General features: G+C 61.2%; 50 protein-coding genes and 1 pseudogene (1 of these 51 cut by a window edge). 20 read left to right on the forward strand and 31 right to left on the reverse strand.

Annotation, left to right across the window (positions count from 1 at the left end):
• The 3 genes from CD58_RS13150 to CD58_RS13160 form a co-directional block, all read right to left on the reverse strand.
• Nucleotides 1-707, reverse strand: partial view of an AraC family transcriptional regulator gene (locus CD58_RS13150; RefSeq protein WP_025213458.1) — the 5' portion only. 199 nt of this gene lie to the left of the window's left edge; 707 of the gene's 906 nt are visible here — the first part of the coding sequence; it begins with the start codon at nt 705-707; its stop codon lies beyond the left edge, outside the window.
• 90 nt (nt 708-797) lie between these two features.
• Entirely contained in the window at nt 798-2,090 is a 1,293-nt protein-coding gene (locus CD58_RS13155; RefSeq protein ID WP_025213459.1) for a glycosyltransferase, read from the reverse strand.
• Between the two features lie 77 nt (nt 2,091-2,167).
• Nucleotides 2,168-2,539 (reverse strand): response regulator, encoded by a 372-nt coding sequence (locus CD58_RS13160; protein ID WP_025213460.1) that lies wholly within the window; start codon nt 2,537-2,539, stop codon nt 2,168-2,170.
• A gap of 255 nt (nt 2,540-2,794) precedes the next feature.
• Here CD58_RS13160 and CD58_RS13165 point away from each other — a divergent pair, with 255 nt between their 5' ends.
• Genes CD58_RS13165 through CD58_RS13185 form a run of 5 tightly spaced genes read left to right on the forward strand, consistent with a single transcriptional unit; the run spans nt 2,795 to nt 9,323 of the window.
• Nucleotides 2,795-6,277 (forward strand): response regulator, encoded by a 3,483-nt coding sequence (locus CD58_RS13165; protein ID WP_025213461.1) that lies wholly within the window; start codon nt 2,795-2,797, stop codon nt 6,275-6,277.
• Nucleotides 6,277-7,092 (forward strand): CheR family methyltransferase, encoded by an 816-nt coding sequence (locus CD58_RS13170; protein WP_025213462.1) that lies wholly within the window; start codon nt 6,277-6,279, stop codon nt 7,090-7,092. Before CD58_RS13165 ends, CD58_RS13170 begins: the two co-directional genes overlap by 1 nt.
• Nucleotides 7,093-7,097: 5 nt before the next feature.
• Nucleotides 7,098-7,667 (forward strand): chemotaxis protein CheB, encoded by a 570-nt coding sequence (locus CD58_RS13175; RefSeq protein WP_419178829.1) that lies wholly within the window; start codon nt 7,098-7,100, stop codon nt 7,665-7,667.
• 5 nt (nt 7,668-7,672) lie between these two features.
• The gene (locus tag CD58_RS13180) at nt 7,673-8,953 is read left to right on the forward strand and encodes a hybrid sensor histidine kinase/response regulator (protein ID WP_025213464.1); all 1,281 of its coding nucleotides are present in this window, start codon (nt 7,673-7,675) and stop codon (nt 8,951-8,953) included.
• Entirely contained in the window at nt 8,946-9,323 is a 378-nt protein-coding gene (locus tag CD58_RS13185; protein ID WP_025213465.1) for a response regulator, read from the forward strand. The genes CD58_RS13180 and CD58_RS13185 overlap by 8 nt, the downstream gene beginning before the upstream one ends.
• 207 nt (nt 9,324-9,530) lie before the next feature.
• Here CD58_RS13185 and CD58_RS13190 read toward each other — a convergent pair whose 3' ends face one another.
• The 9 genes from CD58_RS13190 to CD58_RS13230 all read right to left on the reverse strand — a co-directional run bounded on the left by CD58_RS13190 (nt 9,531) and on the right by CD58_RS13230 (nt 18,884).
• Nucleotides 9,531-11,201: an ATP-binding protein gene (locus CD58_RS13190; RefSeq protein WP_025213466.1), complete on the reverse strand. Its 1,671-nt coding sequence runs from the start codon at nt 11,199-11,201 to the stop codon at nt 9,531-9,533.
• The gene (locus CD58_RS13195; protein WP_025213467.1) at nt 11,198-12,700 is read right to left on the reverse strand and encodes an ATPase domain-containing protein; all 1,503 of its coding nucleotides are present in this window, start codon (nt 12,698-12,700) and stop codon (nt 11,198-11,200) included. The genes CD58_RS13190 and CD58_RS13195 overlap by 4 nt, the downstream gene beginning before the upstream one ends.
• Nucleotides 12,701-12,854: 154 nt before the next feature.
• Nucleotides 12,855-13,910, reverse strand: coding sequence for a tetratricopeptide repeat protein (locus CD58_RS13200; protein WP_025213468.1), 1,056 nt, complete (start codon nt 13,908-13,910; stop codon nt 12,855-12,857).
• 85 nt (nt 13,911-13,995) lie between these two features.
• Entirely contained in the window at nt 13,996-14,763 is a 768-nt protein-coding gene (locus CD58_RS13205) for an SDR family oxidoreductase (RefSeq protein ID WP_025213469.1), read from the reverse strand.
• Nucleotides 14,756-15,556 (reverse strand): SDR family NAD(P)-dependent oxidoreductase, encoded by an 801-nt coding sequence (locus CD58_RS13210; protein ID WP_025213470.1) that lies wholly within the window; start codon nt 15,554-15,556, stop codon nt 14,756-14,758. The genes CD58_RS13205 and CD58_RS13210 overlap by 8 nt, the downstream gene beginning before the upstream one ends.
• The gene (locus CD58_RS13215; protein ID WP_025213471.1) at nt 15,549-16,370 is read right to left on the reverse strand and encodes a molybdenum cofactor biosynthesis F family protein; all 822 of its coding nucleotides are present in this window, start codon (nt 16,368-16,370) and stop codon (nt 15,549-15,551) included. The genes CD58_RS13210 and CD58_RS13215 overlap by 8 nt, the downstream gene beginning before the upstream one ends.
• Nucleotides 16,371-16,455: 85 nt before the next feature.
• On the reverse strand, nt 16,456-17,115 hold the full coding sequence (locus CD58_RS13220; RefSeq protein ID WP_025213472.1) for a helix-turn-helix transcriptional regulator: 660 nt from the start codon (nt 17,113-17,115) through the stop codon (nt 16,456-16,458).
• A gap of 54 nt (nt 17,116-17,169) precedes the next feature.
• Nucleotides 17,170-17,535 carry a cupin domain-containing protein gene (locus CD58_RS13225; RefSeq protein WP_025213473.1) on the reverse strand — a complete coding sequence of 122 codons (366 nt, stop codon included), beginning with the start codon at nt 17,533-17,535 and terminating at the stop codon, nt 17,170-17,172.
• A 50-nt stretch (nt 17,536-17,585) separates the two neighbouring features.
• Nucleotides 17,586-18,884: an NAD(P)/FAD-dependent oxidoreductase gene (locus tag CD58_RS13230; RefSeq protein ID WP_025213474.1), complete on the reverse strand. Its 1,299-nt coding sequence runs from the start codon at nt 18,882-18,884 to the stop codon at nt 17,586-17,588.
• A 312-nt stretch (nt 18,885-19,196) separates the two neighbouring features.
• Between CD58_RS13230 and CD58_RS13235 the strand changes: the two genes are divergently transcribed.
• From CD58_RS13235 to hpaR (CD58_RS13245), 3 genes are all read left to right on the forward strand, one after another.
• Nucleotides 19,197-20,366 carry a p-hydroxyphenylacetate 3-hydroxylase oxygenase component gene (locus CD58_RS13235; protein WP_025213475.1) on the forward strand — a complete coding sequence of 390 codons (1,170 nt, stop codon included), beginning with the start codon at nt 19,197-19,199 and terminating at the stop codon, nt 20,364-20,366.
• A 71-nt stretch (nt 20,367-20,437) separates the two neighbouring features.
• Entirely contained in the window at nt 20,438-21,379 is a 942-nt protein-coding gene (locus tag CD58_RS13240) for a p-hydroxyphenylacetate 3-hydroxylase reductase component (protein ID WP_025213476.1), read from the forward strand.
• 271 nt (nt 21,380-21,650) lie between these two features.
• Entirely contained in the window at nt 21,651-22,073 is a 423-nt protein-coding gene (hpaR, locus tag CD58_RS13245) for a homoprotocatechuate degradation operon regulator HpaR (protein ID WP_025213477.1), read from the forward strand.
• A 138-nt stretch (nt 22,074-22,211) separates the two neighbouring features.
• Here hpaR (CD58_RS13245) and hpaI read toward each other — a convergent pair whose 3' ends face one another.
• From hpaI to CD58_RS13285, 8 genes are all read right to left on the reverse strand, one after another.
• On the reverse strand, nt 22,212-23,009 hold the full coding sequence (gene hpaI, locus CD58_RS13250; protein ID WP_025213478.1) for a 4-hydroxy-2-oxoheptanedioate aldolase: 798 nt from the start codon (nt 23,007-23,009) through the stop codon (nt 22,212-22,214).
• Nucleotides 23,010-23,023: 14 nt separating this feature from the next.
• A complete protein-coding gene (gene hpaH, locus CD58_RS13255; RefSeq protein ID WP_025213479.1) occupies nt 23,024-23,827 on the reverse strand; it encodes a 2-oxo-hept-4-ene-1,7-dioate hydratase in 804 nt (267 codons plus the stop codon).
• A gap of 12 nt (nt 23,828-23,839) precedes the next feature.
• The gene (locus CD58_RS13260; RefSeq protein WP_025213480.1) at nt 23,840-25,144 is read right to left on the reverse strand and encodes an MFS transporter; all 1,305 of its coding nucleotides are present in this window, start codon (nt 25,142-25,144) and stop codon (nt 23,840-23,842) included.
• Between the two features lie 51 nt (nt 25,145-25,195).
• Nucleotides 25,196-25,588: a 5-carboxymethyl-2-hydroxymuconate Delta-isomerase gene (locus CD58_RS13265; RefSeq protein ID WP_025213481.1), complete on the reverse strand. Its 393-nt coding sequence runs from the start codon at nt 25,586-25,588 to the stop codon at nt 25,196-25,198.
• A gap of 84 nt (nt 25,589-25,672) precedes the next feature.
• Nucleotides 25,673-26,530 (reverse strand): 3,4-dihydroxyphenylacetate 2,3-dioxygenase, encoded by an 858-nt coding sequence (gene hpaD, locus CD58_RS13270; protein WP_025213482.1) that lies wholly within the window; start codon nt 26,528-26,530, stop codon nt 25,673-25,675.
• A gap of 200 nt (nt 26,531-26,730) precedes the next feature.
• The gene (gene hpaE, locus CD58_RS13275; RefSeq protein WP_025213483.1) at nt 26,731-28,191 is read right to left on the reverse strand and encodes a 5-carboxymethyl-2-hydroxymuconate semialdehyde dehydrogenase; all 1,461 of its coding nucleotides are present in this window, start codon (nt 28,189-28,191) and stop codon (nt 26,731-26,733) included.
• A 5-nt stretch (nt 28,192-28,196) separates the two neighbouring features.
• Nucleotides 28,197-28,967 carry a fumarylacetoacetate hydrolase family protein gene (locus CD58_RS13280; protein WP_025213484.1) on the reverse strand — a complete coding sequence of 257 codons (771 nt, stop codon included), beginning with the start codon at nt 28,965-28,967 and terminating at the stop codon, nt 28,197-28,199.
• Nucleotides 28,964-29,641, reverse strand: coding sequence for a fumarylacetoacetate hydrolase family protein (locus CD58_RS13285; protein WP_025213485.1), 678 nt, complete (start codon nt 29,639-29,641; stop codon nt 28,964-28,966). The genes CD58_RS13280 and CD58_RS13285 overlap by 4 nt, the downstream gene beginning before the upstream one ends.
• Before the next feature lie 186 nt (nt 29,642-29,827).
• On the opposite strand from CD58_RS13285, the gene hpaA reads away from it, so the two are divergent.
• Nucleotides 29,828-30,733: a 4-hydroxyphenylacetate catabolism regulatory protein HpaA gene (hpaA, locus tag CD58_RS13290; protein WP_025213486.1), complete on the forward strand. Its 906-nt coding sequence runs from the start codon at nt 29,828-29,830 to the stop codon at nt 30,731-30,733.
• Nucleotides 30,734-30,873: 140 nt separating this feature from the next.
• The gene (gene hpaR / locus CD58_RS13295) at nt 30,874-31,296 is read left to right on the forward strand and encodes a homoprotocatechuate degradation operon regulator HpaR (RefSeq protein ID WP_025213487.1); all 423 of its coding nucleotides are present in this window, start codon (nt 30,874-30,876) and stop codon (nt 31,294-31,296) included.
• On the opposite strand, the gene CD58_RS13300 is transcribed toward hpaR (CD58_RS13295), so the two are convergent.
• From CD58_RS13300 to wecB, 5 genes and pseudogenes are all read right to left on the reverse strand, one after another.
• Nucleotides 31,297-32,172 carry a hypothetical protein gene (locus tag CD58_RS13300; protein ID WP_025213488.1) on the reverse strand — a complete coding sequence of 292 codons (876 nt, stop codon included), beginning with the start codon at nt 32,170-32,172 and terminating at the stop codon, nt 31,297-31,299.
• An 87-nt stretch (nt 32,173-32,259) separates the two neighbouring features.
• Nucleotides 32,260-34,806 carry a bacteriophage N4 adsorption protein A gene (locus CD58_RS13305; protein WP_025213489.1) on the reverse strand — a complete coding sequence of 849 codons (2,547 nt, stop codon included), beginning with the start codon at nt 34,804-34,806 and terminating at the stop codon, nt 32,260-32,262.
• Nucleotides 34,803-36,917, reverse strand: coding sequence for a glycosyl transferase family protein (locus CD58_RS13310; RefSeq protein ID WP_025213490.1), 2,115 nt, complete (start codon nt 36,915-36,917; stop codon nt 34,803-34,805). The genes CD58_RS13305 and CD58_RS13310 overlap by 4 nt, the downstream gene beginning before the upstream one ends.
• A gap of 12 nt (nt 36,918-36,929) precedes the next feature.
• Nucleotides 36,930-39,126, reverse strand: a pseudogene (locus CD58_RS13315) (hypothetical protein).
• Between the two features lie 36 nt (nt 39,127-39,162).
• Nucleotides 39,163-40,395, reverse strand: a complete 1,233-nt coding sequence (gene wecB, locus CD58_RS13320; protein WP_080712637.1) for a non-hydrolyzing UDP-N-acetylglucosamine 2-epimerase — start codon at nt 40,393-40,395, stop codon at nt 39,163-39,165.
• 927 nt (nt 40,396-41,322) lie between these two features.
• Between wecB and CD58_RS13325 the strand changes: the two genes are divergently transcribed.
• Genes CD58_RS13325 through CD58_RS13335 form a run of 3 tightly spaced genes read left to right on the forward strand, consistent with a single transcriptional unit; the run spans nt 41,323 to nt 44,224 of the window.
• Nucleotides 41,323-41,871: a TRAP transporter small permease gene (locus CD58_RS13325; RefSeq protein WP_025213492.1), complete on the forward strand. Its 549-nt coding sequence runs from the start codon at nt 41,323-41,325 to the stop codon at nt 41,869-41,871.
• Entirely contained in the window at nt 41,868-43,148 is a 1,281-nt protein-coding gene (locus CD58_RS13330; protein WP_025213493.1) for a TRAP transporter large permease subunit, read from the forward strand. Before CD58_RS13325 ends, CD58_RS13330 begins: the two co-directional genes overlap by 4 nt.
• Before the next feature lie 56 nt (nt 43,149-43,204).
• Nucleotides 43,205-44,224 (forward strand): TRAP transporter substrate-binding protein, encoded by a 1,020-nt coding sequence (locus CD58_RS13335; RefSeq protein WP_025213494.1) that lies wholly within the window; start codon nt 43,205-43,207, stop codon nt 44,222-44,224.
• A gap of 165 nt (nt 44,225-44,389) precedes the next feature.
• On the opposite strand, the gene CD58_RS13340 is transcribed toward CD58_RS13335, so the two are convergent.
• Together CD58_RS13340 and CD58_RS13345 are read right to left on the reverse strand one after the other, a co-directional pair.
• Nucleotides 44,390-45,181 carry a transporter substrate-binding domain-containing protein gene (locus CD58_RS13340; protein ID WP_025213495.1) on the reverse strand — a complete coding sequence of 264 codons (792 nt, stop codon included), beginning with the start codon at nt 45,179-45,181 and terminating at the stop codon, nt 44,390-44,392.
• A gap of 87 nt (nt 45,182-45,268) precedes the next feature.
• On the reverse strand, nt 45,269-45,922 hold the full coding sequence (locus CD58_RS13345) for a TetR family transcriptional regulator (protein WP_025213496.1): 654 nt from the start codon (nt 45,920-45,922) through the stop codon (nt 45,269-45,271).
• Between the two features lie 150 nt (nt 45,923-46,072).
• On the opposite strand from CD58_RS13345, the gene CD58_RS13350 reads away from it, so the two are divergent.
• From CD58_RS13350 to CD58_RS13360, 3 genes are all read left to right on the forward strand, one after another.
• Nucleotides 46,073-47,314: an arabinose transporter gene (locus CD58_RS13350; protein WP_025213497.1), complete on the forward strand. Its 1,242-nt coding sequence runs from the start codon at nt 46,073-46,075 to the stop codon at nt 47,312-47,314.
• Nucleotides 47,315-47,376: 62 nt separating this feature from the next.
• Nucleotides 47,377-48,243 carry an SDR family oxidoreductase gene (locus CD58_RS13355; protein ID WP_025213498.1) on the forward strand — a complete coding sequence of 289 codons (867 nt, stop codon included), beginning with the start codon at nt 47,377-47,379 and terminating at the stop codon, nt 48,241-48,243.
• 48 nt (nt 48,244-48,291) lie between these two features.
• Entirely contained in the window at nt 48,292-48,717 is a 426-nt protein-coding gene (locus CD58_RS13360; protein WP_025213499.1) for a VOC family protein, read from the forward strand.
• A 66-nt stretch (nt 48,718-48,783) separates the two neighbouring features.
• Here the strand turns inward: CD58_RS13360 and CD58_RS13365 are convergent, their stop codons facing one another.
• Together CD58_RS13365 and CD58_RS13370 are read right to left on the reverse strand one after the other, a co-directional pair.
• Nucleotides 48,784-49,416: a response regulator gene (locus CD58_RS13365; protein WP_025213500.1), complete on the reverse strand. Its 633-nt coding sequence runs from the start codon at nt 49,414-49,416 to the stop codon at nt 48,784-48,786.
• A 31-nt stretch (nt 49,417-49,447) separates the two neighbouring features.
• Nucleotides 49,448-50,809, reverse strand: a complete 1,362-nt coding sequence (locus CD58_RS13370) for a cache domain-containing protein (protein ID WP_025213501.1) — start codon at nt 50,807-50,809, stop codon at nt 49,448-49,450.
• A gap of 301 nt (nt 50,810-51,110) precedes the next feature.
• On the opposite strand from CD58_RS13370, the gene CD58_RS13375 reads away from it, so the two are divergent.
• Complete coding sequence (locus CD58_RS13375; RefSeq protein WP_025213502.1) at nt 51,111-53,171, forward strand: carbon starvation CstA family protein; 2,061 nt, start codon at nt 51,111-51,113, stop codon at nt 53,169-53,171.
• Nucleotides 53,172-53,186: 15 nt separating this feature from the next.
• Nucleotides 53,187-53,384 (forward strand): YbdD/YjiX family protein, encoded by a 198-nt coding sequence (locus CD58_RS13380; RefSeq protein WP_003201656.1) that lies wholly within the window; start codon nt 53,187-53,189, stop codon nt 53,382-53,384.
• 241 nt (nt 53,385-53,625) lie between these two features.
• Here the strand turns inward: CD58_RS13380 and CD58_RS13385 are convergent, their stop codons facing one another.
• Nucleotides 53,626-54,939: an ATP-binding protein gene (locus CD58_RS13385; RefSeq protein ID WP_025213503.1), complete on the reverse strand. Its 1,314-nt coding sequence runs from the start codon at nt 54,937-54,939 to the stop codon at nt 53,626-53,628.
• A complete protein-coding gene (locus CD58_RS13390; RefSeq protein WP_025213504.1) occupies nt 54,936-55,676 on the reverse strand; it encodes a response regulator in 741 nt (246 codons plus the stop codon). Before CD58_RS13390 ends, CD58_RS13385 begins: the two co-directional genes overlap by 4 nt.
• Before the next feature lie 233 nt (nt 55,677-55,909).
• Between CD58_RS13390 and CD58_RS13395 the strand changes: the two genes are divergently transcribed.
• Together CD58_RS13395 and CD58_RS13400 are read left to right on the forward strand one after the other, a co-directional pair.
• Nucleotides 55,910-56,173, forward strand: a complete 264-nt coding sequence (locus CD58_RS13395; protein WP_025213505.1) for a DUF2790 domain-containing protein — start codon at nt 55,910-55,912, stop codon at nt 56,171-56,173.
• 74 nt (nt 56,174-56,247) lie between these two features.
• Nucleotides 56,248-57,459 carry a cytochrome c biogenesis protein DipZ gene (locus tag CD58_RS13400; protein WP_025213506.1) on the forward strand — a complete coding sequence of 404 codons (1,212 nt, stop codon included), beginning with the start codon at nt 56,248-56,250 and terminating at the stop codon, nt 57,457-57,459.
• Nucleotides 57,460-57,548 lie beyond the last annotated feature (89 nt).

Raw genomic sequence — 57,548 nt, forward strand, 5'->3', positions numbered from 1 at the left:
TCGATGAAGCACCGGCCGGTGGCTTGTTTGAAGACGCGGCTGAAGTACGTGGGTTTCATGCCCAAGTGCTCGGCGACCTCTTCCAGGGACAGTTCCCGGGCGTAGTGGGCGAAAATGTAGTCCACCGCCCGGTTTGTGCGGTCGATGCTGTGCTCGTCCGCCGCTTGTGGGGCCGTAGCACCGGAGAGCAATTGGTAGTCATCCGTGGCGGCCAGCAGCTCCATCAGGATGAAAAAATGCCCCAGACGGCTCATGCCCTGGGAATCGGCGATACGCTGCATCAGGATCATGGCCTGGCGGATGGTGCGTGTGCAGCGAAACTCGATACCGTACTGGGCCCGCTCAAGCAGCGGCGCAACAGTCTTGAGCTCGGCAAACACCTGGTGGCCGCTTTCGAACAACTCGTCGGTGAAATTCACCAGCATGTCGCGCTTGGGCACCACTTCATCCTCGGCCACTTGGCTGATCCAGTTGTGGGGCAGGTTGGGGCCGGTGAGGAACAGCGACTGCGGATAGAAGTTGCCGATGTAATCGCCAATGAACACCTTGCCGGAGCTGGCGACGATCAGGTGCAGCTCGTATTCCTTGTGGAAATGCCAGCGCACCAGCGGGCAGGGGAAACCGTGCTGGCGATAGATGATGGACAGCCCGTTGTGGTCGTCCATCAACTCGTAGGAGGGGTCGGTGACTCTGGCTGTTCGGGTCATGTGCCTGGCACTTTTGTTGTTATCGCCACTGATAATGCCCCCTTCGCCGCACCGGTGCCACCCCGGAGACGATGTGGGGGCGGGCGTCGGCTAGACGTTGCGGTTTTTTTCTTCAATCCACTGGGACATGTATTGGGTGCTCTTGTGCTGGTGGTGACGCAGCATGCTGCCAGTGAAGTTGTCCCGGCGTCGTTCTGCAAGTTCGGCACGACAGGCCGTGATGCTTTCAATCAGCGCTGGGCCATGTACCTGTCGCTGGTAACGGCTCGCCAGCAGGGTCAGGCCGGCGTTCTGGGCCTGGGCCCAACGCGCCGGGTCGCTATACAGCTGCACCGCCGCGTGGGCAATGCTTTCGGCGCTTTGGGCGATCGATCCGGACCAAGGCAGCTCACCGTGCATGGCTTCGGCGCCGATGGGCGTGGTGACGTTGGGCGTGCCACAGAGCATGGCCTCGATCAGTTTGCCCTTGATACCGGCACCGAAGCGTAGCGGTGCCAGGCAGATTCGGGCCGCCGACATGACCTGCAAGGCGTCTTCGGCCCAGTTCATGATGTGGAACCCTTGGGCCGGATTGTGCAGCGCGGCCGCCTTGGGCGGAGTGTAGGAACCGTATAGATGCAATTGCGCACCGGGCAGTTGCTGGCGGATCAGCGGCCAGACGGCGTTTTTCATCCAGAGCACGGCGTCCCAGTTCGGCGCATGTCGGAAATTGCCGATGCTCAGGAAGTGCGCCCGGTCCTCGAACGGCACGAAGGGTTCGTTCGGCAGGTCCAGCATCAACGGGCACCAGTGCAGCAGGCTGCGGGGCAGTTTGAAATGGTCCACCAGCAGTTCGATTTCAACCTCGGACACCATCAGGTTGAGGTCGCAGCGGTACAAGGCGGCGATTTCCCGCTGGGCCAAGTCGGTGCTGGCCATCAACTCGAACTCTTCACGCAGGGCCGGGGCGAAAAGGTCGCTGAAATCCTGGGAAACGTCATCGGCCTTCAAGCGTTCTTTCAGGCGCTGATGGCGGGCGTGGCGCAGGCATTGCAGGTCGGACGTCTCCAGCACGCGCAGGGCGTCGGGGCAGTGTTTCTCGACTCGCCAGCCAAATTGTTCTTCCATCATGAACTGGTCGAACAACACGATATCCGGGGCCAGCTCGCGGATGAACCCATCGAAACTGTTGCTGTTGAGTTCGATCGGCACTTCGCGGATGCCCAATGCGAGCAGGTCGGCGCGGTTTTCACCTGGGCGTGCAGGGCTGCTGAACGTGATGTCCCAGCCTTGCCCGAGAAACGCTTCCAGGAGCTGCATGACGTGTCCGCCGGCAGCCGATGAGCGCGGCTCGGGCCAGACATAGCCGATAACCAGGACCTTGGTGGCGGTGGGATGACGCATGAGCAGGTTTTCCCTAGAGGCGAATCAGGCGCAGTCGGCGCGCGGGGCGCCGATAGTGACCAACAATCCGCTTCGGCTCAAGCAAGAATGCTTTTGACCTTGTCACGCAACTGATCGATGGAGAACGGCTTGCCGATCACCGCCATGCCCTCAGGCACATCGATGCTTTCGGCATAACCACTGGCAAACAGAATAGCCAGGCCCGGCCGCAAGGATCGGGCCTGTTTCGCCAATTCACGACCGTCCATTACCGGCAGGCCGACATCCGTCATCATCAGGGCGATGAGTTGCTCGTTATTGCGCAGATAGGCCAGCGCCTGTTCACAACCGTCCGCTTCCAGTACCTGGTAATCCAGTTCCTCCAATACGTCGACGATCAACATACGCACAATGTCGTCGTCTTCGACGACCAGAATGGTGGGTTGAGTGGCGGGAGCGGGGGTGGACATAGTTGGCATTCTCGAAAGATGGGGCGGGAAGGGCGTGAAAAAAGGTCTTATGCATGAGTAAGTAGCGAGGCGGTACAAGTTCCCCAAGTTGTACAAGAAAGGATCTATAGTACAAGAGCTGACAAGGATAGTCGCTTCCTTGCTACAAGGCAGATCGCCGTAGGATTTGCGTCTTCGTCTCGTCAGAAATGTGGATCCAACCGACGTTTTTCGGGCAAACTCCACGGTTTTCAACTGTCCACCAAGGCCTTCTCCATGACTCCTTCGTCTTCGGTTGACGAGCAAAGTTTTCGCAAACTATTAAGTCGCAACATCAGCCTGCCGCTGGGCATGGGTGCCCTCAGCGCGGTGTTTTTCATCGTGCTGATCACCTATCTGCTGTCGGTGATCCAGTGGGTCGGGCACACCGATCGGGTGATCAACAATGCCAACGAAGCGCTCAAGCTGAGCGTGGACCTGGAGACCGGCATGCGCGGTTACCTGTTGAGCGGTGACGAGCACTTCCTCGACCCCTATGAAGTCGCCAAGCCACGGATCGCGGTCGCGCTGGACACATTGCTGGAATTGACAGCCGACAACCCCGTCCAGACCGACCGCCTGCATAAGGTGCAAGCGCTCCAGGTGGAGTGGGCGAACTACGCCCAGAGCATGATCGACCTGCAACGCAGCAGCGGCGATTACCGGGGCGCGGTGAAGGCAGGGCGCGGCAAGCGCCTGACCGACGAAATTCGCAAGACCTTCGAAGACATCGTCGAGACCGAGCAGCAGTTGCGTGCGGCGCGTAACGAAGAGGTCCGCACCACCACGGTCTGGAGCATTGCCCTGTATCTGTTGTTCGTTGCCGCCGTCAGCGGATTGTTGGCCTATGTCGGTCGCCGCGACCTGCTGACCTTGTCCAGCAACTACAGCGCAAGCTTGAAGGTCCAGCAGCAGAGCGCCTTGCACCTGGAAAAACAAGCCTGGCTGCGCAATGGCCAGACGCTGTTGGCCGAGCAAGTCCTGGGACAACTGAGCCTGAACCTGCTGGGCCGCAACATCCTGCAGTTTTGTGCCCAATACATGGGCACTGTCGTGGCCGCGCTGTATGCGCGGGAAGAAAACGGCGTCCTCAAGCGGGTGGCCACTTATGGCATGTCCCGGGAAGAGGACGAACAGCACCAGCTGATCGTCGCCGGTGAAGGCATCGTGGGCCAGGCGGTACAGCAGGGGCGTCCGATCCGTCTGGATGATGTGCCCGATGATTACCTGAAAATCAGTTCCGGTTTGGGCCGGGGCTTGCCCAATAGCGTGGTGGTGGTGCCAACCAGCGACGACGACCGGATCAACGGTGTCATCGAGTTGGGTTTCCTGCGGCCCTTGACCGACCGCGACCTCGAATTGCTGGAGCTGGTGGCCGGCAACATCGGCACCTCCATTGAAGCGGCCCGTTATCGCCAGCGCTTGCAGGAAGTGCTGGCCGAAACCCAGCAGTTGAACGAAGAACTGCAAGTCCAGCAGGAAGAGCTCAAGACCGCCAACGAGGAGTTGGAAGAGCAATCGCGCATCCTCAAGGAATCCCAGGCTCACCTGGAAGCCCAGCAACAGGAGCTGGAGCAGACCAACGAGCAACTGGCCGAACAACGCGACGCCATGGACCAGAAGAACAGCGAGCTGAACCTGGCCCAGATCCAGTTGCAGGAGCGCGCCGAAGAATTGCAGCGTTCGAGCAAGTACAAGTCCGAGTTCCTGGCCAACATGTCCCATGAGCTGCGTACACCGCTCAACAGTTCGCTGATCCTGTCCAAGTTATTGGCCGAAAACCCGCAGCAGAACCTCAGCGAGGAACAGGTCAAGTTTGCCGAGTCGATCTACTCGGCCGGTAACGACTTGCTGAATCTGATCAATGACATTCTCGACATTTCCAAGGTCGAGGCCGGGAAACTGGAAGTACGTCCGGAAAACACCAGCGTGGCGCGGCTGGTGGAAGGCTTGCGCGATATGTTCAAGCCACTGGCGGCCGACAAGGGCCTGAGCTTCGAGGCGCAGTTGCTGCCTGACGCACCGTCCATGCTGTACACCGATCGCCAGCGCCTGGAGCAGGTGATCAAGAACCTGTTGTCCAACGCGGTGAAGTTCACTGAGCAAGGCAGCGTCTCTCTGTCCGTGGCCGGCCAACCGGGTTCGGGCATTGCGTTCATTGTGCGTGACTCCGGCATCGGCATCGCCGCCGATCAGCAACAGAGCATCTTCGAGGCGTTCCGCCAGGCCGATGGCACCACCAATCGCCGGTATGGCGGCACCGGTCTGGGTTTGTCGATTTCCCGCGACCTGGCCACGTTGCTGGGAGGCTCGATCACCGTCTCCAGCGAACCGGGGCAGGGCAGTGTATTTACGCTGGTCTTGCCTGAGCGTTATATCGAGCCAGGACAAACCCCGGCAGCGCCGAGGGTATTCACCCCGACGGCCACCGCGCCCGCGCCAGCCCTCCCAACACCTGCGCCTGCGCCATTGATCGCCCAGGTGGACACGCCCATCGCCCGATTCGCCGATGATCGGGACAAGGCCCCGTTCGCCACCCGGTGCATCCTGGTGATCGAAGATGAACCCAAGTTTGCGCGGATCCTCTTCGACCTGGCCCACGAACTCGGTTACCAATGCCTGGTGGCCCACGGCGCCGATGAAGGCTTTGACCTGGCCATGCAACTGAGCCCCGACGCGATTCTGTTGGACATGCGTCTGCCGGATCACTCCGGGCTGACGGTATTGCAGCGGCTCAAGGAGCGGGCCGATACCCGGCATATCCCGGTGCACGTGATTTCCGTCGAGGACCGTGTCGAAGCCGCGATGCACATGGGCGCCGTGGGTTATGCGGTCAAACCGACCACCCGCGAAGAGCTCAAGGACGTGTTCGCTCGCCTGGAGGCCAAGCTGACCCAGAAGGTCAAGCGGGTGCTGCTGGTGGAAGACGATGACTTGCAGCGCGACAGCATCACCCGGCTGATCGGCGATGACGATATCGAGATCACCGCCGTCGGCCTGGCCCAACAAGCCCTGGACCTGCTGCGTACGAATGTCTACGACTGCATGATCATCGACCTCAAGCTGCCGGACATGCTGGGCAATGACCTGCTCAAGCGCATGTCCACCGAAGAAATCTGTTCATTCCCACCGGTGATTGTCTACACCGGGCGCAACCTGACCCGCGATGAAGAGGCCGAGCTGCGCAAATATTCGCGCTCGATCATCATCAAGGGCGCCCGCTCGCCAGAGCGCCTGCTGGACGAAGTGACACTCTTTCTGCACAAAGTCGAATCCCGGTTGTCCCATGAACGGCAGCGGATGCTCAAGACCGCCCGCAGCCGCGACAAGGTTTTCGAAGGCCGCAAGGTGCTGTTGGTGGACGACGATGTGCGCAACATCTTTGCCCTGACCAGCGCCCTGGAGGCGAAAGGGGCAATCGTGGTCATCGGCCGTAACGGCTATGAAGCGATCGAACGCCTGAATGAAGTCGACGACATCGACCTGGTGTTGATGGACGTGATGATGCCGGAGATGGACGGTTTCGAAGCCACCGCGCTGATCCGCAAGGACCCGCGCTGGCGCAAGTTGCCGATCATTGCCGTGACGGCCAAGGCCATGAAGGATGATCAGGAGCGCTGCCTGGCGGCGGGTTCCAATGATTACCTGGCCAAACCGATCGACCTGGATCGTCTGTTCTCACTGATTCGCGTGTGGTTGCCGAATATGGAAAGAATTTAGTGGAACGTGACACTGACATTGAACTTCGTTTGTTGATCGAAGCGATCTACCTTAAATACAGCTACGATTTTCGGGATTACTCCGGTGCATCCATCAAGCGTCGGGTCCACCATGCGTTGAGCCAGTTCGAGTGCAAGACCATCTCGGCGCTGCAGGAGCGCGTGTTGCACGACCCGGGCATGTTCATGCAGTTGCTGCAGCTGTTGACGATTCCTGTCAGCGAGATGTTTCGCGACCCTTCGCATTTCCTGGCGATCCGCGAGGAAGTGGTGCCGGTGCTCAAGACGTATCCGTCGATCAAGATCTGGATCGCCGGATGCAGCACGGGGGAGGAGGTCTACTCCATGGCGATTCTATTGCGCGAGGAAGGCCTGCTGGATCGCACGCTCATCTATGCCACCGATATCAATCCACGTTCGCTGGAAAAAGCCAAGCAGGGCATCTTCTCGCTGGAGAACGTACGGGCCTATACCCAAAACTATCAGCTCGCCGGGGGGCGGCGATCATTTGCCGATTACTACACGGCGGCCTACGATTACGCGATGTTCGACAAAACCCTGCGTGAGAACGTGACCTTTGCCGACCACAGTTTGGCGACCGATAGTGTCTTTTCAGAAACTCAATTAATTTCATGTCGTAACGTATTGATATATTTCAATAAGAAGCTGCAAGATCGTGCGTTCGGGTTGTTTCATGAATCCCTCTGTCACCGCGGGTTCCTGGTGTTGGGCAGCAAAGAGACAGTGGATTTCTCGGCTTACGGTCATCAATTCGAAGCCCTCGTCAAACAGGAACGGATCTATCGCAAGTTATGAATCACATGATCAGGTCCCGAATCGAGGCCATTGTCGTCGGCGCATCCGCTGGCGGCGTCGAAGCGCTGCTCAAGGTGTTCGGGCAATTGCGCAAGGGCTTCGGCGTGCCGATCCTGGTGGTGCTGCATTTGCCGGATGAGCGCCACAGCCAGTTGGCCCATGTGTTTGGCTATCGTCTTGCCGTACCGGTGGAGGAAGCCCAGGACAAGCAGGACATCGTGCCTGGCACCTTGTACGTGGCAGCGCCCGGCTATCACTTGTCGGTCGAGGCCGACCGCAGTCTGTCGTTGAGCCTGGAGGAACCGGTGCATCACTCGCGGCCGTCCATTGATGTGCTATTCGAGTCAGCCGCCGATGTCTACGGTCCGAACCTGCTGGCGATCGTACTGACCGGTGCCAACAGCGACGGTGCCAAGGGGCTGGCCAGGGTTCGGGAGCTGGGTGGCATCACGGTGGTCCAGGATCCCGGCGAAGCACAAGTCTCGACCATGCCCGAAGCGGCGCTGGCTCTACACGAGCCCGACCATATCCTTACTTTGCAAGACATCGGCCAGTTGCTGGCCGGGCTGGAATGAACCACATGCTAAGAGATATTCAAGCCAAACTGCTGATCGTCGACGATCTGCCGGAGAATCTGTTGGCCCTGGACGCGCTGATCAAGCGCGAAGATCGCCAGGTCTTCAAGGCCCTGTCGGCTGACGAAGCGCTTTCCCTGTTGCTGCAGCATGAGTTTGCCCTGGCCATTATTGATGTGCAGATGCCGGGAATGAACGGTTTCGAACTGGCCGAGCTGATGCGTGGCACGGAGAAGACTCGCAGCATCCCGATCATTTTTGTCAGCGCCGCGGGGCGTGAACGCAACTATGCCTTCACCGGCTATGAAAGCGGTGCGGTGGATTTCCTGCACAAGCCGCTGGACACCCATGCGGTCAAAAGCAAGGTCAATGTGTTCGTCGAGCTCTATCGCCAGAGAAAGGCGATGAAGGAACAGGTCGTTGCCCTGGAGCAGAGTCGCCGGGAGCAGGAGATTTTGTTGCAGCAGCTGGAGGCCACTCGCAGCGAGCTGGAGCAGGCGGTGCGGATGCGTGATGACTTTATGTCAATCGTCGCCCATGAGGTGCGCACGCCCCTCAATGGCCTGATTCTCGAGACGCAATTGCGCAAGATGCACCTGGCCCGGGATAACGCCGCGGCGTTCAGCCTGGACAAGGTGCGCGCGATGGTCGAGCGCGACGAACGCCAGATCAAGAGCCTGATCCGGCTGATCGAGGACATGCTGGACGTATCGCGGATTCGCACCGGCAAGTTGTCCATCCGTCCGACCCGGTTCAATCTGACGACGCTGGTGCAGGGCCTGCTGCACAATTTCCAGCCGCAGATCGCGGCGGCCGAGTGCTCATTGATCTGTACAGCAGAACCCTCGGTGGAGGGGCTCTGGGATGAGTTTCGTATTGAACAGGTGGTGTCGAACCTGCTGACCAACGCCTTGCGCTACGGCGGCAAAAGCCCGATCGAGGTGCGTGTCTACAAGACGTCGGACCATGCCTGTGTCGAAGTCCAGGACCACGGCATCGGCATCAGCGAAGAAAACCAGCAGCGCATCTTCCAGCAATTCGAGCGGGTGTCCTCCAAGGCCGTCGCTTCCGGCCTGGGGCTGGGACTGTTCATCTCCGAGCAGATTGTGACCGCTCATGGCGGGACGATCACGGTCAATAGTCGCATCAATGAAGGGGCGTTGTTTCGGGTTTGCCTGCCTTTGCAGAAAATCGTCTTGAACAAAACCGTCGAACAGACGCAACCTCTGAGTGACCCCAAGGTCGTATCAGCAGCTATTGATCGAACAAAGGCTTCTCATGAGTGAAGATGCGCAAGACGTAGTACTGATTGTCGAGGACGATCCGTCGATCCTGATGGTGCTGTCTGCCTACCTGTCGGGTGAGGGGTATCGGATACTGCAGGCCGAAAACGGTGAGCAGGCGTTCGAGATCCTGGCGAGCAAGCCACACCTGGACATGATGATCACCGACTTCCGCCTGCCGGGCGGCATTACCGGTGTGCAGATCGCGGAGCCGGCGGTCCGGTTGCGCCCCGACCTGAAAGTCATCTTTATCAGCGGTTACGCGCAGGAAGTGCGCGACACCGACAGCCCGATCACCCGCAAGGCCCCGATCCTGGACAAACCCTTCGACCTGGATGAATTGCAGGACATCATGCAGTCCATGCTGTCGTAGGCAGCCTGGCCCGGGTGCCTGCGGTTCAAGGGGCTCTTGTGGCGAGGGAGCTTGCTCCCGCTGGACGGCGAAGCCGTCCCAAACCGGCTGACGTGTACCTTGCAGGCAATCCGCGTCAGCCGGTTTTACGACGGCTGCGCCGCCGAGCGGGAGCAAGCTCCCTCGCCACATTGGGCCACCACATGCCCAATTATGACTGTTACGCCCTCAAGTCTTGATCATCTCCCGCACCTTGGCCGTCAACAAATCAAACGTGAACGGCTTGGTAATCATCTGCATGCCCGGGTCAAGGAAACCGCCGCGTACCGCTGCATGCTCAGCGTAACCGGTGATGAACAATACCCGCAGGTCCGGACGGATCTGCCGGCCGATTTCCGCCAATTGCCGACCATTCATGCCTGGCAGGCCCACGTCACTGATCAACAGATCGATGCGCTGGCCTGACTCGAGGATCGGCACTGCATTGTTGGCGTCGGCGGCCTCGACAAAGGCATAACCCAGTTCGCTCAACACGGCACTGACCAGCACCCGCACCGCCGGATCGTCTTCGACGATCAGCACTGTCTCGCCATCCTGCGCGTTCGGTGCGTGCTGTGTAACGGGCAAGGGCTCTTGAATCGCTTCGCCCACGAAGCGGGGCAGGTAAAGATTGACCGTGGTGCCTTTGCCGACTTCGCTGTCGATCGTCACATGGCCGTGGGATTGCTTGCTGAACCCATAGATCATCGACAGGCCCAGTCCGGTGCCCTGGCCGATGGGTTTAGTGGTGAAGAACGGATCGAATGCGCGATTGATGACCGCCTCGGGCATGCCGCAACCGGAGTCCTGCACGCTCAGTACCACATAATCGCCGGGTTCCAGGTTGGTGTAGGCGTCGGTGAAGCCGACATCCAAGTGGCGGTTGAAAGTCTGCACCACCAACTTGCCGCCGTCGGGCATGGCATCCCGGGCGTTGAGCACCAGGTTGAGCAGGGCGCTTTCCAGTTGATTGGGATCGGCTTCAGCGATCCAGAGCTGATCGTCAAGCTGCATGTCCAGCCGTATGCTTTCGTTGAGGCTGCGCTGCAAAAGCTCACCCATGGACAGCACCAACGTGTTCATCTGAACGGCCTTGGAGTCCAGTGATTGCCGCCGTGAGAAGGCGAGCAGGCGATGGGTCAGGCCGGCGGCGCGGTTGGCGGAGGTCACGCCCAGGTCGATCAGGCTGTCCAGGTCTTCGGTACGGCCACGGGCCAGGCGCCGGCGCAGCAATTCAAGGCTGCCGATGATCCCGGTGAGCATGTTGTTGAAGTCATGGGCGATGCCGCCGGTGAGCTGGCCGACGGCTTCCATTTTCTGCGACTGGCGCAGGGCCTCTTCGTTATGACGCAATTGGGCGGTGCGCTCTTCCACCTGCTGCTCGAGGGTTTCGAGGGTTGTTTGCAGGCGTAGCTCACTGTTGCTGAGGTCGATCAGGCGGTCCCGGGCCTCGTACTGCCTTCGGCGTCCGCGCACGGCGGTGGTCACCAGGCTGACCAGGGTTACCGGGTGGAAAGGCCGTTCCAGAAAGGTTACGTTGCCCAGCTGGGCGCCGATGCGGGCTGCCGGGTTCTGTTCGGGACCACCGTGGTGGGTCAGCAGGACAATGGGCAGGTCGGACCACGCCGGTTGCTGTTCGATATGTAGCAGCAACGTTTCCAGGTCCGGTCCGACCAGGGCTTCGGAGGACACCACCAGCAGGCCGGCACCCAGCTCCAGCTCCTCGCACAGGTGTCCCAGATGGCGACAGACGAGGCCAGAAAAACCGGCTTCGTTGAGGATCATCAGGGCGATCTGGCTGTCCCGTCCCAGCGGCGCGAGGATCAATGCACGCTCCGACAGGGGCTCGGCCGACGTCACTGTGGTTCATCCTTGAGCAGCGGGTTATCCGCCCCCATGTAATTGGGCACACCCCGTAATACCCCCTGGAACGATTCCAGCGGTTCACCAATGGTCATGCCTTGGTTGCTGATGCGGTATTCGCGAATGGTGGATTCGTGGCTGCCGGTGCGTTTCTTGATGATGGAGATCGCCCGGCGAACTTTGCCCAGCGCTTCGAAGTAACGCAACAGAATCACCGTGTCGGCCAGGTAGGTGATGTCCACGGGTGCCTGCATGTCGCCCACCAGGCCGTGTTGCGCCACGGTCATGAAGGTCGCCGCGCCCCTGCGGTTCAGATAGAGCAACAGCTCATGCACATGCAGCACCAGGGCGTTTTCCTCCGGCATGGCAGCCTGGTAGCCGTTGATGCTGTCGATGACAACGGTCTTGATGTTGCCTTCATCGACGCAACGGCGCACCCGATGCGAGAATTCGCCAGGAGACAGCTCAGCGGCGTCCACTTGTTCGATCACCAGATTGCCGGTGCTGCGCAGGGCCTCCAGGTCGATGCCGACATTCCTCATACGCTCGAACAGCAAGCCCAGCTCTTCGTCGAAGATGAACAGCGCGGCTTTCTCGCCACGGTGCACCGCCGCTGCGGCGAAGATCATCGAGATTAGCGACTTGCCGGTACCGGCGGGCCCCAGGATCAACGTGCTGGAGCCGGTCTCGATGCCGCCGCCCAGCAGGGCATCCACACCATCGAGGCCGCTGGAGAGCTGTCGCCGCAGGTATTGCCCCCGGTGTTCAGCGGCCACCAGGCGCGGAAACACATGGACGCCGTCGCCCATGATGGTGAAGTCATGAAAGCCGCCGCGGTACTTCTGCCCGCGATATTTCACCACCCGAACACGCCGCCGCTCGGCGCCATAGTTGGGGGTCAGTTCTTCCAGGCGAATCACCCCGTGGGCAACGCTGTGCACGGTCTTATCCAAGGATTCGGTGGTCAGGTCATCCAGCAGCAGTACGGTGGCGTCGTAGCGCACGAAGTAATGCTTGATGGCCAGGATCTGCCGGCGATAGCGCAGGGAGCTTTGCGCCAGCAGGCGAATCTCCGACAGGCTGTCGAGCACCACTCGGGTCGGCTTGACGCGCTCGACCACTTCGAAGATCTGTCGGGTCGCTTCGCCCAGCTCCAGGTCGGAGGAGTACAACAGGCTTTGCTGATGCTCGGCATTGAGCAGGCTTTCGGGTGGGGTCAGCTCGAAGATATGAACGTTTTCATCGATCGTCCAGCCGTGGGATGCCGCGCCCTGACGCAGTTCACGCTCGGTTTCCGACAACGTGATGTACAACGAGCGCTCGCCGGCCTTGGCACCGGCCAGCAGAAATTGCAACGCGACCGTGGTTTTACCAGTCCCCGGCTCCCCCTCCAGGAGGAACACATGGCCGCGGGACAGACCACCGGAAAGGATGTCGTCCAGCCCTTCGATACCGGTGGCGGCTTTTGCGCTGATCAACTCGTTAGATGTAGACAAAAAAAGCCCTCTCATGACTAGGGAAGTGGGGCAGCAGGCTGGAGTACGCCTGGGAATGAACTGCCTGAACACTTGACCTTTGGCGATGATGGCGGTTCCGCTTTCGTTGACAAAACGCGGTGAACTGCACAACTTTTGATTGTCGGTGCGATGCCTACAGACCCTGCTGCAACGCTGGATCGTCGGGGTTGAGCTGCTCAAGTTGGGCTAGCAGGATCTGCACATTCTGCAACTGTCCGGACTCCTTCCAATAGTTGATCAACAGCACCCGGGCCTTGCGGTCGGCGGGGTAGCGCTGGACGATTTCCTGCAGTTGTTTCTGTGCGGCTTCCAGTTCCTGCTCGGCGTGCAGGGTGGTTGCCAGGTCGTAGCGATACGTTCGGTTATTGGGCTCCAGCTCCACGGCTTTGGCCAAGCCGAGTACCGCGTATTCGCTTTGGCCATGTTGCAGCAGCCACAGGCCCAGTGCATGTTGCAGGTAAGCCGAGTCCGGCTGGGTTTGCAACTGCCGGGCGAGTAATTGTCTTGCGGCTTCGCCCTGGCCTTGTTTGTCCAGCACTTCGATTTGCATGACCAGTGCGGGAAGGTTGTCGGGTTGCAGGCGCAATGTTTGTTCCAGGGCCTGTTGGGCTTTTTTCAACTCAGCGTTGTGCAAGTGCAGGCGGGCGAGCTGATAGTAGGATTCGGCGGTCTGCGGCCCGTCCCCGAGCACCTGCTCCCAGGTATCGATGGCGAGCTGCATCGCTCCGAAATACAAGCCCAGGTCATCGGGCGACGAGCCCAGCAGTGCGTTCACGGCGGCGAACCGGACGTTCTGGTCGTCATCATCGAGTAACGGTCCCAGCAGCAGGCTGCGCTGGCCCGTCGGCAACAGCCCGACGAGGCTGCCAATGGCGGCACGACGTACGTCCGCCGATTCGCTGTGCAGGTCCGCACCCGCCAGTTTCAGGGCTTGCGGGCTTGGGTAGTTGGGCAGTTCGGCATGCAGCCACACGCGGCGCTTGGGTGAGAGGTCCGGGCGCCCCAATTGTTGATAAAGCTCTCGCGCCGCACCCGGCTGCCCGTTGCGGGCCTTTGTCAGGGCTTCGCTGTAGCCACGCTTGATCGCTTCGGGGATCTGCGGGGTGGTGCTGCGTAGCCACACCGCGACGAGACCGATCACCAACAGGACGGACAGGCTGATAAGTAAATAGCGGCGAGGCGAGGGCATGCAGGCAATCCATAACCAGAAGCGTGAAATGTCGCAAGCTTCGGCCAGGCGCGAGCCTGAGTCAAACCTTAAGGCCGCTTTGGGCTCAAACCTCGGGCAAGGTTGAGCCGCCGTCGACCACCAGGGTTTGCCCGGTGACATAGGAAGCCAGGTCCGACGCCAGGAACAGCATGGCCCCGGCGATGTCGCTCGGCTTGCCCAGGCGACCCAGGGGGACCCGGCGGGCGATGTCCTGGTTGACCTCATCATCCCCGAGGTTCGCCATGGCCGGGGTGGCGATCATGCCGGGTTCGACGCCGTTGACCCGCACGTTCTGCGCCGCCAGTTCCAGCGCCGCGTTGCGAATGAAACCATTGACCCCGGCCTTGGACGCCGCGTAGTGGCTAAGGCCCGGATAGGCCACTCTCGGGCCGGTGACCGAGGAGGTCACCAGCACGCAACCTTGGCCCTGGCGCTGGAACATCGGCAGCGCCGCCTGGGTCAGCCAGAACAGCGCCGAGAGGTTCACCGCCAGCGTTCGCTCAAGTATTGGCGGGGTGATTTCGGCGAACGGTGTCAGCGGAAAATACCCGGCGTTGTGCACCAGGACATCCAGCCTTCCCATGCCTTGCTCCAACCCGGCCATCATCCCGGAGATCGCCGTGGCATCGGCCAGGTCGACCCCCACGGCTTGCACCTGACAGCCCCCGGCAGTCAATTCGCTCGCCACTGCTTCGGCCTGCGTCAGGCCCAGGTCGGCGATCACCACACGGGCCCCGCGCAGGGCGAAGGCTTCAACGATGGCCCGACCAATGCCCTGGGCCCCTCCGGTGACCAACACGGTTTTACCCCTGAAATCCAGATCTTCAGGCATGGGTAGCCTCCATTCGGCTGAAGGCCAGTGTCGGCACGTCCACGATGCTGGAGCCTCCGTCGGCCACCAATGTCGCGCCCGTGATGATTGAGGCGTGTGGCGACGCCAGGAAGCGGCAGACATGGGCAATTTCTTCGGCGCTGGCGGGCCTGCGCAGCGGTACGTCGGCGCAGACCCGGTCGTACGCCTGTTGCAGCGTCTCGCCATGAAACTTCATCAGTACCTGCATTTCCTCGTCGGCCATTGGCGTACGCACCCAGCCTGGACAGACCGCGTTGACCCGCACGCCTTTGGGTCCATAGTCCCGTGCCAAGGAACGGTTGAGGCCCAGCAGCGCATGCTTGGTGGTGGTGTAGCCGCAGACCCCGGGTCCAGCCGCCAATGAAGCGATAGACGCGATCAGCACGATGTTGCCGGCGCTTTCCAGCAGCAGCGGCAGGCAAGCCCGGGCACTGTAGAACGCACTGTCGAGATTGCTGCGCACGGCCGCTTCCCAGGCCGCCGGGCTGGTCTCGGTGGCGCTGCCCAAGCCCATGCCGCCAGCGCAGGCCAGCAGCACATCGATCCGGCCAAAGCGCTCGCGGATCTGCGCGACGAAACCGTCCCAGGTTGCCGGGCAAGCCGCATCACCCGCCAGCACCAGGCCGCCGATCTCCTGGGCCAGTTGCTCCAAGGGGTCGCGGCGTCGACCAATCAACACCAGATTGGCACCTTCGCCAGCATACAACCGGGCGCAGGCGGCACCGATGCCGGTGCCCGCTCCGGTGATCACGATGGTGGGCAAATCAGACATCGGGATAGTCCGTGCTGTTAAGTACCTGGCAGTAGGAACTGACCGGAAAATTGGAAAACTCATCGAAGGACGTACCGGCGTAACCGAAGATCTTGCCGTCGCTGCGGTGCTGTTGCATGTCGATCAGCACCAGGCCCAGGGTCGGGATGATCTTTTCTCGCCACACGAACAGGTACAACTGATCGGCGATCTTGTAGGTGTCGCAGCGATCGGTGTCGCACAGGCCTTGCTCAACGCCTTTGAGGCACTGCCACGAGTAGAACTGGTCGTTGAGGTAAATGTGTTCGTAGACTTCACTCGGGCTGTAGCGATACAGGTTGCGCAGCCCCACCAGTTCGGTGGTCGGTGCGTGGGGGCAGAGCCCTTGCTGCCAAGGCCGGTCGAGGCTGCCGTGGAGGAATTCCACCTGGACTGATGTCAGGGGCTGACCCGCCAATGCGCGAGCGTAAAGGCCTTCGCGCGTTTGTTCCTGGTCGGGCATGCGGCCGATGACAGCGGTGAACGCCGCGTTGGCGGTATCGAGTACCAGGCTCACCGACCAGGTTTGCGCGCCTTCGCGCTTGATGAAGTCCACCAGGTACAGGCCTGGGCGCACCGAAGTGGCCCGATAACTCGCCGTGCCGCTGGAGTGTCCGTCAGCGGCGCTCCAGGACAGGCTGTCCTGTTCGAAGCGGTGCTCGATCTGCCAGCCATTGGCGAAATTCAGGGTGAAAGTCTTGCCCTTCAGGTCGGCCAGGTTTGGCAGGATGAAGGCTTCTGGGGCAAAGCCATCGGCCAGGGCGCCGACGGTGATCCAGTCTGTAGGTGTGCTCATTGCAAGGCTCCGGTTTGGATGAGATAGCCACTCGGATCATGCGGTTCTGAGGCGCTGCGGGCTATCAACCGAATGGTTGAAGCGATTAGAGAAACAGTGCGCTGACCAACTCGGTACGACTGCTCACACCTACCTTGCGGAACAGGTTGATCAGGTGGGTCTTGATAGTCGGCAAGCCTACATCCAGCTCCCGGGCCAATTGTTTGTTGCTCACGCCTTGGCGCAGCAGCCAGGCGATCTGGCGCTCCTTGGGCGTCAGGTCGCGCAATGGGTCCTCATGGGCGGGCAGGTGGGCGACAGCCAGTTGCAGCAGGGTTTGCAGTGCGGTGAGTTGGGTCAATTGCTGGCTGGTGAAGACGCCTTGCTCGGCGGTGCGCAATAACGAAATGGCGGCTTGAGGCCGGCCGTCCCGATGGGCGAACACTTCCACGACATCCACCACGCCGTAGTGCTGCAGGAAGTTGCGATAGCGCTGGCTGTCCCGCACCGGTTGACGGGCCATCGCCAGGCCCAGCGGCACCACGGCCAGGTCATCGGACACGCAGTGACGCGGTTGCAGTGGGTCGAACTGGCGATAGTTGTCCAGATAGTCGCGGTGCATCTCGCCGCTCATGCCGTGCAGGCTGAAGTCATGGGCTTGCAGCTGCCGGTCAACGCAGTAGAAGGCCGCCCGGCTGGCGGGGATGAGTTGGGTGAACGCGTGCAGGCAGTGGCCGGCGATGTCCTGGGTGGGGATGACGTTCATGGTCTGAAACCCTGCCATCAAAGGGCTGCCGGAGGGGCCGGCAGCCGGGTCGGGTCAGACTACCGCGAAGTAGTGCTTGACGAAACTTTCGCTGACCACTTCCCACAGCACGGGCGTGCCCTTGGTCACGAACCAACTGTCGCCGGCCTTGTAGCGGGTGCTCTGGCCGGTGGCTTCGTCGGTGAGCACCACTTCGCCGGTGACCACGGTGGCTTGTTCGGCGAATGGATAAACCATCCGGAACTTGCCTTGGGTAGTCCCGAAGTAGGCGCTGCTCACGGCATCGTTCGGCGCGCCGAAGGTCATTTTGCCGAAGGCTTTGACTTCGCCTTCGAGAATTTGCGAACCCAGGTCGGCGACGGTGCCCCAGGCGTCCAGATCGGACAGTTGGATGTCTTTTTCGAGGGTGATGAGGGACATGGCAGGTGACTCCTGATGATGGAAAAGGGAATAGGGAAAAGGACTGGCCGTCAGCGACGGCCGTTCCAGTACCCCGACAGCTGATGCCAGGACTTGCCGGCGGTCAGCAGCAGCGGGCGGATGGCGTCTTTGCCAATGATGGTGGGGCGATGGATCGAGCTGACCAGGTCGTAGCGCGCCGAGCCTTCGCTCATGCCTTCGGCCAACACTTTGCAGATGATGTGGCTCGGGGTGACGCCAAAGCCTGAGTAGCCCTGGACGAAAAACGCGTTGCTGCGCCCGGGCAGGGTGCCGATTTGCGGGAACAGGTTCGGGCTGCACGCCATCGGGCCACCCCAGGCCAGGTCGATCTTCACGTCCTTCAGGTACGGGAAAATCTTCAGCATCAGGCGCCGGTTCCAGGCCTTGAGGTCTTGGGGAATGTGCTCCACCAATGGCGTGGCGGCACCGAACAGCAGGCGGTTTTCGTTGGTGACGCGGTAGTAGTCGATCACCGGGCGAATGTCGCTGTAGGCACCGCGAATCGGGCTGATGCGCTGGATCAGCTCGTCCGACAACGGCTCGGTCATCATCTGGAAGGCGTAGGTGTTAATGGTTGAGCGATGCAGCTCAGGTTCCAACTTGTTAAGGAAACTGTCGCAGGCCCACAGCAACTTGCTGGCCTTGACCGAGCCGCGCCCGGTCCGCACAGTGATGCGCTCGCCGTAGCTGACCTCCAGGGCCGGGCTGTTTTCGAAAATCCGCACGCCGTGGCTGACCACCGCCTTGGCTTCACCCAGCAGCAGGTTCAACGAATGCACATGCCCGCCGCCCATGTGCAGCAAGGCGCTGCTGTAGGCCTTGGAGCCAATGATCTGCTGCACCTCGGAGCCACCGAGAAAGCGGATCTCGTGCTTGCTATTGACCGACTTGAAGTCTTTTTCCCAGGCTCGCAGGGTTTTTTCCTGGCGAGCGTTGAAGCCCATATAGCCGTAGCCGTGGCAGAAGTCGGCATCGATGGCGTACTTGGCGATACGGTCCTTGATGATGTCGGCGCCCAGGTCGCTGATCTCGAAGATCTGGCGCAGGCCCTCTTCACCGACGTCCTTCTTGATTTTTTCCAGGTCATGGCCGATGCCGGCCATGATCTGCCCGCCGTTGCGCCCGGTGCCGCCGAAGCCCAGGTACCGGGCCTCCAGGACCACGATGTTGGTGATGCCTTTTTCGGCGAGCTCCAGCGCGGTGTTGATGCCAGAGAAGCCACCACCAATCACCACGACGTCGGCTTCCACGTCCTGTTCCAGGGTAGGGAAGCTGAGGTTGTACTTCTTGGTGGCCGTGTAATAGGTGGGCGTTTCGATATTGATCATGACGCAACCTGACAAAGTGAAAGGAAACTCCGTTGCAACGTCTTCACAAAGCGCTGCACGCGATGGCCCTATTAAGGGGCCTGGTGGGGTCGCCTGTCTTGATCATCCGTGCCGGGGTATTTGACCGAGCACGCCATGGCGGTGAAATTTGCACCATGAAAAGTACAATCTTGGATCTGGAAGGTGCATTTTTTGCCCGTCTTCGATTGCCCATACTGGACCGGCCTTAATCATTGATCCCGCCGTATGCGCAACCTCAGGTTGCCGGACAAAGGCGGGATCGGTAGATGCCAATAATAAAAGAGCCCGTCCATGAAAAAGCCAAATCCGCTGCTCGAAGACCTCAAGCCCATCCTGCCGGTCATTGCCGCCAATGCCTTCCAGGCGGAAAAGGACCGGACCGTACCTGCCGAGAATATAGCCTTGCTCAAAAGCATCGGCATGCACCGCGCCTTGCAGCCGAAGCCGTACGGCGGCATGGAGATTTCCCTGCCGCAGTTCGCCGATTGCATCGCGCTGTTGGCCGGCGCCTGCGCCAGCACGGCCTGGGCCATGAGCCTGTTGTGCACCCACAGCCATCAATTGGCAATGTTCCCGGCCAAGACCCAGCAGGAAATCTGGGGCGATGACCCCGATGCCACCGCCAGCAGCAGCATCGCCCCGTTTGGTCGCACCGAGGAAGTCGAGGGCGGTGTGATGTTCAGCGGTGAAATGGGCTGGAGCAGCGGCTGCGATCACGCCGAGTGGGCGATCATGGGGTTTCGCCGCAAAAATGCCGAGGGTGCCCAGGACTACTGCTTCGCGGTGTTGCCTCGCAGCGATTATGAAATCCGTGACGACTGGTTCGCGGTGGGCATGCGCGGCAGTGGCAGCAAGACGTTGATCGTCGACAACGCTTTCGTGCCGGAGCACCGCATCCAGAAAGCCAAGGACATGATGGAAGGCAAGTCCGGTGGGTTTGGCCTGTACCCCGACAGCAAGATTTTCTATTCGCCGTATCGTCCGTACTTCGCCAGTGGTTTTTCCACCGTCAGTCTGGGCGTGGCCGAACGTATGTTGGAGGTCTTTCGCGAGAAAACCCGCACCCGCGTGCGCGCCTACACCGGGGCTGCAGTGGGTGCTGCAACGCCAGCGTTGATGCGTTTGGCCGAATCGACCCACCAGGTGGCGGCGGCTCGGGCGTTCCTCGAAAAAACCTGGCAGGAACACGCCGAACATGGCGAACGCCACGAATACCCCAGCCGTGAAACCCTGGCGTTCTGGCGGACCAACCAGGGATATGCCACCAAGATGTGCATCCAGGCGGTGGATCGCCTGATGGAAGCCGCCGGTGGCGGCGCCTGGTTCGAGACCAACGAACTGCAACGGCTGTTTCGCGATGCCCACCTGACCGGCGCCCATGCGTACACCGACTACGACGTCTGCGCGCAGATCCTCGGGCGTGAATTGATGGGCCTGGAGCCTGATCCCACCATGGTGTGACCGTCCGTTCGCCGGGCCTTATCCCTAGAACAATAATCGAGGCCGTCGTCCGAGGCGGCCGGGAGTCTTGCATGTCCAGTATTTGTGATACCGCTTTCGACACCCGCGCGTTCCGCCGGGCCCTGGGTAATTTTGCCACTGGGGTGACCGTGGTCACCGCGGCCGCTGAAGATGGCCGCAAGGTCGGGGTGACCGCTAACAGTTTCAACTCGGTGTCCCTGGACCCGCCGCTGATCCTCTGGAGCATCGACAAACGTTCCACCAGCCATGGCGTGTTCGAAGCCGCCAGTCATTTTGCGGTGAACGTACTCGCCGCCGACCAGATCGACCTGTCGAACAACTTCGCGCGCCCCAAGGAAGACCGGTTCGCCGAGATCGAATTCGAGGCCGGCGAAGGTGGTGCCCCCGTGTTCGTGGACTGCTCGGCACGTTTTCATTGTGAGAAATACCAGCAGGTCGACGGCGGCGATCACTGGATCATGATCGGCAAGGTCGTGGCCTTTGATGATTTCGGACGCTCGCCCTTGCTCTATCACCAGGGCGCCTATTCGATGGTGCTGCCCCACACTCGCATGACCAAACGGGAAGAGGGCCAGTCCCCCAGCAGTCATTTCCAGGGCCGCTTGAGCCATAACCTGTATTACCTGATGACCCAGGCGCTGCGGGCCTATCAGGCCAGCTACCAGCCGCGTCAGTTGTCCACCGGCTTGCGCACCAGTGAGGCACGGATGTTGATGGTGCTGGAGAACGACGCCGGACTGAACCTTTGCGATCTGCAGCGGGAGGTGGCGATGCCGGTGCGCGAGATCGAGGAAGCCGTGGCCAACCTCAAGCGCAAGGGCCTGGTGAGCGATGAAGGCGAGCGGGTGCGCCTGACCGCCAAGGGCATCGATGAGACCGAAGGGCTCTGGGCGATTGCCAAGGAGCAACAGGACAAGGTGTTCGCCCAGTTCAGCGAGGAGCAGCTGGAGCATTTCAAGCAAGTGCTTAAAGGCGTGATCAAAGGCGCTTGAGCTGAAAACTGCATTAAGGCTTGGCACTACCCCCTGTGGCGAGGGAGCTTGCTCCCGCTGGGCTGCGCAGCAGCCCCCTCCACGCCACGACCACAAATGACCTGCCTGACATCGCTATTGGGGCTGCTTCGCAGCCCAGCGGGAGCAAGCTCCCTCGCCACGGATGGAACTCAATCCTGAACCAGAGTGTTCAAGCAGATAGTCCGGTCCTGGCTGGAAGCTGTTAATATTTAGTTAACTCATTAACTAACCCTCCTCGCGAACACTCCCGATGCCCAAACCGCGCCAATCCTTGACCCTGACCCTGCTACAGGCCCGTGAAGCGGCCATGGGTTTTTTCCGGCCGTCCCTCAATCAGCACGGTTTGACTGAACAGCAATGGCGGGTCATCCGTATCCTCAGCCAGCACGACGAGCTGGAAATCAATCGCCTGGCTGAGCTGGCCTGCATCCTCAAGCCCAGCATGACCGGCGTGCTGGTGCGGATGGAAGCGGCGGGCATGGTCGTGCGGCGCAAGGCCGAACAGGATCAGCGGCGGGTACTGGTGCGCCTGGCACCGCAAGGGCAGGCGTGCTTCGACTCGATGAGCCAGAGCATGGAAGAGAATTACCAGCGCTTGCAGGACAAGTTAGGGGAGGAAAAGCTGCAGACCTTGCTGGGGTTGCTTAATGAGCTGAAGATGATCAGGCGCTGAGATCCTTGTGGCGAGGGAGCTTGCTCCCGCTGGACTGCGCAGCAGGCCCAAAAAGTCTTGAGTTCACTGTCGGATTCAAGGGGGCCGCTTCGCGACCCAGCGGGAGCAAGCTCCCTCGCCACGGGGTTTGTGGTGCTGTCAGTACACACCGCCAACCACAGGCTTTGGTGTGTCCTTGAACGTCGCCGCCAGGGTCTGCAACCCACGCATCAACACGGTCGTATCCACACCCACCGCCACAAACGCCGCGCCGAGTTCGATGTAACGCCGGGCCAGTTTTTCATCGGCGCTGAGAATTCCTGCGGCTTTTCCGGCCTGGCGGATGCGGGCGATGGCGTCCTCGATGGCCGCTTGCACATCCGGATGGCCGGGATTGCCGCGAAAGCCCATGGATGCGCTCAGATCCGCCGGGCCAATGAAGACCCCATCCACACCGTCCACCGCCGCAATGGCATCCAGGTTGGCCAGGCCTTCGCGGCTTTCGATCTGCACCAGCAAACACATCTGTTCATCGGCCTTGTCGAGGTAGCCGGGGATGCTATTCCAGCGCGACGCCCGGGCCAGCGCGCTGCCGACGCCGCGTACGCCGTGGGGCGGGTAGTGGATGGCGCGCACCAGTTCGCGGGCCTGGTCGGCACTTTCCACCATCGGCACCAACAGGGTTTGCACGCCGATGTCGAGCACTTGCTTGATCAACGCGGTGTCGCCAACGACCGGGCGGATCACTGGCTGACTGGGGTAGGGCGCCACGGCCTGGAGCTGGCCGAGCAGCGTGCGCAGGTCGTTGGGCGCGTGTTCGCCATCGATCAATAGCCAGTCGAAGCCGGCATTGGCGGCCAGCTCGGCGCAGTAGGCGTCGGCCAGGCCCAGCCACAGGCCAATCTGTGCTTCACCGCTGCGCAGGCGTTGTTTGAAGGTATTGATAGGCATGTCCATGAATCGGTCTCCAATCAGACGAAACGGCAAGCGATGGAACCGAGCATGTCGTAGTCGACATGGAAGGTGTCGCCCGGGTTGGCTGCCACAGGGCGGGTGAAGGAGCCACCGAGGATGATTTGCCCTGGCAGCAACGTCACGTCGTAGGCCGCCAGTTTGTTCGCCAGCCAGGCCACGCCTTTGGCCGGGTGATTGAGCACCGCCGCCGAAACGCCGGACTCTTCGATCACGCCGTTGCGGTAGAGCACCGCCGGCACCTTGCGCAGGTCGATCTCGGTGGGACGCACCGCACGACCGCCCATGACCACGCCGGCATTGGCGGCGTTGTCGGAAATGGTGTCGAAGACCTTGCGGGTCGCTTTGGTCTGCGGATCGATTTGCTGGATGCGTGCATCGATGATTTCCAGTGCCGGGATCACCCACTCAGTGGCATCCAGCACGTCGAACAGGGTCACGTTCGGACCTTTCAACGGCTTGCCAAGGATGAACGCCAGCTCCACTTCCACCCGGGGCACGATGAAGCGCTCGAACGGAATGTCGGAGCCTTCGTCGAAGAACATGTCGTCCAGCAGCGCGCCGTAGTCCGGCTCGGTGATGTTCGACGAAACCTGCATCGCGCGCGAGGTCAGGCCGATCTTGTGGCCGACCAGCTTGCGGCCGTCCTGGATTTTTTGCGCCACCCAGGCGCGCTGGATGGCGTAGGCGTCTTCTATGGAGATCTCTGGGTGATCCAGGGAAAACTGGCGGACCTGCTCCCGTGAACGCTCGGCGTGGTCGAGGCGGGCGGCGGCTTGCTGAATAAGACGTTGATCGAGCATGACGAGGGTCTCTTATTGAGGATTGACGATGGTGGCTTGGGTACGCAGCACCAGCAGGCCACCAAGGGCGATGAACAGCGCCAGCACATAAAGCGCGAGGCTGGCGCTCTGGGTGGTGTCACGCATCCAGCCGATCAGGTAGGGCGCGAAGAACGAGGCGATGCTGCCGAAGGAACTGATCAGGGCAATGCCGGCGGCCTGGGTGCTGTTGGACAGGAAGGCCGGTGGCAACTGCCAGAACATCGGCAAGGCGGCGCTGGCGCCCATGCCGGCGACAATCAGGCCAGCCAGCACCAGGGTCGGGTCGGTGGGCGAGAGTCCGGCCACGGCAATGCCTGCCGCCGCCATCAACAGCGGCACGCACAGGTGCCAGCGGCGTTCACGGTTGCGGTCGGAGGAACGTCCGCAGCCGATCATGAAGAAGCAGCCGGCCAGGTAGGGCACGGCGCTGAGCAGCCCGACCTGGCCGTCGCTGCCGATGCCGGCGCCGTGGATCAATGTGGGCATCCAGAAGGCCAGGGTGTTGACTGCCAGCATGACGGCGAAATACACCGCCACCAGCAACCAGACCTGCGGGTTGTTGAGGATCGCCGAGAATGAGGTGATGGATTTTCGCTGCTCTTCAACGCTCAGTTGTTCGCGCAGTTGCTGCTTGGCACTGGGCGTAAGCCAGTTGACCGTCTCGAAACTGTCCGGCAGGCACTTGAGCACCACCAAGCCGAGCAGGATCACCGGTAGGCCTTCGATGACGAACATCCACTGCCAGCCACGCAGGCCGCCAAGATCATGGAAGTGCTCGAGAATGCCGCCCGACAATGGCCCGCCGATCACTCCGGCCATCGGCACGGCAATGGCAAACAGCGCGGTCACCTGGGCCCGACGCCGGGCCGGGTACCAGCGGTTGAGGAAGACCAGGATCCCCGGGAAGAAACCAGCCTCGGCCACCCCCAGCAGAAAGCGCAATACGTAGAAACCGGCGGCGCTGTCGATGAGGAACATGCCGCTGGACAAGCCCCCCCAGACCACCATCAGCGTGGCGATCCAGCGCCGTGGACCGACCCGGTCCAGGGCCATGTTGCTCGGCACGCCAAACAGCGCATAAGCGATGAAGAACAGGCCGGCGCCGAAGCCATAGACCGTGTCGCTGAATTGCAGGTCAGCGCTCATCTGCATCTTGGCGAAGCCAATGTTGATGCGGTCCAGGTGGGCGAAGAGGTAGCAGATCAACAACAGCGGCATCAGCCGCCAGGTGATGGTGGCATGGGTGCGGTCGTGCGCGACGGTGCCGGCAGAGTCGGCGGTGTTGGCTGTGCTCATGATCTTGTACTTTTTGTCAGAGAGGCCGATGGGACGAACGGGCAGGCAGGCTTAGCTTGTCTGGGCCTTGAGGAAGGCATGGACGTTGTTGGCCTTGAAGTTGAGTTGCTCGTGCAGTTCGATCATTTCGAACGACAGCGCCAGCAGGCGCTCGGCCTGGAGTTCGGCGAAGTGTGCGGTGATCACCTCGAAGAGTCTTTCCGCGACTTTCTGGCGGGTGGCCAGATCGCGACCATGACCGACTTTCAGCGTCATGTGCACGAAGGCGTAGTCGTGCTTGCCGTCGGCCATGCGCCAGGTGTCCAGGCGCACGCCACGGCTGCGGATGCCACCCAGGGGAAACACGCCGCTGTCGCCCAGCACGGCGTGGACCTTTTCAAACAGGCCGGGCAGGTCGGCCTGTTGTTCGATGTTATCGGTGTATTCAGCGATGAAATGGGGCATGGGGGCCTCCTGCGTCGGCAGCTTTGAGTGGTGAGCTACAAGCGGCAAGTTGAAAGCGATCAGCTTGTCGCTTGCAGCTGCTGTTCAGACTGGGAAAATGACGTTGATCTGGCCGGTGCCCGAGCTGCCGAAAGGCTCGGTGATGATTTCGGCAGGCTTGTCGTAGTCCGGACCGCCGAGCAGTCCCAGCAGCATCGCCGTGTCATGCATCTTGCCTTCGCCGAAGCAGTGTTCGGCGTAGTCCGGGAGCATCGCGCAGAACTCTTTCCAACGGCCCTGGCGCCACATGTCCACGACGTGCAGGTCGACCTGTTTGTCGAACTCTCGCGTCCAGTTATGGATGTTGGCTTCGGCATTGCGGTCATCGGAGAAACGGTGCGACAGCGAACCGGAGGCCAGCACCAGCACCTTGCGGTCGCTTTTCTCGATGGCCCGGCGCACGGCGGCGCCGAAGGTGAAGCTGTCTTGCAGGCGGTGCCAGGCGCACCAGGCGGCAATTGACACGACGTTGAGTTTTTGTTCCGGCGGTACGTCCATGTGCATGTAGCGCATGGGCACCAGCGTGCCGTATTCCAGCTCGAGGCTTGGGATGTTATGGGCCAGGGTGCGCACGTCAGCGGCATTGGCCTCGGCGGCGATCAGCTCGCCCAGCTCAGGGCAGCCTGGGTATTCGTATTCCATGTTCTTGATGAAGTGCGGCAGCTCGTTGCTGGTGTAGATGCCTTTGAAATGCTCACCGCCGTTGACGTGGTAGGCGCTGTTGACCAGCCAATGCACGTCGAACACCACCGCGGTGTCGGCCCCCAGCTCACGGGCGCGCCGACCGATTTCCTTGTGGCCGGCGATTGCTGCCGCACGGCAGCCATGGTGCTTGCCGGGCAGCTCCGACAGGTACATCGAGGGAACGTGGCAGATTTTCGCAGCCAGGACGACTTCGCCCATGATGATTCTCCTGAAAAAATGTTCTTGTTGAGTTTTTGTGATGAATCACAGCCTGTGAGTGATAACCCCTGTGGCGAGGGAGCTTGCTCCCGCTCGATTGCGCAGCAATCGCAAAAAAACGGGGCCGCTTCGCAGCCCAGCGGGAGCAAGCTCCCTCGCCACAGGTCAACACTCGGCACAGGTTCACGGCTGGCCTCGGATTACACCCCCCACCGCGGAATGTGATGACTGCCCATGGAAATGCACACGTTCTTGATCTCGGCGAACACTTCAAAGCTGTACTGTCCACCTTCGCGGCCGGTTCCGGAACCCTTCACGCCACCGAAAGGCTGGCGCAGGTCGCGCACGTTCTGGCTGTTGATGAACACCATGCCGGCCTCGATGCCATGGGCCAGGCGATGGGCCTTGCCGATGTCCTGGGTCCAGATGTACGAGGCCAGGCCATATTCGGTGTCGTTGGCCAGTTGCAAGGCTTCGGCTTCGTCCTTGAACGGGATCAGGCACACCACCGGGCCGAAGATTTCTTCCTGGGCGATGCGCATCTGGTTATTCACATCGGCGAACACCGTCGGCTGGATGAACTGGCCGCGGCTCAGGTGCGCCGGCAGGTTGGCCGGGCGCTCCAGGCCGCCAGCCAGGAGGGTGGCGCCTTCTTCGATGCCGATCTTGATGTAGCCAGTGACCTTGTCGTAGTGGGCCTGGGTGATCATCGAACCGACCTGGGTCTTCGGGTCCTGGGGGTCACCGACGATCAGGCGTTTGGCGCGGGCGGCGAACTCGGCGACGAACTGCGGGTAGACGCTTTCCTGGATGAAGATCCGGCTGCCAGCGGTGCAGCGCTCGCCGTTGAGGGAGAAGATGGTGAACAGCGCCGCGTCGAGGGCGCGATCAAGGTCGGCGTCTTCGAAAATCAGCACCGGCGACTTGCCGCCCAGTTCCATCGAATACTTTTTCAGCCCGGCGGTCTGCATGATTTTCTTGCCGGTGGCGGTGCCGCCGGTGAAGGAAATTGCCCGCACATCCGGATGACGCACCAACGCATCGCCGGCCGTGGCGCCGTAGCCCTGGATCACGTTCAAAACGCCGTTGGGAATGCCGGCCTCGACGGCCAGGCGCCCCAGTTCGTTGGCGGTCAGGGGCGACAGCTCGGACATCTTCAGCACGGCGGTGTTGCCCAGGGCCAGGCACGGCGCGGTCTTCCAGGTCGCGGTCATGAACGGCACGTTCCAGGGCGAGACCAGCGCGCAGACACCCACCGGTTGGTACAGGGTGTAATTGAGCATCTGGTCGTCGACCGGATAAGTATGGCCATCCATGCGAGTGCAGACTTCGGCGAAGAAATCGAAGTTATGGGAGGCCCTCGGGATCAGCACGTTCTTGGTCTGGTGGATTGGCAAGCCGGTGTCGAGGGTTTCCAGTTCGGCCAGTTTCGGCACGTTCTGCTCGATCAGTTCACCGAGCTTGCGCATCAGCCGGGCGCGTTCCTTGGCAGGCGTGTTGGCCCATTTTGGAAAGGCATCCTTGGCGGCGGCTACGGCTTGGGCGACTTCTTCGGCACCGCCGCTGGCGACTTCGCCGATGGCTTCGCCCGTGGCCGGGTTGTAGTTGACGAACACGTCTTTGCTTTCGACCTCACGGCCGTTGATCCAGTGTTTGATCATGCTGCTCATGCCTCTTTACGGGATGCGAAGAACTCGGCTTCGCTGACAATGTGGTTGACCAGCCGGCCGACGCCTTCCACTTCCACGATTACTTCATCACCGGGCACTACGTCTGCCAGGCCCTCCGGCGTGCCGGTGGCGATCATGTCGCCGGGTTGCAGGGTCATGAAGCTGGACAGGTATTCGATCAGGTAGGGAATGTCGAAAATCATGTCCTTCGTGCTGCCTTCCTGACGCAGTTCACCATTGATCCAGGTGCGTAACTTCAGGTCGCTCGGGTCCGGCACATCGGCCACGTCGACGATCCACGGGCCGACTGGGGTCGTGGCGTCACGGTTCTTCACTCGCAGGTTGGGGCGGTAGTAGTTTTCCAGGTAGTCGCGGATCGCGTAGTCGTTGCACACCGTGTAGCCGGCGAGGTACTCCAGGGCGTCCTCGCGCTTGACGTTGCGCGCTTCTTTGCCGATGACCGCCACCAGCTCGCACTCGTAGTGCATATAGGCGACGTTATCGGGGCGCCAGGTTTCCTGGTTGTGGCCGGTGTAGGTGCCGGGCGACTTGATAAACGCCAGGGGCTCGGTCGGCGGCTTGAACGCCAGCTCGGCGGCGTGATCGGCATAGTTCAGGCCTAGGGCGAACATGCTGCCGGTGGCCGGTGGCAGCCATTGGACCCGGTCCTCGGCCAGCAGGCGACCATCGGCCAGACGCACGGCGTTGTGGGCTTCAACGGTGACGGCGTGAACCTGGCCTTCAAAACGAATGCGCGCGTGTTTCATAAACGTGCTCCTGTTTGCTCGGCGACGACGGTATTGACCAGGCGGCCCAGGCCGCCGATTTCCACTTCGACGCGGTCGCCGGGCACTACATCAACCCGACCCTCGGGCGTACCGGTGATCAGCACGTCGCCTTCGTGAAGGGTCATGAATTCGCTGATCTCGGCAATCAGTTGAGGGATGTTGCGAACGAAATTGGCCGTGTTGTTTTGCTGGCGTACCTCGCCGTTCACATACAGCGTGATCGCCAGGCTGTGTGGGTCGGCAAGCTTCGCGATGGGCACCAGCTCAGGGCCGATGGCGCAGAATCCGTCCCGGCACTTGGCCTTGACGGCGGGGCGGTAGTAGCTGTCTTCCGGCAGGCTGAACTCATTGACGACGGTGTAGCCAGCGACGTAGTCCAGCGCCTCGGCGGCGCTGACACGGCTGGCCGACTTGCCCATCACCACGCCAAGGGCCGGTCCGGGTTGCAGCCTGTCGCCATGACCCGGATGAACCACGTCGGCACCGTGCCGGTTGCGGGTGTTGGGCGTCTTGATGAACAGCACCGGCTTGACCGGCGGTTTCTGGTAGGGCGGTTGCTCGAACTCGGCGAGGCGCTGTTTCAGCAGCCCCTGATAGTTCAGCGCGACCCCGAACAGGGTGCCTGTCGCGACGTCATGCAGGGCACGGCTCATGCTTGTCTCCTGGCGATGCAGAGTGATGAGGGCTCTGCGATATTGTTAATGTGTTAACAGTTATAATTAAGATGTTAACTATCGTCAAGCGTGGCAGAATCATCGGGTGCTGGTTGCCCTGCCAGATCCGGTGCAGGATGAGCACGAGCCGGTGCCTGAATCAGAATAAAAAACGAGTACTGCGTGATGACCGACCGTCAGCCGATCCCGAATATCAACATTGGTCAGGTGTACGACCAGCGCTACAGCGATGCCGAGGTCCACTACGACCGGCTCGCCAACCTGGCGGATTTTTTCGGCCGCAACATGCCGGTTCATCGCCACGACCGTTTCTTTCAGGTGCACTACGTCAAGAGCGGCACCGTGCGGGTGTATCTCGACGATCAGCAATACGTCGAGTCCGGGCCGATGTTCTTCCTCACGCCGCCGACCATCCCTCATTCGTTCGTGACCGAGGCCGACAGTGACGGGCATGTACTGACGGTGCGCCAGCAATTGGTGTGGCAATTGATCGACGCCGATCCGAGCCTGGCGCCGGCCGGTGTGCAAATGCCGGCAGCCTGCGTGGCGCTGGCGCAATTGGGACCGGAACAGGCGAGGGAGGTGCGGCGGTTGGAATACTTGTTCGAGGAGCTGAGCGAGGAGGTGACGGCCACGCGGGCGGGGCGCAGCGCGGCACTGGACGGCTTGACGCGGCTGATCATGATCAGCCTGCTGCGGTTGTGCTCCAACTCCCTGGAAGCCCGGCCGGCCCGGCATGAAGACCTGAAGATCTTTCATCGTTTCAATGAGCTGATCGAGGCTCATTATCTGCAGCATTGGCCGTTGTCGCGCTACGCCGAGGGCATCGGCGTGACTGAGGCGCGCCTGAACGACGTATGCAGACGCATCGCCGACTTGCCTTCCAAGCGCCTGATCATGGAGCGGCTGATGCAAGAGGCCAAGCGCCTGCTGCTGTTCACCGGCAGCTCGGCCAATGAAATCTGCTACCAGCTCGGGTTCAAGGATCCAGCCTATTTCAGTCGTTTTTTCCAGCGCTACGCCCAACTGACGCCCGGGGAGTATCGCCAGCGGCAATCGGGGTTGCGTTGAGCGGTGCATCAACTCAATGGGCTGCTTCGCAACCCAGCGGGGCGGTGCGACGTTTCGCTAAAGCCCCTCGCCACAGTTGTTCTTGCAGCAGTGGGATGGCGACACTAAGCTGCCGACTCGCCCATCCAAACCGTGTGAACATGGCCAATCCCAGACCTTCATTGACCCTGACCCTGTTGCAAGCCCGCGAAGCCGCCATGGCTTTTTTCCGCCCGGCGCTGAATCAGCATGACCTCACGGAGCAACAATGGCGGGTGATCCGCATCCTGCACCAGCAAGGTGAGCTGGAAAGCCATCAGCTCGCTCATCAGGCCTGCATCCTCAAACCGAGCATGACCGGCGTGCTCAGCCGCCTGGAGCGCGATGGCCTGGTGCGTCGACAGAAGTCGAGCCAGGATCAGCGCCGGGTTTTCGTCGGCCTGACCGAGCGCGGCCAGCAGTGCTTTGTGTCGATGAGTGAGGGGATGGAAAGCAACTATCGCCGCATCGAGGAACAATTCGGCGAGGACAAAATGCAGCAATTGCTGGCGTTGCTCAATGAGCTGAAAAACATCAAGCCTTGATCAAGGCGTGGCCAGGGATTGCTTCAATTGGTCCACCAGCGCAGGCGTCATATAGTGCGGGCCATCGAACAGGTAGAGCGGGTACCCGTCATAGGCCGCCAGTTGCGGCTTGAGTTCGGCCACGGTGGCTGAGCGGAAGCCACCGCCGTATTTCGGGCGGAAGGCTTCGACGATGATCCGCACGCGGTCTTTGCCAAGCCGATCACGCAGGGCGTCGGCATAGTTGCGCGCGACCGGGGCGGTGCGGGCATAGACGCCGACGCCGTCCTGGAAAAACACGCCGATGTCGTTCGGCAACCATTGCTTGAGCCAGTCGGCGGTGGCGGCAGGGCCGATATTGGCGCCGTCGTAGACGCTGATCCAGAGTGGGCGCGGCAGTTTGGCCAGCAAGGCCGGCAGTTCCGTGGCGCGAGCCCAACTCGGATCGACTTCGGCGGGGAAGTACCAGCCGGTGACATGCAGCGGCGTGGGCAGCCCTGCAATGCGTTCCGACACCGCCGCCAATTGCTCGATGTTGTCCCGTGAGCGATTTTCACTGAAGTAGCCGGCCAGCCCGAGGATGACATCCTGGGCCCAGGGTGCCTTGGCGATGCGCGCCCAGTCCGGCAGTACCGGTACGTTGGTCAAACCGGTGCCAGGCACGAAGGCCTGGTCGTCCACCACCGTCCACTGCACCAGCAGCTCGTGCACCCCGAGTTTTTCCCAGGTGCCGTTGATGCCGACGGTCTGGTTGTCCGGCTGCCAGACGATGCCGACGATGTTCGCAGCTGCGGTAGTGGTCATGGTGTAGTACGTCCCTGTACCGATGCCGATGGCCGCGACCAATAACAGCGCCGCGACGATCTTGCGATTGACTGCACGGGCGAAGCTTTTCAAACAAGCCCCTTCTGGATGCAGTGTAGTCGCGGATCGGCAAGGCCAGACGCTTTTCGTACCGATGGATCGAACATCACGTCAACGTCCTCAATAGGAGTAGGTCAGGCGCGCGAACACGCCTTTGGCGCGGTCCTCGCCAAACACCCTGGCCCGGTACTGCAGGGAAAAGTCCACGTAGGAACGGGGGGCATTGTAGGCATCTTCCCGGAACCAATAACGTACGTTGTTTCCTATCCCGATGCCCCCGGCGTCGCCGGACGAGAAATCACCATTGGATTCGCTCTTCATCTTCGAATCGTAGTCAATTGCCGCCACGATATGAGGGAAGGTCACCCAGCGCGAACCGGTGCCGCCAATCGCATAGCTGCGACCCACTTGCCATTCGCTGTTGAAGTAATTGCGCGAGTCGTTGATGTAATGGCCGACCTCGGCATACAACTGCGAGGTCCACCAGCTCGGCACATCGACCCGCAGGTCGGTACCGATGCTCGAACCGTAGCCCAGGCGCACCAGCCAGTCGCCTTCGACATTGGACGAGCCAAGGGGGAAGGTGCGTTCGAGGGCGGCCATGATGTTGACGGAACTGAAGGGTTTGACCCGTACGCCAAGCGCCCCTTGCAAGGCATCGGCGCCGGTGTCCGAGTCGCTGTTCTTGCTCCACAGGGTGTCGGTAATACGCCCGTAGAGCTCGACAAAGCGGGCATTGCGATAACCCAGCGGGCGCCAGGACAACTCGGTGCTGTTTTGCAGCAAGTCATTGCTTTGGCTGCCGCTGCTGCCGGTGCTCGGTGCCGCACTCAGGCCACTGGAGCTGTTGCCGCGATAGCTGGTGGTGCTGGTCAGGCCCATCCTGCGTGAAACGTCACCCACGGCGCGACGGGTATCGAACAGTTGTTGCGCGGACATGGGCGTTTCTGCTGTTTCTTGCCCATCGATCACGCGCTTGAAGTACGCGACGGATTCGTCGTCTTCATGGACACGCATGGCGTTGTAGGCGGCGTCCTGGGCTGCCGCCGGCTTCAGTGGCGCCGTGGCATCGGCCTTGCGGAACGCCACGTGGGCCGCTTCGTCGTCGCCGGCCTGCATCGAGAGGTAGGCAAGCTGCAGGTCACTGACCGAGGCCAGTTCACCGGAGGTCCGGGCCTCTTGCAGACGTTCCCGGGCTGTGCGGCGTTGACCGATGGCGGCATACAACCCGGCCTCTTCATAGGCCGGCAGGGTGCCCAGGGCCAGGGCATGGGCAAAATCCTTCCGGGCGCCGGCATCGTCTCCGGTTTGTTGGCGCAGGCGTCCACGCATGACCAACAGCCGGGCGTCATCGCCATGGGCTTGCAGGCCTTCGCTGGCCGCCGCGATGGCTTGGGTCAGGCGTTTCTGCTCGGTCAGGGCGCTGACCAGCAGATGCCGATAGGACGGGTTCTGTGGCGCACGGGCAATGGCCTGGTTTGTCAGGGTGACCGCGGTTGCCGGGTCTTTGCGGGCGAGGGCGGCATAGGCCTGGGAGGCCAGGGCTGTGCCGGCATCATGGGTGCTGCCGGGCCAGATGGCGCAGGTCAGGCCGAAGGTGCTTTCCTGGCATTCCAGGGACGGTGGCGCCAACTGGCTCATCGTGTTGAAGCCCTTGTTCTTCTGGCGCAGCGCCACGCGGGCGGCTGTCCGCCGGCGGATCACCTCATCACTGTCGTCGTTGCCCAGGGCCTGTAATTGGTCCAGCGCTTGCTGAGGCTCGCCTCGGGCCTGCGCGACGTCGACGGCAAAGAGGCGGATGTCACGGATTTCGCTGGCCGACACGCCAGGCAGTGCCTGGGCACGGTTCAAATCGGCCTGGGCCGCTTGGATCTTGCCCTGGCGTTCCCGAGCATAGCTGCGCAGGATCCACGGGGCGGGTTTACTGTCGTCCAACGCCAATGCACCCGAGGCGGCCTGTTCGGCAGCGGGGTAATCCTTGTTCGCGAGCAGGGCGCTGATGAGCAGTTGCTGGTTGGCGGAGATTTCCGGAGCCCAGGCCACGGCTTTGCGGGCCTGGTCCACGGCCATGGCCGCATTGCCTTGTTCCAGGGCGCGGTAGCCCTGGGTCGCCAACGGCACGGCGAGTTGCCGGCGGATCGCTTGGCGGCGCAGCAACAAGGTGTTGTCCTTGGCGAAGGTCCTCAGGGCCTCGGAAGTCGCCTGATCGGCTTCTTCCAGATGTTGCTGGCGTTGCAGGGAATCAATCAATAACAACCGGTATTCCCGGCGACGGGGCGCCTGGGCGATGGCCTTGCGGGCCGATTGCGCGGCCAGGCCGAATTGTTCGTGATCATAGGCTTTGAACCCCTGGGACGCGGCGGCGAAGCCCGGTGCTGCCGGCGCGGCGCGGGACGACCTGGCGGTCTGCGGCTGGTCGCGGAGTTTCTTGTCCCGTTCGGCCAACTCAATCAGCGTGTTCAGGCGCGTCACGTCGGCGCGTAGGCGCAGGGCTTCGCGCGCCTTGGCGATGGCCAGGTCGTAGTCCTTGCGCTCGTAGGCACTGTAGGCCTCGTTGGCGGCGGTGTACGCCGGCCCGGTCAATGGCAGCGGCAACGTCTCGGCCGACGCCAGTGCAGAGATCAGGCTCAGCCCCGTGGCCAAAAGGGTCAAAAGGGGGCGGTTCATGCCGGAAGCTCCATTGGGTAGAGGCTGTGCTGGCGTGCCACCACCTGTTCGATAGTGGCTCGCGGCAGCACGCCGCTGTCGACCAGGTAATCGCCGATCCGGCCGTGATGCTGCGGACGATACTGCAGCATGGCGCGGCTGAACTGATCGCGATCGAGCAAGCCCATTTCGATCAGCAGGTCGCCCAGCAACGGTGCGCTGGCATTCGGTACAGCATGGCCGTTGTTCGCTGGCATTTGGCGCAACAGCGCGAGAATTTCACTTTCTCGGGCGATCAGTTGCACCGGCTCGTTGCCCAATTCGGCGCTGACCTGTTCCAGGCCTTCGTCGGAAAGCGGGTTGGCGACGGCGATCTGTTCACGACCTTCGCCATTGCGTCCCAGGGGAATGACCCGCCAGCGCAAGGCAAACTCGCTGGCCAGTGATGAGGTTGAGGCAGCCGCTTTTTCGGTCACGTCGAAGACCCGCGGCAAGTCATTCTGGAACGCAATGGCTTCGGCCAGGGTTTCGTCGTCCAGCCAGCCGTTATTGAGCAGAATCCGACCCAACGGCACATTACGCGACTGCTGTTCGTCGAGGGCGCTTTGCAGGTTGGTGTCAGTAATGGCCTGCCAGGACAGCAATACACTGCCCAGGCGACGCGGTGCGGTGGCGACCAGGTCCGTGGACGGGAAGTCATGCATGGTCTTGTCCCAGACCAGCTTGCGGTTCATCACCTTGCCCACGAGGAACATGCGCCAGGCCCTGGAGGCGGCCATGAAGTTGACGAAGTTGCCCACCAGCATGCGCGGGATCGACAGCAGACCGTGCTGCCAGCCGTACAACACGGTGGTGAAGTAATAGCGATGCAGGATGCGCCAGACCAGGGCGACGCCGTTGGCCAGCAATAGGTATTGGATCACGCCGTTGGTTTCAAAGGGCGTTGGGAAACTGACGTTCCACAAGCCGCTGTTGCGCAGGATGATCAGGCCCAGCAGTTGCACCAGGATCACATAGGCAATGATGCTGATGAACGCGGTCACAACGCCCTTGCGGTCGCGAAACAGCAGGTATCGGTTGGCCAGCGAGCCATTCCAGCCCATCTGTTCCCAGCCTTGCAGGCCGATGCCGAGGGTCCAGCGAGCCTTTTGCCGAAAGGCGGTGCGGAAGGTATCGGGGAAAAACTCGCGCACGCACAGCGGCATTGTCAGGGTCGATTCATAGGGCTTGCGGAACCAGGATTTGCGCAGCACCCGGAACTGCACGGGGAAGCGTACGAAGATCGCGTTCATGCCGACCTTGGCCAGCCGCGCGCCGACGTCATAGTCCTCGGTGAGGCTGTCGGTGTTGAACGGTTGGTTTTCGGTTTCGCCGGCCAGCACCCGCAGGGCGCGATGGGAAAAACAGGTGCCGACACCGGCCGAGGGCACGGTGTCGGTCATGCTTTCGCGCACCACCAGGTCCTTGCCGTGCCATTCGGCAAACTCGTCCATGTAGACGCCCGCGACCCATTCGTACCAGTTGCGCTCCAGCGACACTACCGGCAATTGAATCATGTCCTTGCGCGGCAACAGGTAGTTGAACAGACGCAGTTCCAATGGATGCAGCACGTCTTCACTGTCGTGCAGTACGACGCCGGCGAAGGTCATGCCATGGGTTTTCTCATGCAGGAAAATCGCCTGGATCACCCAGTTCAAACAGTCAGCCTTGCAGGTCGGCCCCGCATGGGGCACTTCCACGCGATGCAGTTGTTTATAGCGCCGGCGCATCCGCTCGACTTCGTCGATGGTGCGCTGGTCGTTGATATAGGTGCCGACGAAGACGACGTAGTTCTGGTAGTCGAGCGTCGACACCATGTTTTCGATCATCGGCGCGATGACGTCGTATTCCAGCCAGGCCGGCACCATGATCGCCAACGGTTGTTCGTCCCGGGCCAACAGTTGCTCGGCGGTCAGCGGCCGGTATCTGCGGTCCACGGTGAACTTGCGGTATAGGCGACGAGACCAGTACCACACGTCAATGATCAGATCGTCCAGGCTGGAGATCAGGATCAGTACCGCGACCACAATGGTCGCGGCTTCCAGGTAGTTATAGTAGTGGGCCAGCCAATAGGGCCAATAAAGCGACGTCATCAAAGGTTACCGTTACTGGCGATTGCGACGGGCGCTACGGCCAGCCAGCAACAAGATAAGGAACAAGGCAATGCCACCCGGGATCAGCCAAAGCAGTGACGGTTTACGCCAGGCATCCAGGCCCTTGGGTTCTTCCTGGCCGATCAACTGGCTGCCGTTGGGATCCTGGGTATCGAAGATCGCCACGGCACCGCTGTCGCCCAGGGGTCAGCACAATCGGCTTGGCCAGGCTTGGGGGTTGGTCGCCCAGGGACCGATAGACCAGGCCGTGCTGGCCCGAGGTCTGCACCACTTGCAGGGAAGCCAACTGGTTGAGGCGCTGCACATCCAGCATCACTTGGTCTTTATGGTTGATGCGCAGGTGACCCTGCTCATCGACCTGCACCGATTCCTTGCTGTCCTTGAGTGGCAGTTCGAACGCCAGGAAGGCTTTATCCGGGCTGACGGTGGCTTTTGGATCGGCACTGACTTTCAACTGCGCGCGCAACGGCGAGACACCCGAGGCATCGGCCACCGAGATCACTTGGGCCAGGCTGTTGGCCGGGTGGTCAAGGTACGCCTGGGGAACGAGCACTTGGGTGTCAACGGCGAAGCGTGCGGCGATGCCGGAGAAATCGTCACCCAACGAGGTTTTGTCCAATACGATATGGCTGGTCGGCAGCACCGACACCGGGAACGCTTGCGGGGTTTCCAGGCAACGGTCACTGACCGGTTGGCGTTGGAACGAGACGCGCAAGACGTTTTTCGAGCCCAGGGCGTAGCGTGGGATGTGAGCCTGGATGCGTTGCGGTTGGCCATCGGTGGTCAGTTGCTGGGCACCGATCAGGAAATCATTGAAAAACAGCGAGGCCACGGGCGCGGTGTCCGAAGCACCGGGTGCAGCGGAGACGTCGACCACGGCGGTAACGGGCAGGCGACCGTCATAGGCCACGCTGCCCAGGGGGAACGAGGTGCTCCAGTCGAATCGCGATGCCACGTCGAAGGTGCCGGAGGCGCCGCCCAGTCGCGACAGGGCCACGCGGCCATCGTCGCTCAACGGGGCCTGGGCTTCGATCACGGTCAACTGGCGGCTGCGCGCGAGCTTGTTCCACGCGGAACCCAGCAAGGACAAGGCTTTGCCGGTCGCATCCGGGGCAATCATCAATACCGGGCGAGTGCCCAGCAGTGCCAGACGCACGTTGTCAGTGCCGGTGCTCACCATGGCAGCGTTGACGTGCGCATTGCGCCATTGGGTCAAGGCCGTGGCCGCCGCTGCGTCGACGCCTTGGACTTGGCTTTGCAAGGCATCCAGGGACTGGTTGATGGCCTTGAGCAGTTCTGGGTCGTTGATTGCCAGGTCAGCTTGCACGTTCGTGGTCTGGCCAAGCATCAGCAGCGCACCGATTTCGGCTGGGTTGGCCAAGGTGTGCTGGCCTTTGCCGTTGAGGCTGGCGAAGGCGGGAATGTTCAACAGCTCGGCCGGGACGCGCAGGCCGCTCAGGTCCACGCTGTCCTGCACGGCAGGGAAGGGCAGGATGCGCGCATGTTTGCCGATACGCTCCAGGGCCACGCCCAATCGCCAGGCGGCGTCATAGCTGCCAGCCGACAGCGAGCCAGGTGCGACCAGGATGCCGGGGTTGGCGGGCAAAGTGGTCCAGGCGGCACCGACATCCTGCAGTTGGCTGGCGTCGTAGCTGTAGTTCAGGCGGGTATCCGGCTGAATGCGCAGCACGTTGCCTATGACCCGATCTTCTTCACACAGCGGCCGGGAAACCACCGAGGACCAGGCAATGCCCAAACGCACCAGGCCATTGTCGCGCGGGGCCTTGTCTACGCCCAGTTTGACGCTGGCATCGCCCTGCGCTTCGCTGAGGCCTTCGGCACGCACTGGATAACCGTCGAGCGACAGCAGCATGGTGTTGCGGCCCCCTTCGCCATTGAGATAGCTGGCGTCCAGCTGCAGCGTCGCATCGTCGAGCGTCACGCCGGCGGGTACCGGCAAATACAGTTCGCGTCGAGCGTCGCTGGCGCCCAGCAGGATCGGCGCCGTGATGCCCAGGTCGCTCAAGCGAATCTCACGCTCCTGGCGGGTATCGGCGTTGAGTCGATGGATTGCCTGGGTGAGCGGGCTATCCGCAGCCAGGGCAAAGGTCGGCATGAGCGCGAGCAGGCTCAGGCCACAGGCAAGGGCGCTGAGCGCGCCCGTATGGATGGCAACGGAAGGCTTCATTCAGGCAAATCTCGATCTGATAAGGGTAAGTAGCGGTTATGAGGTGAAATCGGCGAGCAACTCGCGTGGCTCGGACAGCGGCGTGTGTAACGGCTCGTGAGTCGGTTGCACCTGGCCCACGACAAAATCGTCGACCGGGCGCCTCATCAGGGTATCGACGATGCGTTGGCTGGCCTTGCCATCGCCATAGGGGTTGACCGCCTGTGAGGTACGACGCCACAAGGCCTCGTCGTCGAACAGCGCGTTCACGCCGGCAATGATTGAGGCCGGGGACGTGCCAACCAGGCGCACGGTACCGGCGGCCACGGCTTCGGGGCGTTCGGTGACGTCGCGCATCACCAGCACCGGTTTACCCAGGGACGGCGCTTCTTCCTGCACACCGCCGGAGTCCGTGAGGATGACGTGGGCGTGTTGCATCAGGCGCACGAACGCCAGGTAATCCAGGGGGTTGATCAAGTGCACGTTGAGCAGGTCACCCAGTTGTTCGGTCACCGGCCCCAGCACGTTGGGATTGAGATGCACCGGGTAGACGATCTGGATGTCAGTACGCTGGGCCAGATGACGCAAGGCTTTGCAGATGTCCAGGAAGCCCTCGCCGAAGTTTTCCCGGCGATGACCGGTCACCAGCAACAGCTTGCGCCCGGTTTGCAGGAACGGGAACTGTTGGTCCAGTTCGCCACGCAACTGTGCATCCTCATTGATGCGCTGGGCAGTCAGTTGCAGGGCGTCGATGACGGTGTTGCCCGTCACCAGGCAGCGGCCCTGCAGGCGTTCGCCCAGCAGGTTGTCGCGGGATTGTCCGGTAGGGGCAAACAACAGGTCGGCACTGAGATCGATGCAACGACGGTTCATTTCTTCCGGCCACGGACTGTAGATGTCACCGGTGCGCAGCCCGGCTTCGACATGGCCCACGGGAATACGCCGGTGGAAGGCGGCCATCGAAGCCACCATGGCTGAGGTGGTGTCGCCATGGACCAACACCCGATCCGGCCGGGTCTGTTCCAGGACCGGGTCGATGGCGCTATAGAGGGCGGCAGTCAGGGAGTTGAGGGTCTGGTGCGGGGTCATCACGTCAAGGGTGAAATCGGCCTTGAGATCGAACAGATCCAGCACTTGCTTGAGCATGCTTTGATGCTGGCCGGTGACGCAGATCAGCGACTCGATGCCGGGTTCGGCGGCGAGGGCCTTGACCAGGGGGGCCATCTTGATGGCTTCGGGACGGGTGCCGAAGATCGACAGGATCTTGATCCGTGGGACTTGAATAGCGATGACGCCCTTCCTCGCGCAGTTTTCTGCGCCGCACAACAGCCGTCCAGGCACGATAAAGTGGCTGGGCAAGCAAGCGGTTTAAGTTAAATAAATCCGATGATCAGGCAGCGGCCCACGTGCACAGGAAGTGACGTAGTGGCATCTTGCGATCTGACCCGTCAAATTAATAGCATTAAAGATCGTTAGCGCAAAGTTTTATATGTGAAGTTTCAATAATATTTTTTTACAAGCTTTTTTAGCGACAGGAGAGGGCGGTTGGAATTGAACGTTGTATTCTTATTAGTGTTTGATTTATAAAGTTTTTTTGTAATTTATGTGAGCTTGTGGATGGTCGCGGGCGGTGCGTGCAAGGTGGCTGTCGGTTTTTTGACAGCTCGCGTCAATGATGATGTAAGACATTGGCTCGTCATTAGAATGACGCCTGTATATTGTCAAAAACGCTAAGCAGGTAGTACTTAAGTGCCAAGTCTTATAAGTAGCAAAAAGTTCAATCTTAATTGAACGCTTATTTAAATAAGTCGCAACGGCGATGCTCATTATTCGTGTTCGCAAAACAGCGCATCTCTTAATGAAGGCAGTTGCCCCGAAGCCTTCCTTAAGTCCAATGCGACGCAGATAAAACCGCTGGCTCCCTCTAGCCGATAATCGCACGCTTTGTCATGGGTTCGTGCCTGGGTTATTGACCGAACTAACCGGTTGGTACATTTTAGGCGCAATCCGCCTTGCGTCGCCTTGCCAAGGCCATAATAAAAAATAGAGGAACACCTCATGCGGAATTGCCTGCACACCCTCAACGCCTCTCCCTTGATCTACCGCGCCTGGCCTGGAGCACGTCGCAGCGCCTACGTCTGGATCCGATAGCGGACACCGCCGCCGTTCTATCGCGCCGGCTGGATCCCGGCATCGACAATCCGAGAGGTCTTCAAGATGACAAAAGTCGTCGATCTGTATTTCAAGCTGCAAAAGCTCCTGATCGTGCTGTGCATGATCGCAATGATCGTGCTGGTGTTCGGCAACGTGGTGCTGCGCTATGCCTTCAACTCCGGCATCAGCGTGTCGGAAGAACTGTCGCGCTGGTTCTTCGTCTGGATGATTTTTCTCGGCGCCCTGGTGGCGCTCAAGGACCGTGCGCACCTGGGGATGGACAGCCTGGTCAAGCGCTTGCCACCGGCCGGCAAGCGCCTCTGCCTGGTCATCGGGCACCTGCTGATGCTGTACATCTGCTGGTTGATCTTCATCGGCAGTTGGCAGCAGGCGGTGATCAACCTGGATGTGGTCGCGCCAGCCTCAGGGTTGTCGATGGCGCTGTTCTATGCCGCCGGCCTGGTGTTCGGCGCCAGCGCCGCGCCCATCCTGCTCTACGAACTCTATCTGGCGATGTTCGGCAAGCTCGGCGATGACGAGCTGGTCATGGTCAAGGACACCGACGCCGCCGAAGTGATCGCCCATAACCCCATCAAGAGTACCCGCCCATGACACTGGTTATTTTCCTCGGGTCGTTGATGGGCAGCATGGCGCTGGGTATGCCCATTGCGTTTGCCTTGCTGGTGGTCAGCGTGGCCTTGATGTTTTATCTGGATCTGTTCGACGCGCAAATCATTGCCCAGAACCTGCTCAACGGCGCCGACAGCTTCCCTCTGATGGCGGTGCCGTTCTTCATGTTGGCCGGCGAAGTGATGAATGTCGGCGGCCTGTCCAAACGCATCGTCAACATCGCCATGGCGCTGGTGGGGCATAAGCGCGGTGGTCTCGGTTATGTGGCAATCATTGCTTCCTGCCTGTTGGCGTCGCTCTCCGGCTCGGCCGTGGCGGATGCGGCGGCACTGGCGGCGTTGCTGGTGCCGATGATGGTGCTGGCCGGGCATAACCGGGGACGCTCGGCTGGACTGATCGCCGCCGGTAGCATCATCGCGCCGGTCATTCCGCCAAGCATTGGCTTCATTGTGTTTGGCGTGGCCTCTGGCGTGTCGATTTCCAAGCTGTTCCTGGCCGGCATCGTGCCCGGGTTGATGCTTGGGGCTTCGCTGGCCGTGGCCTGGTGGTACATCTCTCGCAGCGAGAATGTCGAGACACCGCCCAAGCGCTCCCGTGCCGAAGTGCTGCGCACGTTGCTCGACGGCAGTTGGGCGATGGGTCTGCCGTTGATCATTATCCTGGGCCTCAAATTCGGCATCTTCACCCCCACGGAAGCCGCGGTGGTCGCGGCAGTCTATTCGCTATTCGTGTCCCTGGTGATCTACCGGGAAATGAAAGTCAGCCAGCTGTACGAAGTGATCCTGTCCTCGGCCAAGACCACCTCGGTGGTGATGCTGCTGGTGGCGGCGGCCATGGTTTCATCATGGCTGGTGACCATCGCCGACCTGCCGGGCCAGCTGGCGGAGCTGCTGCAACCCTTCATGGACAACCAGACCCTTTTGCTGCTGGTGATGATGGTGCTGATCATCCTGGTGGGAACGGTGATGGACATGACCCCGACCATTCTGATTCTCACCCCGGTGCTGATGCCGGCGGTCATCCAGGCGGGGATCGACCCGGTGTATTTCGGCGTGCTGTTTCTGATCAACACGGCCATCGGCCTGATTACGCCGCCGGTGGGCACGGTACTCAATGTGGTGTGTGGGGTGGCGAAGCTGGATTTCGAGGAAATCGTCCGTGGTGTGTGGCCGTTCATGCTCGCGCAGTTTGTGGTGCTGTTCCTGCTGGTGTTGTTCCCTCAGCTTGTCCTGGGGCCGTTGAAATTCTTCACCGGATAACACCGGTGCAAGCCTGGGTAGCTCGACCTTAAAAACAATAATGATCGGAGAGTGACATGCGAAAACTGATGAAAACCCTGTTGGCCGGGGCATGCGCAACGGGGTTGTTGCTGGGCAGCGTGGCGAGCCACGCGGACGAGATTCGCGAACGCACCCTGCGATTCGCGTTCCAGAACGTCAAGGAACATCCGCAAGGGCAGGGCGCGCAGAAGTTCGCCGACCTGCTCAGCGCGAAGAGCGGTGGCAAGATCAAGGTGCGTCTGTTCCCTGGCGGCACCTTGGGCGGCGACGTGCAGACCGTGTCGGCCTTGCAGGGCGGCACGCTGGACCTGACCGTGCTCAACTCCGGCATCCTGGCGGCCCAGGCACCGGACTATGCCATGCTCGATTTCCCCTTCCTGTTCAATAACGCCGAAGAAGCCCATGCGGTGATCGATGGACCGGTCGGCCAGAAACTGGCCGCGCAGTTGGACAGCAAAGGCCTGGTGGGCCTGGGCTATTGGGACCTGGGTTTCCGCAGCCTGACCAACAGCAAGCATCCCGTGACCAAGCTCGAAGACATGCAGGGCTTGAAAATTCGCGTCATCCAGTCGCCGATCTACCTGGAAACCTTCTCCGCCCTGGGAGCCAACCCTGTGCCGATGGCTTTCCCCGAGGTCTATACCGGCCTCGAACAGCACACCATCGATGGTCAGGAAAACCCATTCACGGTGATCGAGGGCAATAAGTTCTATGAGGTGCAGAAGTACCTCTCCGTGACCGGGCATATTTTCAATCCGCAGTCGTTGATCATCAGCCAGAAGACCTGGAATCGCCTCAATGACGATGAAAAGACGATGATTCGCGAGGCGGCGGCCGAAGCACAAAAATTCCAGCGGGAAGTCACCGCCGCGAGCATGGATAAGGCGAAAGCGACGCTGGCTGGCGCGATGACTGTGAACGAAATCACCCCGGCCGAGAAAGATCGCTTTCGCGAGCGCGTGCAACCGGTGATCGACAAGTTCGCCAAATCCCTGGATGGCAACCTGGTGAAGATGATGTACGACGAAATCGCCAAGGTGCGCGCGGCGCAGTGAGCAGCACTGTTGGTGATAGATACCTGATATCAATCAGGCATTGAGTGGACTTGAACCTGTGGGAGCGGGCTTGCTCGCGAAAGCGGTGGATCAGCTTGCGGTGATGCTGGATGTGCTGACGCCTTCGCGAGCAAGCCCGCTCCCACATGGGCTTCTCAGCGATCGTTATTGAGCGCTCGGAACCGCCAGCCACTGCCCAATGACTTTCTGGTAGCTGCCGTTCGCCTTGCTCAGGTGCAACCACTGGTCAACGTACATTTTCCAGGTGGTGTCGTCCCGTGGCAGCAGGTAGGCCTTCTCGCCATATTGCAGGTAACGGGTCGGATTGACGGCGCACAGGCCCGGCTTGAGTTTTTGCTGGTAGAGCGCTTCCGAGGCATCGGTAATCATCACGTCGGCTTTCTTGTCCAGCAGTTCCTGGAAGATGGTCACGTTGTCGTGGAAGTTGAGTTGGCCCTTGGGCAGGAAGGCCCGCACGAAGGCTTCGTTGGTGCCGCCGGCGGGCTCCACCAGGCGCACAGAAGGTTGGTTGATCTGCTCGATGGTCTGATAGCGCGACTGGTCTTCGCAACGAACCAGCGGGATCTTGCCATCCACGTCCAGGGTGTTGCTAAAGAACGCTTTCTTCTGACGTTCCAGCGTCACCGAAATCCCGCCCATGCCGATGTCGCACTTACCTGCCTGCATGTCCGGCATCAGATTTTTCCAGGTGGTCTGCACCCATTGCACCTTGACGCCCAGGCTGGCGGCCAGCGAGCGGGCCATGTCGATATCGATCCCTTCGTATTCGCCTGTTTCAGCTTTGTAGGTGTAGGGCTTGTAGTCGCCCGTGGTGCACACCTGCAGTTCGCCTCGTTGCAGGACCTGATCCAGGTGCGAGGGCGCAGGCTCCGCCAGGACGCTGCCGCAGAACGCCAACAGGCCGCAGATCGTCATCGTGTTTGTTATGTTTTTCATAGGAATGAACGGCTCGCAAGGAGGGACAAGGCCGTCGAGTGTAGTAAAAGTGCCGGCAGGCTGTCACTGGAGCGTCGAGACGAGCGGTCAGCCTAGGGTGGTCTCGGGGGCTTTTTGCTGCAGACTCTTCAGGTAGCCGCAAAACATATCGGCCATGGCATCGGCGTAGGTCTGGATTTGCTCGTCGGAGCGAGGCGTCGCCGAAAATCGCTTACCTACGGAACTGAGCGTCGTGATGATCAGGTCGCCGGCCAGGACGCGGGTATGCTCGCAACTATCCGGTAGCACTTGCAGCATGAAAGCGTCCACCGACTGCTGCACCGACGTTCGCGCCATCTGGTGCTCAGGGGCGTCACGGTAGAGAGGGGCGGCGTCGTTGAGGGCGATGCGTATCTGCGCCTCGTCGCATTCGGATTGGATGAACGCCTGCACCAGCGCCCTCAACCGCTCGAAGGGCGGCTTGGCGTTGTCTTCAAGAATCGTGCGCAGCATCGCGCTGGTTTGTTGCCACTCATCACTCTGCAGCCGGAACAGGATGGCCGCTTTGTTCGGAAAGTATTGGTACACCGAGCCGACGCTGACGCCCGCTCGCTCGGCGACGCGGGCCACGGTGAAGCGAGGGGCGCCGTGGGTCGCCAAAACCTGAACAGCCGCTTCCAGGACCGCTGCCACGAGCTCGGCGGAGCGCGCCTGTTTTGGCTGTTTGCGCGAGGAAATCTGTGGGCTTGGGCGCTCGGACATGCAGGGGTGAACCTCGTAGGGGGAATGCGAATAGAAAATGCGACGAAGTATTCGTATTCTGAATGCGACGAATTGATCGCATTCTAGTCGCCCCTCGAACGGCATTCAACGTCATCCCTTTGTGTTCACGATTTCTTCCGGTGTATTCCCATGACTCACAAACACGCTCAACCTGCTGCTTCGGCGGCCCCGACAGCCGCCAGCATCAACCCGGTGTTGAAACTGCTGCCACTGGTCCTGACGGTGTTCATCGGCTTCCTGACGATTGGCATGCAACTGCCGGTCTTGCCCCTGCATCTGCACGACACGTTAGGCATGGGGACGCTCGTGATAGGGCTGGTGGTGGGCGCGCAGTTTGCCGCAGCGCTGCTGTCGCGTTCCTGGGCCGGCAACTTTGCTGACATACGCGGCACCCAGCGCGCGGTCATCGTCGGCCTGGTAACGGCGGCCTGTTCCGGCCTGGTTTACCTGGTTTCCCTGGCGTTCGTCGGCATGCCGCTGGTTTCAGTCTGGCTACTGGTCCTGGGCCGCGTCATCCTGGCTATGGGCGAAAGCCTGATCGTCACCGGCGCGCTGGGTTGGGGCATTGGCTTGGTCGGACCGCAGCATGCGGGCAAGGTCATGGCCTGGAATGGCATCGCCATGTACGGCGCCTTTGCGTTGGGTGCGCCGGCTGGCGTATTCATGAATGGGCTGTGGGGATTCATGGGCATCGCCGTGGCTACGGTGTTCATTCCATTGCTGGCACTGGTGATCGTCGCCAAGGTCAGGGTTATCGCCCCCACGGCGACCCGGCGCACGCCCTTCTACAAAGTACTGGGTAGTGTCTGGGCCCCTGGCATGGGGCTGGCGTTCTGCAGCGTCGGGTTCGGGGTTATTACTGCGTTCATCGCGCTGTTATTTGCCAGCAAAGGCTGGGGTAACTCCTCGCTGGCGTTCACCGCGTTCGGCCTGGCGTTCATTGGGGCTCGCCTCCTGTTTGGGCATCTTCCGGACAAGCTCGGTGGCGCGCAGGTGGCGTTGGTCTGTGTGGTCATCGAGGCTGTCGGCCTGCTGTTGATCTGGGGAGCCGATACCGCGCTCATCGCGTATCTGGGCACGGCGTTGACCGGGTTCGGCTATTCGCTGGCCTTCCCGGGCTTTGGGGTGGAAGCGGTAAAGCGTGTTCCGGCGCAAACCCGCGGCCTGGCCATGGGCGCCTATGTGGCATTCCTTGATATTTCCCTGGGCATCACCAGTCCGCTGGCCGGCGTATTGGCGAGTGCCTGGGGGATCGAGGCGGTTTACCTGGGCGGCGCCGTGGCTGTCGCACTGTCCTTTGGCATGGCTTTGCTGCTGTTGATGGGGCAGGCCAATGCAAAGCGGTCGGTACAAGTTCAATACAAATCCTGAGCCGGCCATAGGTTATAGAGGTTTCGAGATCCCGCTTTTTTTCCAGAACAGGAGCGTTGCACATGCACGTATTCGTTACCGGCGCCACCGGTTGGGTTGGGTCGGCAGTGGTCGAGGATTTGCTCGGCGCGGGCTACCGGGTCACCGGGTTGGCCCGTTCAGAGGACAAGGTCGCCAGGCTCGCAGCCACCGGCGCGAAGGTTGTGCGCGGGACCCTTGACGACATCGAGGTCTTGCAGGCGGCGGCGCTGGCGGCGGACGCGGTGATTCACACGGCGTTCAATCATGACTTTTCCAGGTTTGCCGAAAACGCCGAGCAGGATCGTCGCGTGATCGAGGCGCTAGGCAGCGCGCTGCAAGGGTCTAGCCGACCGCTGCTCGTCACCTCGGGTTTGTCCGGGCTGAGCCGTGGCGCAGTCGAACTTGAAGTGGCCAGTCCTGCCTCACTGCGCAAATCCGAAGCGGCCGCCCGGGCGGTGGCCGAGCAGGGCGTACGCGCGGCCACCGTGCGGTTGGCGCCTTCGGTCCATGGGATGGGCGACTATGGCTTTATCCCCATCCTGATTCGTCTGGCGCGCGAGACCGGTGTATCGGCTTACCTCGGTGAGGGGCGCAATTGCTGGTCAGGTGTGCATCGGTTGGATGCCGCGAAAGTCTACCGGCTGGCGCTCGAGCAAGGCGTGACGCAGTCCGTGTACCACGCGGTCGCTGATGAGTCGGTACCGTTCAAGGCCATTGCCCAGATGCTCGGTCGCCACCTGGGCTTGCCGACGGCGTCACGCGAGCGCGAGCACTTCGGCTGGTTCGCGCGCATGGCCGGTGCGGACATGGCGGCGTCCAGTGCGCACACGCGAGCAGTGTTAGGCTGGACGCCGAATGGTCCTGACCTGCTGACAGACCTGGACCAACCGGGTTACTACCTTGGGTGAGAGTGGCGCTAGACTGACTGTTCTTTCTCGAAAATGATGGGTGTCCTGATGAGTCTTGCTCCCTTTCACCTGGCTATTCCCGTTTATGACCTCGCGGCTGCCCGTGCTTTTTACGCTGATGTGTTCGGACTGCCAGAAGGTCGTTCCAGCGCGCAATGGGTCGATTTCAATTTCTTCGGTCATCAGTTGGTGATCCATGAACAGCCGAAGACGGCGTCGCAGGAAAGTGTCCTCAGCAATCCGGTAGACGGCCACGACGTGCCTGTCCCGCATTTTGGCGTGGTGCTGGGCTGGGAGGCGTGGGAGGCACTGGCCGAGCGTTTGAAATCCTTTGGCACACCGTTCGTGATCGAACCCTATATCCGCTTCCAGGGCCAGGTGGGCGAGCAGGCGACGATGTTTTTGTTCGACCCTTGCGGCAACGCGCTGGAGTTCAAGGCGTTCAAGGATATGAGCCAGTTGTTCGCGAAGTAACGCGATGCTGATCTCTGTGGCAAGGGGATAAATCTCCCCGCCACAGAAGCGTCAGCCGAGCGCCATTCAGCGCGAAATGATCCCGTGGTCGATCGCGTATTTCACCAGCGCCGCGGGTTTGTCGATGTTCAGCTTGCGGCGGATGCTCAGGCGGTGGGTTTCGACGGTTCGCACGCTGATGTTCAGTTCGCGGGCCATTTCCTTGTTGTTCAGGCCCTGGACCATTTTGTACAGCACCTGGCTTTCGCGTGGCGTCAGTTCGTTATCGCTGTTCCGGTCGGTGGCGAGCCGCTGGGCGATCTCGGCGCTGTAGAAGGTACCGCCGCTGATGATGGCTTCGATGGCCGCGATGATTTCCCGCGATGGGGCATTCTTGAGCACATAGCCGCTGGCGCCGGATCGCACGGACTCGCTCACGTACTCGTAATTGTCGTACATGCTCAGGATGAGGATCTTGAGGCTGGGGTATTGCTTGCCCAACTGCCGGGTCAGTTCAAGCCCGTTCATGTCCTTGAGGCTGATGTCCACCAGCAGCAGGTCCGGTTGGCAGCGACCGACCATCTCGATCGCCTGCGCGCCGTTCTCGGCTTCGCCCACCACATTCAATTGAGGCATTACAGACAGCAGGGCCCTGATGCCATCGCGGACCAGGGAGTGATCGTCGACCAGCGCAACGCGGATCGCAGGGGGCAGGCTCATCGGCAGGTGCTCTTGTTGGAATGGGCGCGCATCAGCTTTCTGTCGCCGACAGGTTCATGGGCAGCAGGATGTCCAGTTCGCTTCGTCCCGGCACCGACGTCAGTTCCAGCCGTCCACCGAAATGCTCGACGCGTTCGCGGATGTTGCGCAGGCCGATGCCGGCATGGCCGCGTTCGACCTGCGGCACGTTGAACCCCATCCCGTCATCCACCACCGTCAGGCGCAAGGACTGGCTGGAGCCAAACAAGGTGATGCCGACGCTTTTCGCCCCGGCGTGACGCTCGATATTGGTCAGGGCTTCCTGGGCAATGCGAAACAGTGAAACGGGCGCGCCGTTTTCCAGCCGGCAATCGAACTCATTACTTCTGTAGGACACCTCGAGTCCGCTGCGTTGCTGGAACTCAGTCGCGAGCTGACCGATGGCGGCAGGCAGGCCCAGCGTGTCGAGCAGGGACGAGCGCAAATCGTGGGAAATGCTGCGGATCTCGCCGATGGCTTCTCCCAGCCGATCAGTCGCATTCTTCAAGATGCCCAAGCCGTTTTCCTGGCCGTTTTCCAGCACATGACTGGCCAATTCGAACTGGAATTTGATCGACACCAACAACTGGCTGATGCCGTCGTGAAGCTCGCGAGACACCCGCGAGCGCTCTTCTTCCTGCAAGCTGACAATGCGCTGGTTCAACCGCTGCAGCTTCTTGTCGGCCAGGCGATGTTCGCTGACGTTGAGGGTCATGCCGCCGGCAAACACAAGCAGGACCGCCACCAAGGCGACGGCGGCGATGGCCAGCATGGTGGTGTGGATGCCCTGGGCCACCTCGTCGCGGGCCTGCTGGGTGGCGCGTTCGACATCCTCCAGGTAAATCCCGGTGCCCAGCATCCAGCCCCAGCGATCCAGCATCACCACGTAGGCCAGCTTGTCGGTGACCTGGCCGGAGGAGGGCTTGTTCCAGGCATAACGCTGGAAACCTTCGCCCGACTCGGCGCTTTTGATCAGCGCCTGGATGACGGGCAAGCCGTGGGGATCCTTCATGTCCCAGAGGTACTGCCCCACCAGTTCCGACTGACGAGCGTGCATCAGGCTGCGGCCCTGGCGGTCGTACACGAAAAAGTAGCCGTTGATGCCGAAGCTGAGCTTGCGCAGTTCCTCCAGGACCTGCTGCTGCGCACGTTCGTCACCCAAGCCGTCGTTATACAGCGGGGCGATCAGGCTCTGTGCCATCTCGACGTAGTTTTTCAACTCGGCGCGCTTGCTTGCCAGGATGCTGTCTTCGATCAATTGCGCCTGTTGATCGCCCAATTGTCGGTTCAGGGAGATCACCAGGGCGCAGATGACAGCAATCGCCAGGACCAGAGGCAAAATACCGAGGGCGACGATTTTGTGTTTGAGCAGCATCTGTACTCCTGTCCGGACTCAGCGGGGAGGCGAATGGCGGCATCATATGCCAAACCAACCCGCCAGGCACAAAACCTGTGGGAGCGGGCTTGCTCGCGATGGCGTCGGATCAGCCGGCCTGGATGTCGCCTGACACAATGCCATCGCGAGCAAGCTCGCTCCCACAAGGGAATCGGGTTCTACGTAGTACTACGGATTTATTTATTGACGACTTACAGGGATATTGGGCCCGCTCCGAATAGCCGGGGCACACTATAAAAACAATCGCCGCAATCCACTGGATATCGGCAGGAGACACGCAATGACAACCCGTCTGGTTAAACACCTCGCCTGGTTTGCCGTGGCTGTTCTGGGAGCCTGTGCGTTGAGTGTCGTGGCCTTGCGCCGCGGCGAACCCATCAACGCCCTCTGGATCGTCGTCGCAGCCGTGGCCATCTACCTGGTCGCCTACCGCTACTACAGCCTCTTCATCGCCAACAACGTGATGCAACTCGATGCGCGCCGGGCCACCCCCGCCGTGCTCAACAACGATGGCCTGGACTATGTCCCGACCAACAAACACATTCTCTTCGGTCACCACTTCGCGGCCATTGCCGGTGCGGGGCCGCTGGTCGGGCCGGTATTGGCGGCGCAGATGGGCTACCTGCCTGGCACGCTCTGGCTGATTGCCGGCGTGGTGCTGGCCGGTGCGGTGCAGGACTTCATGATCCTGTTCCTGTCCACCCGCCGTAACGGTCGTTCCCTGGGCGACATGGTCCGGGAAGAAATGGGCCGCATCCCCGGCACCATCGCGCTGTTCGGTTGCTTCCTGATCATGATCATCATCCTCGCGGTGCTGGCGCTGATCGTGGTCAAGGCCCTGGCCGAGAGTCCGTGGGGGATCTTCACGGTAATGGCGACCATCCCGATCGCGATGTTCATGGGCATCTACATGCGCTACATCCGCCCGGGCCGCATCGGTGAAATCTCGCTCATCGGCGTGCTGTTGCTGCTGGGCTCGATCTGGCTGGGCGGGCAGATCGCCGCCGACCCGGTCTGGGCCAAGGCCTTCTCCTTCACCGGGATCCAGATCACCTGGATGTTGATCGGCTATGGTTTTGTCGCGGCGGTGCTGCCGGTGTGGCTGATCCTGGCCCCGCGGGACTACCTGTCGACGTTCCTGAAAATCGGCACCATCGTCGCCCTGGCCATCGGCATCCTGGTCACCATGCCCGAGCTGAAAATGCCGGCGCTGACCCAGTTCACCGACGGCACCGGCCCGGTGTGGAAGGGCGGGCTGTTCCCGTTCCTGTTCATCACCATCGCCTGCGGCGCGGTCTCGGGGTTCCATGCGCTGATCTCCTCGGGCACCACGCCCAAGCTGCTGGATAACGAAGTCAACGCCCGCTACATCGGTTACGGCGGCATGCTGATGGAGTCGTTCGTGGCGATCATGGCCATGGTCGCCGCGTCGGTGATCGAGCCAGGTGTGTACTTCGCCATGAACAGCCCGGCGGCGATCGTCGGCGGTGACGTGGTGGCCGTGGCGCAAACCGTCAGCAGCTGGGGTTTTGCAATCACCCCCGAGGCGCTGCAAGCGGTGGCCAAGGACATCGGCGAAACCACCGTCCTGGCCCGTGCCGGCGGTGCGCCGACCCTGGCGGTCGGTATCGCGCAGATCCTGCACTCGGTGCTGCCGGGTGAGAACACCATGGCGTTCTGGTACCACTTCGCGATCCTGTTCGAAGCGCTGTTTATCCTCACGGCCGTGGACGCCGGTACCCGTGCCGGGCGGTTCATGCTGCAGGACTTGCTGGGCTCGTTCGTGCCTTCGCTCAAGCGCACCGAATCCTGGACCGCCAACCTGATCGCCACCGCCGGTTGCGTGGCGCTGTGGGGTTACCTGCTGTACCAGGGCGTGATCGATCCGCTGGGCGGCATCAACACCTTGTGGCCGCTGTTCGGCATCTCCAACCAGATGCTGGCCGGTATTGCCCTGATGCTCGCCACCGTGGTGCTGATCAAGATGAAGCGCCAGCGCTACGTCTGGGTGACCATGCTGCCGGCGGTCTGGCTGTTGATCTGCACCACCACGGCGGGCCTGATCAAGCTGTTCGACGCTAACCCGGCGATTGGCTTCCTGGCCCTGGCGCGCAAATACAACGATGCCCTGGCCGCCGGCCAGATCCTGGCCCCGGCCAAGAGCATCGAGCAGATGCAGCACGTGGTGTTCAACGCCTACACCAACGCCACGCTGACGGTATTGTTCCTGTTCGTGGTATTCAGCATCCTGTTCTACGCGCTCAAGGTCGGCATTGCTGCCTGGGGCACCAAGGAACGTACGGATAAAGAAGCGCCATTCCAGGCCGTGCCGGACGCTTGATAGAGGATTGCAACGATGTTCAATGACTTGAGTCGCCTCGGTAAATACCTCGGTCAGGCCGCGCGCCTGATGGTCGGCATGCCCGACTACGACAACTACGTCGAGCACATGCAAACCAAACACCCGGACAAACCGTTGATGGACTACGAGGCGTTCTTCCGCGAACGCCAGGAGGCCCGCTACGGTGGCAAGGGTGGGCCCAAGTGTTGTTGAAACACCGCTTGGGTTGAAGTAACCCCTGTGGGAGCGGGCTTGCTCGCGAAGGCGTCGGGTCAGTCGCCATTGAGGTGGCTGACACTCCGCCTTCGCGAGCAAGCCCGCTCCCACAGTTGTTTTGGGGTGGTTTCAACATTTGCGTGCTACCACAGATCCCCTTGTGGGAGCGAGCAAGCCCGCTCCCACAGTTGTTTTGGGGTGGTTTCAACATTTGCGTATCCCACAGGCCCCTGTGGGGTTACCGGGTTTCGCGACCGAGCCGCAGCTCGGCGCACAGCCCGCCGCCGTCGCGGTTGCTCAAGGTCAATGAACCGCCCATGGCATTCGCCAGTTGCTGGGCGATGGCCAAGCCCAATCCTGTACCCCCGGTTTCCCGGTTACGCGAGCTTTCTACCCGGTAGAACGGCTTGAGGACTTCGGCCAGCTCCTGTTCATTGATGCCGGGGCCACGGTCCAATACCTGGATCGCCAATTGACCATTTTCGCCCTCTTGCACCTCGATCCGCGCCGCACCGCCAAACTTCAACGCGTTGTCCACCAGGTTGACCAACACCCGGCGCAGGGCGTGGGGGCGGGTGTCGATGATGGCGGCGTTTTTTCCGGAAAGCTGCACATCCTGCCCGGTGTCCTGATAGTCGAACACCAAGCTGTCGAGAAACGCATCCAGGCTGATGCGGCAGCTGGCCTCAGTGGCGCCGTGGACGCTGCGGGCATAGGCCACGCCTTCGCGCACCAGGTGTTCCATTTCGCTCAAGTCGCTCCACAGTTTGTCCTTCTCAATGCTGTCGTCCATGAATTCGGCGCGCAGCTTCATGCGCGTGATGGGCGTCTGCAGGTCATGGGAAATCGCCGCCAGCAATTGCATGCGCTCCTTGAGGTAGGCAGCGATGCGATCTTGCATGGCATTGAACGCCTTGGCGGCATGGACCACTTCGGTCGGGCCTTTTTCGTCCAGGCGTACGCTGTGGACGTTGGGATCGAGGGTTTCCACTGCTCCGGCCAGCCGTGTCAGCGGGCCGACGGCGATGCGTACGGCCAGCCAGGTGCAGCCGATCAGCAGCGCCAACTGCCCCAGCAACACCACCGGCAGCCAGAGGGAGAGGGGCATCATCGCCGGACGTACATCAATGGTCAGCGGGCTACCGTCGCCCAGGCGCAGGTGAGCCTGGTAGTGCATTTTCGGCCCGGGTATCTGGTTGAAGGTCAGGGCGTAGGACTGGCCGATGGCCTCTTGGATCGAGCTCACCGACACGGGCGCATCGGTAAGGTCCATCGGCTGGCCGGGCTGGCCTTCATCGAGCAGGTAGCCGTAGTTGCGCCGGGCGAGTTTGGGCAGCCAGGCCGGGCGTTCGGCGGCAGGCAGGCGGTCGAGGATGGCAACGGAGGTCGAGACATCGGTTTCCAGGTTGCCGAGCATGGTGGATTTGGCCGTCTGGTAGCGCTCGTAATATTGGGCACCAAACGACAGCCCCTGGGCCAGGATCAACCCGATCAGGAAAATCAGCGACAGCCGCGAGGCGAGGGTGCGCGGCCAATGCAACGGCAGACTCATACCGAAGCCCCGAGGATCTCCACCGGCAGCGAGAACACATAGCCTTCGCTGCGCACGGTCTTGATATAGGCCGGTTCCCGGGCATCGTCCAACAGGCGCTGACGCAGGCGGCTGACCAAGAGGTCGATGGAGCGATCAAACAGATCGGCGTCCCGGCCCTGGGTCAGGTTGAGCAACTGGTCACGGTTGAGTACCCGTTGCGGGTGGTCGAGGAACACCCGCAGCAGCCGGTATTCGGCGCCACTCAGGGCGACCATGGTGCCATCGGAGTCCAGCAGATGACGGGCGGTGGTGTCCAGGCGCCAGCGCCCGAAGGCCAGCAGGCGACCGCTTTCAGTGACCACCAGGTTGGGTGGCAGCATCCGGGTACGGCGCAGCACGGCGTTGATCCGCGCCAGCAGCTCGCGGGCGGCGAAGGGTTTGACCAGGTAATCGTCGGCGCCCATTTCCAGTCCGATGATGCGGTCGGTTTCGTCGTTGCGGGCGGTGAGCATCAGCACCGGCGTGGCTTTGTGCTTGCCGGCGCGCAGCTCCCGACACAGCACCAGGCCGTCATCGCCGGGCATCATGATGTCCAGCACGATCAGGTCCACCGGGGTGGTTTCCAGAAATGCGCGCATCTGCCGGCCATCGGCGACGACAGTGGTGCGCAGGCCGTTCTTCTTCAGGTAGTTACCAACCAGCTCTCTGATCTCGCGATCGTCATCCACTATCAACACGTGATCGACATGATCCATGGTGTCCAGCCCCTCTTGGCGTTTCGTTGTGATCAGTCTACAGGCGCCGGCCAGCCTGAGCCGCGACGGTTTGTATTGCAGTGTATCTGGCGCGCGGCGGATACACAGGGATGCAAAAAGCCACCTGGCTCGATACAGACGCGATACCTCAACGGCATTCAATGGCTTCCATCGAGGCAACACGACAAGCCTCGGCAGAAAACACACTCATTGAATGAATCGAGGACACCGCCATGAACACCAAAGCCATCTACGCCGCTTGCCTCTTCGCCGCGCTGAACATCTGCACCCTGTCGGCCCGGGCCGAAAGTAACGTCCAGGCGCAAACCTATACCTACGGCACCCACCTGGACATCCGGAAGGTGCTGTCCGTCACCGAAGACGCCAACCCGGCCTGCGGCGTGGTGAATGCCGAGATGATCTATCTGGACTCGGCGGGCCACAAGCAGGCGCTGGACTACCGCAAGCTTGCCGACAATTGCAATAACGGTAACTAAAAGTAAAGCATTATGAGTTCATGATAACCAATTGTTATTAAACAAGTATCTTTCAAAAACCTAGTGGTGATCCCATGCTTCTGATCGCTTTCCTCGGCGGGATCCTGACGATCCTCAGCCCCTGTATTCTCCCCGTGGTGCCGTTTCTGTTCGCCCGTGCCAATCGCTCCCGGGGCTCGGTGCTGCTGACACTCGCCGGCATGGTGCTGACGTTCGCCCTGGTGTCGAGCCTGGCGGTGGTCAGCAGCGAGTGGGTATTGCGCGCCAGCAGCGTCGGCCGGCAAGTCGCCCTGGTGGTGATGGTGCTGTTCGCCTTGTCGCTGATCTTCAGCCGGGTCGGCATATGGCTGTCGCGGCCGCTGGTCAGCCTGGGCAACCGGATTGACGCCGGCGCCGGGCGGATGGCCGGGCCGCTAGCGTCGGTGCTGATCGGGGTGGCCACCGGACTGCTCTGGGCACCCTGTGCCGGGCCGATACTCGGGGTGATCCTGACCGGTGCCATGCTGCAAGGCGCCAGCGCTGAAACCAGCCTGTTGCTGCTTGCCTATGGGTTGGGCAGTGCCTTGTCCCTGGGTGTGCTGATTCTCGCCGGACGTGGGTTGGTCGGTCGCCTGAAACTCTCGCTGCCGGTGACGAGTTGGTTGCGCCGTGGCACCGGGGCCGTTGTGTTACTGGCTGCCGTGGCGATTGGCACTGGCGCCGATGATCGGCTGTCGGCCAGCACCTCTTCCCAAGGCTCGGCCAGCCTGGAACAGAGCCTGCTGGAAAAGGTCCCGAAGGCGATCGACTACGTGGTCAGCAAGGCCAGCGCCACCTCCATGCCGACCCCCGGGTCCCTGGGCGCCATGCCCTCGCTGGATGGCGCAGTGCAATGGCTGAACTCGCCTGCGCTGAGCAGCGAGTCACTGCGGGGCAAGGTGGTGTTGGTGGATTTCTGGACCTATGACTGCATCAACTGCCAGCACACGCTGCCTTATGTGAACGAGTGGGCGAAAAAGTATGAGAAGGAAGGGCTGGTGGTGATCGGCGTCCACACCCCGGAATACGGCTACGAGAAGATCATCGACAACGTGCGCGAGCAGGTGCGCAAACTGGACATCCATTATCCGGTGGCCATCGATAACCGATATGCGATCTGGCGCGCCTTCAATAACCAGTACTGGCCGGCCCATTACTTCATCGACGCCAAGGGGCAGGTGCGCTACAGCCACTTTGGCGAAGGGCGGTATGGCGAGCAGGAGCAGGTGATTCAGCAGTTGTTGCAGGAAGCCAAGGCAGGCCAGTGATATCCGTGGCGAGGGAGCTTGCTCCCGCTGGGCTGCGAAGCGGCCCCAATAACTACCTGGCAACTCGGTGTGTCAGGCAAATCCAGAGG

It is taken from the genome of Pseudomonas brassicacearum (assembly GCF_000585995.1).
Lineage (GTDB): Bacteria > Pseudomonadota > Gammaproteobacteria > Pseudomonadales > Pseudomonadaceae > Aquipseudomonas > Aquipseudomonas brassicacearum_A.

Coding starts and splice junctions, on each gene's coding strand:
- CD58_RS13155 (WP_025213459.1), bottom strand. CDS start 2,090: ATGCGTCATCCCACCGCCACCAAGGTCCTGGTTATCGGCTATGTCTGG.
- CD58_RS13160 (WP_025213460.1), bottom strand. CDS start 2,539: ATGTCCACCCCCGCTCCCGCCACTCAACCCACCATTCTGGTCGTCGAA.
- CD58_RS13165 (WP_025213461.1), top strand. CDS start 2,795: ATGACTCCTTCGTCTTCGGTTGACGAGCAAAGTTTTCGCAAACTATTA.
- CD58_RS13175 (WP_419178829.1), top strand. CDS start 7,098: ATGATCAGGTCCCGAATCGAGGCCATTGTCGTCGGCGCATCCGCTGGC.
- CD58_RS13180 (WP_025213464.1), top strand. CDS start 7,673: ATGCTAAGAGATATTCAAGCCAAACTGCTGATCGTCGACGATCTGCCG.
- CD58_RS13185 (WP_025213465.1), top strand. CDS start 8,946: ATGAGTGAAGATGCGCAAGACGTAGTACTGATTGTCGAGGACGATCCG.
- CD58_RS13200 (WP_025213468.1), bottom strand. CDS start 13,910: ATGCCCTCGCCTCGCCGCTATTTACTTATCAGCCTGTCCGTCCTGTTG.
- CD58_RS13205 (WP_025213469.1), bottom strand. CDS start 14,763: ATGCCTGAAGATCTGGATTTCAGGGGTAAAACCGTGTTGGTCACCGGA.
- CD58_RS13210 (WP_025213470.1), bottom strand. CDS start 15,556: ATGTCTGATTTGCCCACCATCGTGATCACCGGAGCGGGCACCGGCATC.
- CD58_RS13215 (WP_025213471.1), bottom strand. CDS start 16,370: ATGAGCACACCTACAGACTGGATCACCGTCGGCGCCCTGGCCGATGGC.
- CD58_RS13220 (WP_025213472.1), bottom strand. CDS start 17,115: ATGAACGTCATCCCCACCCAGGACATCGCCGGCCACTGCCTGCACGCG.
- CD58_RS13225 (WP_025213473.1), bottom strand. CDS start 17,535: ATGTCCCTCATCACCCTCGAAAAAGACATCCAACTGTCCGATCTGGAC.
- CD58_RS13230 (WP_025213474.1), bottom strand. CDS start 18,884: ATGATCAATATCGAAACGCCCACCTATTACACGGCCACCAAGAAGTAC.
- CD58_RS13235 (WP_025213475.1), top strand. CDS start 19,197: ATGAAAAAGCCAAATCCGCTGCTCGAAGACCTCAAGCCCATCCTGCCG.
- CD58_RS13240 (WP_025213476.1), top strand. CDS start 20,438: ATGTCCAGTATTTGTGATACCGCTTTCGACACCCGCGCGTTCCGCCGG.
- hpaR (WP_025213477.1), top strand. CDS start 21,651: ATGCCCAAACCGCGCCAATCCTTGACCCTGACCCTGCTACAGGCCCGT.
- hpaI (WP_025213478.1), bottom strand. CDS start 23,009: ATGGACATGCCTATCAATACCTTCAAACAACGCCTGCGCAGCGGTGAA.
- hpaH (WP_025213479.1), bottom strand. CDS start 23,827: ATGCTCGATCAACGTCTTATTCAGCAAGCCGCCGCCCGCCTCGACCAC.
- CD58_RS13260 (WP_025213480.1), bottom strand. CDS start 25,144: ATGAGCACAGCCAACACCGCCGACTCTGCCGGCACCGTCGCGCACGAC.
- CD58_RS13265 (WP_025213481.1), bottom strand. CDS start 25,588: ATGCCCCATTTCATCGCTGAATACACCGATAACATCGAACAACAGGCC.
- hpaD (WP_025213482.1), bottom strand. CDS start 26,530: ATGGGCGAAGTCGTCCTGGCTGCGAAAATCTGCCACGTTCCCTCGATG.
- hpaE (WP_025213483.1), bottom strand. CDS start 28,191: ATGATCAAACACTGGATCAACGGCCGTGAGGTCGAAAGCAAAGACGTG.
- CD58_RS13280 (WP_025213484.1), bottom strand. CDS start 28,967: ATGAAACACGCGCGCATTCGTTTTGAAGGCCAGGTTCACGCCGTCACC.
- CD58_RS13285 (WP_025213485.1), bottom strand. CDS start 29,641: ATGAGCCGTGCCCTGCATGACGTCGCGACAGGCACCCTGTTCGGGGTC.
- hpaA (WP_025213486.1), top strand. CDS start 29,828: ATGACCGACCGTCAGCCGATCCCGAATATCAACATTGGTCAGGTGTAC.
- hpaR (WP_025213487.1), top strand. CDS start 30,874: ATGGCCAATCCCAGACCTTCATTGACCCTGACCCTGTTGCAAGCCCGC.
- CD58_RS13305 (WP_025213489.1), bottom strand. CDS start 34,806: ATGAACCGCCCCCTTTTGACCCTTTTGGCCACGGGGCTGAGCCTGATC.
- CD58_RS13310 (WP_025213490.1), bottom strand. CDS start 36,917: ATGACGTCGCTTTATTGGCCCTATTGGCTGGCCCACTACTATAACTAC.
- CD58_RS13325 (WP_025213492.1), top strand. CDS start 41,323: ATGACAAAAGTCGTCGATCTGTATTTCAAGCTGCAAAAGCTCCTGATC.
- CD58_RS13330 (WP_025213493.1), top strand. CDS start 41,868: ATGACACTGGTTATTTTCCTCGGGTCGTTGATGGGCAGCATGGCGCTG.
- CD58_RS13335 (WP_025213494.1), top strand. CDS start 43,205: ATGCGAAAACTGATGAAAACCCTGTTGGCCGGGGCATGCGCAACGGGG.
- CD58_RS13340 (WP_025213495.1), bottom strand. CDS start 45,181: ATGAAAAACATAACAAACACGATGACGATCTGCGGCCTGTTGGCGTTC.
- CD58_RS13345 (WP_025213496.1), bottom strand. CDS start 45,922: ATGTCCGAGCGCCCAAGCCCACAGATTTCCTCGCGCAAACAGCCAAAA.
- CD58_RS13350 (WP_025213497.1), top strand. CDS start 46,073: ATGACTCACAAACACGCTCAACCTGCTGCTTCGGCGGCCCCGACAGCC.
- CD58_RS13355 (WP_025213498.1), top strand. CDS start 47,377: ATGCACGTATTCGTTACCGGCGCCACCGGTTGGGTTGGGTCGGCAGTG.
- CD58_RS13360 (WP_025213499.1), top strand. CDS start 48,292: ATGAGTCTTGCTCCCTTTCACCTGGCTATTCCCGTTTATGACCTCGCG.
- CD58_RS13365 (WP_025213500.1), bottom strand. CDS start 49,416: ATGAGCCTGCCCCCTGCGATCCGCGTTGCGCTGGTCGACGATCACTCC.
- CD58_RS13370 (WP_025213501.1), bottom strand. CDS start 50,809: ATGCTGCTCAAACACAAAATCGTCGCCCTCGGTATTTTGCCTCTGGTC.
- CD58_RS13375 (WP_025213502.1), top strand. CDS start 51,111: ATGACAACCCGTCTGGTTAAACACCTCGCCTGGTTTGCCGTGGCTGTT.
- CD58_RS13380 (WP_003201656.1), top strand. CDS start 53,187: ATGTTCAATGACTTGAGTCGCCTCGGTAAATACCTCGGTCAGGCCGCG.
- CD58_RS13385 (WP_025213503.1), bottom strand. CDS start 54,939: ATGAGTCTGCCGTTGCATTGGCCGCGCACCCTCGCCTCGCGGCTGTCG.
- CD58_RS13390 (WP_025213504.1), bottom strand. CDS start 55,676: ATGGATCATGTCGATCACGTGTTGATAGTGGATGACGATCGCGAGATC.
- CD58_RS13395 (WP_025213505.1), top strand. CDS start 55,910: ATGAACACCAAAGCCATCTACGCCGCTTGCCTCTTCGCCGCGCTGAAC.
- CD58_RS13400 (WP_025213506.1), top strand. CDS start 56,248: ATGCTTCTGATCGCTTTCCTCGGCGGGATCCTGACGATCCTCAGCCCC.